The organism is Lacihabitans sp. CS3-21 (genome assembly GCF_024343675.1).
Classification (GTDB): domain Bacteria; phylum Bacteroidota; class Bacteroidia; order Cytophagales; family Spirosomataceae; genus Leadbetterella.
Window position 1 is genome coordinate 1 of record NZ_RJUD01000014.1, and the last position, 57671, is coordinate 57671.

Sequence of the window (57671 nt, forward strand, 5' to 3'; positions counted from 1 at the left end):
ATGCAACTGCGACGGTGTTGGCCTCTGGTGGAACACCTAGCTATACCTATAGCTGGGCACCGAGTGGTGGAACAGGAGCTACGGCAACAGGTTTGCAAGCAGGAAGTTATACTTGCACCATAACCGATGCCAATTCATGTCAAATAACGAAGACCTTTACAATCACCCAACCAGGTGCTTTATCAGCCTCAACTTCACAAACGAATGTGAGTTGCAATGGAGGAAGTAATGCAACTGCGACGGTGTTGGCCTCTGGTGGAACACCTAGCTATACCTATAGCTGGGCACCGAGTGGTGGAACTGGAGCTACGGCAACAGGTTTGCAAGCAGGAAGTTATACTTGCACCATAACCGATGCCAATTCATGTCAAATAACGAAGACCTTTACAATCACCCAACCAGGTACATTATCATTAATCTCAGCTGGTAAAGTAGACGTTACATGTAATAGTTTGGGGTCTGCCACAGTGAATGTTCCAACTGGTGGTACAACACCTTATACCTATAATTGGACTCCTGGCAATCCAATTGGTGATGGTACTGCTTTAGCTTCAGGCCTTACTGCTGGAAATTGGATTTGTACAATAACTGATAATAATGGTTGTACTGCAGCTGTATCATTTGATATAATAAATGATACAAATCCTCCAATTCCAACCATAACTGGTAATGTCAATTTGACATGTAGTGTAACTTCAGTAAATAGAATTGCTTCTGGTAATGGCACTTATTCTTGGTCAAATGGTTTAGGCAATTTAGCCGAGGTAAATATTTCAACACCAGGAATCTACACTGTTACAGTTACAGGAGCCAATGGTTGTACTGCCACTGCTTCAACGGAGGTTACACAAAATATATTAGCACCAACGATTTTAATAAATGGTACTGAGAATTTAAGTTGTTCAGCGTTACTGGTAAGTAGAACGGCCTCTGGAGCAAATTCCTATGTATGGTCAAATACCTTGGGTTCTTCCGCTTCAGCCAATATTTCAAATGTGGGAGTTTATACAGTTACTGGAACAACTACAGCTAATGGATGTAGCAGTACAGCCAGTACAGAAGTTACATTTTCCAACAATCTGGTGATTGAATCAGACCCAACAAATGTTTCTATCTGTCCAGGCAACAATGTTACTTTCGCAATTAAGACCACAATTGAAAACGCAAACCACCAATGGGAAGTAAACACAGGCTCAGGCTTTACGGTAATAAGTGCTAGTTCAGTATATTCAGGAGAGAACACAGCCACATTGAGTTTGGCATTCCCACCCATCGGATATAATAACTATCAATACCGCTGTGTGGTGGGTAAGAATAGTTGCACAGTAACTTCAAATGCCGCCACTTTGTATATAGGAGGCGGATCAGCAGAAGCATTAAATATTGTAAATGTGAGTCCTATAAGTGGGGTTTATTCACAGACTGCTGTCGCTTACACGGTGGCATTAAATAAAATAGAACCCAATGCCAATGTGACTTTCAAATCAGGTAATGCAATAGAACTTCTTCCTGGCTTTGAAACAAAAGCGAATAGTGTTTTTACTGCCAAAATAGAAATTCCATGTGCATTAAACGGTGTAAGCAATGCTTCAACCTTTGAAAACCTTCCAAAAGAAATAAGAAAATGAGAAATCTAATAAAATCGATGAAAAGAATACTGATACTGTTATTTTTAGTAATATACCCTTTAATTGGTTTCTCAAAAACCTTAATTACTTCAGCGAGTCAAGTGGGTAACACCAGCTCTATAACAGTAAATTGGGGAGAGACAGATGTGACAATCAATCCTCCCAGTGTAAGTTTGAACAGATATCAAATTAAATATAAGCCGCTTGGAGGGAGTGAAATTTCAATAGATAATATCAGCAATTCACTTAGAACATTTACTTTAACAGGCTTGGATTTAGGTTCAACTTATGAGATAGAGTTAATAGAAGTGATCAGGGTAAATTTGCCTTACTCACCTTACAATCTGCTTCCATATTTCGATATTGCAATAGGTTCAGGACTAAGTATCGTTCCTACAAATGCCGCTCCAATAGCAGTTTGCAATGCCTTGACGGTGTCTGTTGGAGACAATTGTACCGTAACAATTGCTGCAGAACAAATAGGAGCAGGTTCTAGTGACCCAAATGGGGATGCGATTACCTATGCCATAAACTCTTCAGGAGTTTTTGGAGTTGGAATTTATCCAGTTAGTTTAACCGTGACAGACATTCATAATGTTTCAAATACTTGTTTGACCACTTTATCCGTGGTAGACAGCCAAGCCCCCAAAGTTTTATTGAAAGATGCAATCGTTATTTTAAATGCTGCAGGAGTGGGCTCACTTAGCCTAAGTGAAATCAATGCTGGCATATCCGATAATTGTGAAGTATCCAAAATTCAAGTCAGTAAGACCCAATTTGGTTGCGAAGATATTGGAGATCAACGCGTAAGTGTTATGGTAACCGATGTTGCTGGAAATAATACTACCGCTATGTGTACAGTAAAGGTGATGGATGTAACTAAACCGAACGTAAAAGCTAAGAATGTTGTGATGAATCTTAACTTTGATGGTTTTGCAGTGCTCGATCCGAAAATCATGGACCATGGTACTTGGGATTTATGTGGTTCGCATACATTAAAACTGAGTAAGTCGGTTTTCAGTTGTGAAGACGTAGGTAACAATATGGTCACGCTTATTGCGACAGATGCCTCTGGCAACGAATCAAGAACCACAGCCAATGTGGAGATCATTGACGCAATAGCACCTTATTCGACTAACAAAAATATTGAATTAAGTTTGAATGCTAATGGTGAAGCTATCTTAAATATAAATAATCCAGCATTAAACATTTATGATGTTTGTGGAATAAAATCTATAGTTTTTTCGAAAGAAAAACTTACATGTGAAATAAAAACGAACGTTGTAGGAATTACTGCTACCGATAAAAATAACAATATCGGTAAGTTTGATGTAACTGTAACTTTGAAGGATCTGATTTTTCCCGAAATCAAAACCAAACCTATAAACATTTACTTAGACAAAGATGGTAAAGCTTCGCTAACTCCAAACATGATAAATGATGGAAGTAGCGACAATTGTAAAATTGATACCATGTATTTGTCAAAGAACTCTTTTAACTGTGAAAACATTGGAAAAGACACCGTGATATTTTATGCTAAAGACAGTTATGGCAATATTTCTATGAAAAAAGAATCTATAACCGTGATTGATAGTATCTCGCCAATTATCAAAACCAAAGAAATAGCCTTAACGCTTAATGATTTTGGCAAAGCCCAAATAAAGGTAGAAGATATAGAAAATGGTAGTACAGACAACTGTGGTATAAAAACCAAAACATTATCTAAAACTGAATTTGACTGTTCGAATATTGGAAATGTAGAATTGTTGTATACTGTAGAAGACAAAAATGGTAATATTTCGAAAAAAATACTTATCATCAACATTACTGAAACCATAAAACCCATTCTGAAACTCAAAGAAAATATCACCTTAAGTTTAGATAAAGACGGTTTCTTGAAACTTACTGAGGGTCAAATTATAGCTGTGGCTACTGATAATTGCGGTATAAAACAGATTAGTTTTTCTAAAGACAATTTCAGTTGTAGTAATTTGGGAAAAAACCAAATCGTAGTTTCATTAACAGACAATTCAGGGAATATTTCCACAGCCACTACTGATATTAATGTTTTCGATAGTCAAGGCGTATGCCTTTGTTCATATGCGATGCTTGCTTCTGAAAGCATTGAAATAGATGGCAGTAATTTAGAATATGGTGGATTAGGTACCTACCAGGCAGGTAAAAAAATTATTCTCAAAAACACAACTTATGGACTATCAAATGTTTTTGCTAAATCAGATATTTTACAAGCAGACAATCAGCCCTCAATGGTAATTAAAGGCATTGCTCCAAGTCCACTGCCTTATAAACCGAACGAGGAATGGGACAATAAAAATCTAAAGGTAAAAAATGATAAACAGTTAGACTTTGGCAGTAAATTTTTTGGAAAAGTTAAAATAGGTAAAAACGCCACTCTGACATTTACTGGCACAGGCGATTTGTATTTTAAAACCCTAAAAATAAAGAAAGGGGGCAAGTTGAATTTTGAACAAACTGCAAAAGTACATATCAAATCCTACATAAGGTTGGCAGAAGAAATTACCATTAACGAATCACAAGAAAACGTGAAAGTTTTTGTTTCCAAAAATGTGGGCATAGATAAGGGTAGTCAAATAAATGCTTATCTTCATAGTCAAGAAGGTATCGATATCAAAGCCGCTGATGAAGACAAAAAAACTAAAATAAACGGCTTACTGATTGCCAATAAAATTAAATCTGGAGCAAATGTAATCCTTTTGGGTCAGCCCACAGACTGTAGTAATATTTTAGTTACAAGCAACTTGTCTGACAGCTTAATTGCTGAAAATGGTGAGTCCTCAGAAACTTTAAAAGAAGAAGCATTTATAATAGAGCCTTCAAATGCACATGTTATATTCGGTCCAAACCCAGCTACAGAGTATGTCAATATTACTTTACCATATACCATTGCGGAGCAAAAAGTGAAGATAATTGTCAGAGACAGTCAAGGAAGACAAGTTAAAACACAAGAATCGATGATAGATAATATAAAAAATCTTCTTCAAATAGATCTTCGAAAGCTTCAAACTGGTCTTTATTTTATCGAACTTGAAACAAAGATTGATAGGCAAATGATTAAACTGCAGGTGTTGAAGTAAGATATTTATAGAAAAATAATATCCTAGAAATTAGCCTATTTTGATATTATTGAATCTTTCGAAATATGATCTAAAGTAGGAGTAGTTAGATGCATCAATAATGATAAATAAAAGTATGTTCTCATTGTCAGTAAACACACTGACATAATTATTTTACTGAAAATTGCATTATCTAATTCATAGTTTTATGAAAGACTATTTTAAGTTATTTTTTTGGCGTTTTTCTTCTCAGCTTTCACCATAAAATCCGCAATCAAATCCGACAATTTTTTTGTTGATTTCAACACGATTTTGTCGAGTTTTTTGCTGCTGTTTTCACCAATGATTGGTTCTATGGCTTCCTTCAATTTGGCTTTGATTTCTTTTTTATTTGCTTTCATTGCAAATTGGACGGTTTTTGCACCAAAGCTATATTATTTTTTTTCAAGACATGTTAAGATATTGTAAACAAATTATTTAGGCTTATTTTAAATTGTTTAAAGGTATCTAAATATAAGATTTCCTTCAGCTTTTTAAAAACTCTTTAATCCAGAGCCCCGACTTTTTGATGGTACGTTTTTGCGTTTGGAAATTGTTGTAAACGATTCCAAACCTTGGTTTGAAACCATCGGCCCATTCAAAATTGTCTACCAAAGTCCATATAAAATAACCTTTTAGATTAATGCCTCTTTTAATGGCTTTCCTGCAGATTTTGAAGGTCTTTTTCAAGTACTGTATTCTATTTTTATCATTCACTTTGCCGTCCAACAATTCCTCGTCAAAACAAACGCCCGATTCTGAAATATAAATTTCCTTTACCCCTTCATATTGGCTAAATTTTTCTAACATTTTCAACAAACCTTTTGGGTAAATTTCCATACCCATGTTATTTATTTTTACATTTCGTTTCTCAGCAGGAATTTGGTTGGCAAACAAAATGGGTGGAAGAAGACTATACTGAGCCACAATTCTGAAATAGTATTGAATGCCGATAAAATCAAAATCAAATTTCATCCTTTCTTTATCACCCGGTTGATAATATTTTTCAATACGTTTCAAGCCAGGAATCACGTCAGTTGGGTAACCCAAACCCAATGCTGGCTCTATGAAAAATCTATTTAAAAGAGCATCTAAGCGTTTAGCTGCATTTACGTGTCTTCGCCAAATGTTTTTTGGACGCACCACTGAACACGAGAAGGTAGTGCCTATTTGTGCATCTGGAATATTTTTTCTGAGAATCCTTCCTCCTTCGGCTTGGCAAAGTGTAGCATGGTGTGCTGCTGGCAGAAAGTACCGAAGACCTTTTTTTCCAGGGGCATGGATACCCATAAAATAGCCGAGTCCTATAAAACTCATAGGCTCATTTAGCACAAACCACTTCTTCACTTTTGAGCCAAATTCTCTCGAACAAAATTCGGCATAATGACTAAACCAATGGAGGATTTCTCTGTTCGTCCATCCACCCATATTTTGTAAAACCTGTGGCAAATCCCAATGATATAGCGTTATCCAAGGTTCTATTCCATTGGCTATGCAACAATCAATCACTTCGTGGTAAAATTCCACACCATTTGGGTTGGGTTCGCCAATGCCATTCGGAAATATCCTCGACCATGAAATGGAAAATCGAAAAGAACCGAGGTTAAGTTCTTTGATGAGTTTTATGTCTTTTTCGTATTTGTGGTAAAAATCAGTGGCTTTGTTGCCATTACCATTTTTGAACTTCTTAGAATTGGTAAAAGTATCCCAAATAGAATCTTGTTTGCCTCCAAGGTTTCTGGCTCCTTCGGTTTGGTAAGCAGAGGTGGCAACGCCCCAAATGAATTTTTTCGGAAAATGTTTAGCTTTTATTTTGCCAAAATCCATTTTGTAAGCTTGAGGTTTTTTATGAATTTACAAATCTACATCTATATTCTTCGCTAAGAAAATATGTATTGCTTCCTGAATGTTAAGTTTCTGTGAAGAAATTAATTTGAGTTTTAGATCTGAATTCTAAAACCAATGCTGTTTCTTAATGTAATTTGATGAATTCAGCTCACTTGTAAGGCAATCTTGAGATTAGAATTTTTTTCGGTTTCTTGTTAACATCATATTCGTTGTCATATTGAAAATGAAATGCTGAAGCCCATTCATCTGGTTTATCAACTTTCGGCCCCAAAGTAATTTGTTCAATAAGTCCACGAATATTGACAAGCTCAATATAGACTTTAGGAGTAGTAGCTCTTTCATCAAATTTTTTTTCAAACTCAACTACTTTAATTACCAGCCTGATTTCGTTCTCATTTTTATATGCATCACTTTTGAAAAGAAAAGCTATTGCATTTAAATACTTTTCTAAAACTGATTTATCCTCATTTCTATAGCCTGTAACTTTAGACTTCAATTCTTCCATGAGCTGGTTAAGTTCTTCTTCTTTATGTTCTGCATTTGGGATATGAAAATGAACTATTTGTTTGTCATGATTCCAATAGGCTACCCGATAGAATTTAATATCATCTGAATCTGTCAATGATTTCTCAGAGCTTCCTTTTTTCAATGAATCATTAATGCCATCAACAAATTCAGACATACGAATGGTTATAGCACAACCTTTTGCCTCTTCATTAGCCTCTTTGCCATAAAATCGCCACATGTTCAGGTCATCGTGTTTATCCTCAGAAACAAAGCTTCCTATAAAGGGTTTTGGAGTAAAGTATAAAAAGTTGAGAAAAATCTAAGAATTCAAATCACTGCATTTTAAACTTTTGGCAGATTTGTTCTATGAAGAAAACTTAATGCTTCCATCAAATAATCATTAATAAAAAAGCTCATCTATTACGATTAGGTTAACAAATTCATCCACAACATTGGGTTAATATTGAATGTAGACTTTTGCGGCGTGAATTTTAAACTTAAACTAAAAATGTCTTCATTTATGAAAAAAAGACTTTTACACTTTCTCAATTTCCAAAAGCTTACACTCGCATTAGTTCTGCTGCTTAGTTCGGCAGTCTCTTTTGCCCAAATCGCTATTTCTGGCAGCGTTAAAGATCAAAAAAACGAGGTAATTCCTGGTGTAAGTATCCTTATTAAAGGAACTGGAAGCGGTACTACTACTGATGCAAACGGAGCATTTAAACTTTCTGTGCCTAACAAAAACAGTGTTTTGGTGCTTTCTTCTATTGGTTTTAACAGCCAAGAAATTACGGTTGGCTCACAATCTCAAATCGATGTTCAATTGTCAGAAGATACTAAATCTTTACAAGAAGTTGTGGTAACTGCCTTGGGTATCAAGAAAGACGCCAGAAGAATTGGCGTGGCTATTCAAACTGTTGACGGTGCTTCGACGGTAAAAGCCAGAGAGCCCAATGCTGTAAGTGCCTTGGTAGGTAAAGTGGCCGGTTTGACCATCGGTATGCAACCAGAACTTCTCAGAAAACCCAACATTCAGTTGAGAGGAAACTCTGACATATTGTTTGTGATTGACGGTGTGCCTGTAAACTCTGATACTTGGAATGTCAACCCTGACGATATCGAAACTTATTCGGTTTTGAAAGGAGCTTCTGCATCAGCACTGTATGGATTTAGAGGAAAAAACGGTGCAATATTGATTACCACCAAAAGAGGTTCTAAAGATAAAAGAGGTTTTTCGGTTGATTTCAACTCATCAACGATGGCCGATCAAGGATTTTATGCCATTCCAAAAGTGCAAGACGAGTATGGCCCGGGTGATCACGGCAAGTATTCATTTGTCGATGGTAAAGGCGGTGGACTTAACGACGGTGATTACGACGGCGGTTGGGGTCCAAAGTTTGAGGGTCAACCAATTTCTCAATATGACTCACCTATCGACCCAGTCACTGGCAAGAGAACTCCAACACCTTGGGTGGCCCGTGGTAAAGACAATTTAACGAGATTCTTAGAAACAGGTATTTTGGCTACTAATAACTTGTCAGTTTCTTCTACAGGTGAAAAGCACAATTTACGTTTTTCTACTTCCCACATTTTCCAAAAAGGAATCACGCCAAATACGAAATTAAACATTACGAACTTCAACATAGCGGCTGATTATAATTTTACGAAAAAATTGAAGTTTGAGTCGAATCTTCAATACAATAGACAATATACGCCGAATATTCCTGACGTAAACTATGGACCTAACTCTATCATTTACAACATGGTATTGTGGGGTGCTGCTGACTGGGATGTGGATGATATGCGTAACTATTGGCAGCCGGGCAAAGAGGGTGTTCAGCAGATTTATGCAGAATATCAACGCTACAACAACCCTTACTTTATGAGTTATGAGTGGTTAAGAGGACATTACAAAACTGATATCGTAGGTCAAACGGCTCTTACTTACAAGTTTACAGATTTCTTGGATGTAATGCTTCGTTCGCAGGTAACCACTTGGAACGTATTGCGTACTGAAAAATTACCTTACAGTGCAGGTAGTTATGGCCGTGACGAAAGAAGAGGAGACTATGCAGAAGATAGAAGAAACCTTTTTGAAAACAATACCGACATATTGGTAAGGTTTGATAAAGACATCGTAAAAGACGTTAATGCCAAAGTTTGGTTAGGAGGAAATGTGAGGACATTTGAGTACAACTCTTTGTTTGGAAAAACAGATTATCTTAACGTACCAGGCTTGTACAATTTCAGTAACTCGGCCAATCCAGTGAAAATGTATAATTTCAATTCGGATATGAGAGTGAATTCGGCTTACTATTCTGCAGACTTTTCATACAAAAACATCGCAACGATCTCAACTACTGGTAGAGTGGATAAGCTTTCAACTTTGCCTGCAGGTAACAATACTTTCTTCTATCCATCGGTTTCGGTAGCTACTGCCCTTACTGATTATGTAAAGTTGCCTGAGTTTGTTTCTTTCTTGAAACTGAGAGCATCCTATGCAAATGTAAAAGATGGTTTAACGCAATCGAGCATTGGAGCTACACCATTTTCTTCATATCCAGTGGGTTATGGTGATCAATATGCCTCACCTTATGATGGTCCAACTTATCAGAACTCAGCCGCTTATTCTACGCCATTTGCATACAATAATCAAACTGCTGCTTATTATTCAAATACTTTGACCAACCCGAATATTGAGCCTTCTACTACTGCTCAAAAAGAGATTGGATTGGATTTCAGAGTATTGCAAAACAGAATTGGCTTGGACGCTACTTATTTTGTGTCTGACGAAGGTCCGAAAATCTTCAATTTGCCTATTTCTAGTACTACGGGTTACACTTCGGCTTTGGTAAATGGTATTAAAACTCAGAAAAAAGGATTAGAGATTGCCATTACAGGTTCACCTTTGAAGAAATCTAATGGAATTAATTGGGATATTGTAGCCAATTATTCTACTTTCCAAGAGAAATTGACCGAGATTTATCCAGGTGTAGATAACTTGAATACCTTCTTGAAAGTAGGTGATAGAGTTGATAAGTACTATGGACGTGCTTTTGTAAGAACGCCAGAAGGTCAAATCATTAATGATGCTTCGGGAAGACCAATTTATGCTCCAATAAATCAATATTTGGGTAACATGAACCCTGATTTTGTATTTGGTATCAACAACAAGTTTTCATACAAAAACATCACTTTGGGTTTCCAGTTTGATGGAAGAATCGGTGGTGTATTGTCTAACTATATCCAAAAACAAACTTTTAGAGGCGGTCGTCACATCGATTTAGTAACAGGTGCAATGGGTGAGGCTCGTTATCAGGATTATTTGGGAGTTAAATCATATGTAGGTGAAGGTGTACAAATCAATGGTAATTCTGCTTTGAAGTTTGATTTAGACGGAAAAGTTACCAACTATAATGAGTTAACCTATTCTCCAAATACCACAAAACAATACCTCCAAGACTGGGTAAGTAGATACTACAACTCAGACGAAGGTAACTTAATGAGCCGCTCGTTTGGCATGTTGAGAGAATTGGTTATCGGTTATTCTTTGCCTAAAAACATCATTGGCAAGACTTTCCAAGACGTTTCTGTGTCGTTGGTAGGTCGTAACTTATTGTATTTTGCTGAGAAAAAAGATATCGACCTTAACCAATATTTAAGTGGTGGAAGTTCTGGAACTCAGACACCATCAACACGTAGATATGGCGTTAACGTTGCAATCAAATTCTAAAAAGTCCAGTTTTCATTTTAAAAAATTAAAGGATATGTTGAAAAATAAATTAAATATAGTTTTGTTGTCATTGCTGATGGTATTCAGCATGAGTTGCGAAAAAACTTTCGAAGAGTTGGAAGTAAATCCCAACAGCCCTGTGAGTGTTCCAGCTTCATTAGTATTACAAGGAATTGAAGCTGATATGTACAACAACACCGGCCGTCCGTTCAGTGCCGAAATGCGTTGGAATCAGTTTTATTTGTCAAACTACAACTACTACGCTACTAATGAGTATACTTGGACAGCCGCTCCAGATCATTTTATGACATTGAAAAATGTTGTAAAAATGGAAGAAGAAGCCATTAAGTTGGGTGCAGATGCAGTAAATCCATATACTGCGGCAGGAAAGTTTTTCAGAGCATTTTTCTATGATCAAATGTCGAAAAGAGTAGGGGATTTGCCTATGAGTGAGTCGCTTAAAGGGGTTGAAAATTTGAATCCAAAGTATGATACACAAAAACAAGTGTATGTGCAGATTTTGAAGTTGTTGGAAGATTCAAATGCTGAGTTTTCAACACTTATAGCCAAAGGAAATCAAACCCTCACGGGCGATTTTTACTATGGTGGTGATTTGAAAAAATGGCAAAAAGCAGTGAATGCTTTTCAATTAAGGGTATTGGTAAGTTTGAGTAAAAAGGAAGCAGATGCAGACTTAGGGGTTAAAGCCAAATTTGCAGCAATCGTATCTAATCCTACCAAATATCCATTGTTTGCTTCTAATTCGGAGAGTCTTCAATTTGTATCTAATCTTTACAATAAGTATCCTTCTAATCCTGATAATTTTGGATTTGATGCCACGCGTCAAAATATGTCTAAAGCTTATGTAGAGCGATTGACAGAGAGAAAAGATCCACGTGTAATGGTAACTTGTGAGCCAGCTGGCGGGGCTTTGAAAGCGGGTAAGTTGGCCTCGGATTTCAGTGCTTATGCAGGTGCTGAAGCTGGAGAAGATTTGTCGGATATGAGTTCAAAAGCGGGTATCAATAACGGTTCTGATTTTGCTCCTGGTGTTTATTCTTTCCAAAATCGCAAGCGTTATTATTCAAACTACGTCGGAGAAAATACTTTCATTTTGGGTTATTCTGAAATGTGTTTCAATATAGCTGAAGGCGTAAATAGAGGATGGGCTACTGCAGATGCAGAAAAATGGTATAACCAAGGAATTTCAGCTTCTATGGAGTTTTACGGTATAAAAGAAGGCTCAAATACCATGACATATTCAAAAACTGGTAGCAGAGATGCAGCTGATGCAAGAACTTTCAATATCGATTTCAAAATGGCAGATTATGTAAGCCAGGCCAACGTAAAGTATGAAGCAGGTACTGCGGGTCTAGAGAAAATATTGACGCAGAAATACTTGGCTTTCTTTATGAACTCTGGTATGGAGGCATATTTCAACTGGAGACGTACTGGTTTTCCTAAATTTTACCAAGGTGTAGGAAATGGAAACTCTAACAGAATAGCGGTTCGTTGGCAATATCCTTTGTCTGAGAGGACTACAAATGCTACAAACTACAAGGCTGCTATAGCTAGCCAATTTGGTGGAAAAGACGATATCAATGATATGGTTTGGATGTTGAAATAATTGAACTTGTCGTAGAGTTAAGTTTATAAAGTTAAAAATGAATACTAATAGAAAACGGAGCGATTGCTCCGTTTTTCTTATTAAATCACAATTATTTTATAGACATCAATGAGCCTTTAAAACATGAAAGAGAATTATTAACCTTTGGCTGAAGAACAAACACATGAAAAAATCTAACAAAGCTATTATTTCAGAAATCAAATATTTGTTTTTCAAAAGTGGGGGAGATGAGTATTTTGGTGAAAAAGTGAGTCAATTTGAGCATGCTGCCCAGAGTCTAATGTTGGCCATAAGTGAGGAAGAATCTTTAGAAATGCAGGTAGCGGCATTTCTTCACGATATCGGTCATTTATTAGACAGTGATGAAGAAAATGCAATGGAAGTTTATGGCAGAAAAGACCACGAAGCTGCCGCCAAAGTTTGGTTAAAGGAGCGAGGCTTTTCCGAAAAAATACAGACCGTTGTAGCAAACCATGTTCCGGCCAAACGCTACCTTTGCTACAAATATCCAAGTTATTACCTAGGACTTTCTGAGGCCAGCAAAAAGACCATGGCTTTTCAGGGAGGAATAATGTCAAAAGCTGAAACAGAAGAATTTGAAAGTCAGATTTTTTTTGAAGAAAGTATAAAACTCAGACATTGGGACGATAAAGCTAAAATCACTAATATTGAAGTTCCAAGTCTGGAAGATTGCCTAGAGATCGTGAGTAAGTACTTGGAAAGAAAAAGAGTTGAACTTTAAAAAGAAACAAACATTCAATCTAGTTTAAATGAAAAACTTAAAAATCTTTTTTTTAGCTTATTTGTTCATCATAAATGGAAATTTATACGGACAAAAAGACAACAATTTTATCGTCAGACCATATTTGCAAATTGGACAAAATCCAAACAGCCAAACCATTGAAATTTTATGGCAAACTACCCAAATGGATGCCCAATGGAGCTTAGAATACAAAACAACTGCAAGTGGGGCTTGGACCAAAGCTAAGCCTCCATTTGTGTCAGAAATAAATGCCAAAGGAATAAATCCAAGGTATTTATTTACAGTTACTTTAAATAATTTACTACCCAGTCAAGAGTTTTTTTACAAAGTATCGAGAAATGGCAGCGATCAATTTACTTCAAAAGGTAAGACCCTTAAAGCAGCGAACCAAGCCTATAAATTTATAGCCTTTGGTGATATTGGTGCCAATACCCGAGAGCAAAAAGATATTGCCATGCAAGCTTTCAAAACCAATCCTGATTTTGTGGCTGTAACGGGTGATATAGTTTACAACAGAGGACTCATCAGTGAGTATGATTCAAAGTTTTGGCCAATCTATAATGCCGAAAAAGCGGATACAAATGGTGTTCCAATGATGAGTTATATTCCCTTTGTGGCTGCCCCTGGAAATCATGACATCGAAACCCGAAACTTGGATAGCTACCCCGAAGCTTTGGCATATTATATGTTTTGGAGTCAACCACTCAACGGACCACAAAAACCAGAAGGAAGCGTTCTTGTGCCTCCGCTTATCGCCAATGATGAAAATCGGGCCGCTTTTTTGAAAAGTGTTGGAAACAAATATCCCGCCATGGCCAACTTTTCATTTGATTATGGCAATGCTCACTGGACAATACTCGACTCAAATCCATATGTAGACTGGACCAGCAAAGAAATACTCGAATGGGTAGAAAAAGATTTGTTAGCAGCCAAAAACGCCACTTGGCATTTTGTGATGTTCCACCATCCGGGTTTTAATTCATCCCGAGCACATTACGAACAACAACACATGCGTTTGCTATCGCCCATTTTTGAGAAAGGTGGCGTAGATGTTGTTTTCAATGGCCATGTGCATAATTATCAGCGTTCTTTTCCGCTAACTTTTAAGCCTGACGACAATGGTGATATCGTAGCTTCCGAGGATTTAAAGCGTATTAGAGGCAGAATAGTGAGTGGCAAATGGACTTTGGATAAAAAATTTGATGGCAAAAAAGTAAAATCTCCACAGGGTGTTATTTATATAGTTTCTGGTGCTGGTGGAAATGATTTATATAACATAGATCAAACAACAGACACCGACAACTGGATGAAGTTTACGGATAAATTTGTTTCGGATGTTCATTCCTTTACTTTAGCGGAAGTGAATGGAAAAACTTTAGAAATAAAGCAAATAACAGCCACTGGAAAGGTTTTGGATAAGTTTATAATAGAAAAATAGTAGTTATTAGGTAATTTAAATTTAAATCGGCAAAGTACTTTTGGTAAGGCTTTGTCGATTTTTTTATTCTTCATATTTAAGAATTTTCCTAACATTATTCAAGCGAAGGATTAAGCAAGCAATACACTTATTAGTTTTTTATTACTCCATATTTTTGTTAGAAATTTTCTTAGTTATTTCTTAACAATTAGAAACAATTTAAGAAACATTGGCTGTAGTACTTTGTGTAAAAATCAAATTACTTCAATGCAAAAACTTTTACTACTCTTTACATTTTTTATTTCTTCATGGGCATACAGCCAAAGTACCGATGCAACTATTACCGGAAAAATCAAAGATCAAAAAGGCGAGGACTTGCCTGGTGTAACAATAAAAGTCAGAAACGAGTCGACAGGTTTTACTACTGCCACCACAACCAATTTAAGAGGCGAATATTTTTTTCAACAACTTCCGCTCGGAAAACCGTATACTATAATGGTCAGTAGTGTTGGTTTTTCACCAAAAACTTACAACGATTACCAATTGAATCAAGGAGATAAATTAATATTAGATGTGACTTTGAAAGAAGGAACGACCGATTTGGCGGAGATAATTGTTTCGGCAAACTCATTCCAAAACAAAGAAACTGAGCGTGCTGGAGCTGCAATAGCCATCAGTTCTAATCAAATGAAAACTCTACCTCTCGAAAATCGAAGCTTTACTGCTTTGACAAACTTGGCTCCAACCCAAGGAAGATCAGGAAGTTTTAGTGGACAGCGGGTTTCTTCTACCAACTTTACTGTTGATGGAGCTAGTGCAAGAAATAATCTTACAGATGGACCTGTGGGTAGAGGTAGATATACCATCACGATGGAGGCCATTCGTGAATATCAGGTTACGACTAATAGTTATGATGTAACACAAAGTCGTCAAGGTGGCGGTGCCATCAATGCTGTTACTAAGTCAGGAACCAACAAAATGGAAGGTTCAGCTTTTGTGTTTTCTAGAAATGATGCCTTGGCCAGTAAGTATGATGTAAGGGCTGCTGCCCGTACAGTTGATTTTTATGCTTATCAGTATGGTTTGAGTTTGGGTGGTGCATTGAAAAAAGACAAACTTCATTATTTTTTGGCATTTGAGAGAGAAGATTCTGGCGAACCTGTAAATATTACCGATGTCTTCGATAAGGAACAAGAGGTCAGATTTGGAATTACCAAAGCCAATTTGGATAGAGTAGTTCAAATTGGAGTTGAAAAGTATGGTTTAAACCCTAATAGACAACAATATGGACAGTTTATGAGAAAGAATGTGGCCAATACTTTTTTTGGACGTTTAGACTGGCAAATTAATCCAAAAAATACCTTGACATTCAGAAATAACTACTCAGATTGGAACAGCCCATTGAGCGTTAATGACAATTCTAATATCAATTTATGGGAAACTTGGAGTGGATTTGCATCAAATGAAAACAGTACATTGGTTTCTTTGAGATCAGAGATAAAAAGTAATCTTACCAACGAATTTAAGGTGCAATATCAATATGCAAACAGGAGGTATACCACCTCAGCTGATATACCTAGTGCTAATATTCCTCGTGCTATTATAACTGTAACATCTCCTTTTCCTACAGAGACAAACCCAAATGCAAGTCAAACCAGAACAGTACAAATAGGCGGTCAAAGATTTACTCCAGAGACTGACATTGCTCAGAATCTTCATATCATAAATACCTCTTATCTGAAATTGGGCAAGTTGAATTTTAAATTCGGAACTGACAATTCCATTTCTTTTTTGGATACCAAGCTCGTAAACGAAATGAATGGTCGCTTTTTCTTTGCTAGTCTTAATGACTTCGCAGATGTTAAACCAGCAAGGTATGCACGTGAGGTTCCAATTACAGGTGACCCAACTGTTGTTCAGACTGTTTTTGACCTATCGGTTTTTGGTCAAATGGATTTCAAACCTACTCCAAATGTTGATTTGATGTTAGGCCTACGTTATGATGTTACGATGTTTGCCAATCAAGGAGCCTATAATGAATCTGTTGAAAAAGCTTTAGGGATTAAAACCAACAATTCAATGAATGACTTTAATAACATTCAGCCGAGAGTTCAGATGATTTGGGACATAGGTGGTAGAAAAAGAGACATTCTGAAAATAGGTGGAGGTTTCTTCTCAGCACAACCTGTTTCTTATTTGCAGGTAAATAATATTCAAAACAGCGGAAATTTGGTTGGTGCCATTGATGTTTCAGGGGCGGCAGTTCCTAAGCCAGACTTTGTTTCTTACAGAAATGATCCTACTACAGCCCCAGGCATACCAGCTGGAGCGAGTTATATTTCTACTATAAATGCTGTAAATGAAGATTTTCAGGTTCCGACGGTTATGAAACTTAATGTTTCTTACAATAAGTTTTTTAATAAAAGGTTCAGGCTAGGTGCTAATTTGCTTTGGGCCAAAACCATCAATAATTATGTGTACTTTGATAAAAACTTGGTGGATCAACCTTATTTTACTTTGAGCAATGAAGGTGGAAGAGGTGTATTTGTACCTGCAAATACCATCCCAGCAAACGGTACAACAGATTGGACTAAAAGCCGTAAATCAGACCAAGTTGGTAGAGTTTTAGAGCTTGAATCAACTGGGATTTTGGATAATTATAGTTTTGTAATTGATGCAAGTATGAAACTCGCTAGCGATGGAAACTTCACCCTTTCATATACCAAAAACAATACTAGAGACAATACATCTTTCAACTGTTGCGTAGCCAATACTTCTACTTTTACACCTATTGCAGATGATCCTAGGAACATTCCTACTACTTATTCAAGCGATCATTTTAGCGATAAAATCGTAGCAAGTTTAATTTCTCCTAGTTTAAAAGGTTTTCAATTAGGACTTATATACGCTGGCGTTGGTGGTACAAGATATTCGTTTTTGACAGGTGGAAACAGAAGTTTGAATGGTGATTTTGTTTTAACCAATGACTTGGCCTATGTTTTTGATCCAAATAGTACATCAACAAATGCAGCTATTAAAACAGGTATGCAGGCACTTTTAGATAATCCAGAGGTTACTCAAAGTGTTAAAAATTATATTACCGAAAGTCTTGGTGGGGTAGCAGTAAGAAATGGTGGAATAAATCCATTTTATGGAACGGTAGATTTAAGACTAACCAAAGGATTTGCAATCAAAAACTCACATAGGTTTGATTTATCAGCAGAAGCATTTAATTTTATGAATATGCTAGACAAAACCAAGGGAATCAGCTATAATCACGGAAATGTAAACTTAGTTTCGATTACGGGTTTTGACCAAGCCACGAAAAATTATAACTATAGAGTAGAAAGTGGTGCTGGTATCAAAGCCAACACTGCTGGAGGTAGTGTTTGGCGTGTTCAGGTTGGCCTTAGATATTCTTTTTAATTGATTATAACCCTTTTTTAACCCATATATAATAGAAAGACCCATCCTCAGATGGGCTTTCTTATTTCTTTTTAAACCTTAACATAATATGAAAAAATACTGTTTAGTCCTTTTGATTCTGGGCTTTTTAGGCTGTAAGAGCTCCCAAAAAAGTTCAAGTAAAATTGATTTCAAAACGATGGTTCAACAAAGAGTAACCTTGCCCAATGGTTGGTCTTTAACACCCATAGGGAAAAGCTTGGCTTTGCAAGATTTGCCATTAAACTTGGTGGTTTCTCCTTCTAAAAAATACTTGGCCGTAACAAATAATGGACAATCAACCCAAACGATAACTTTAATAGATGCCAAAACGGAGCAGATATTGGACGATAGAACCATCGATAAGTCCTTTGTTGGACTGGCATTTAGCCCCGATGAAAAACACCTATATGCATCAGGTGGAAATGATAATAAAGTGGTGATTTACAGTATTTCTAATAATAAGTTGGAACAAGACGGTGAGATAGTTTTGGATAAACCTTGGCCAGTAAAAGTTTCGCCTGCGGGTTTGTGTGCCACCAAAGACCTGATTTATGTCGTAGCCAAAGACAACAATACTTTGTATGTTTTAGACATTGCATCAAAATCCATAAAAAAGCAAATCAAGCTATCAGCCGAACCCTACACTTGCATGTTGTCTCCTGACCAATCCAAATTATTCGTTTCGATGTGGGGTGGAAGTAGCATTCAAATTGTGGATTTGGTAAAAATGGAGTTAGGAGCAAATATTTCGACAGAAAAAAATCCGAACGATATGGTTTTGACAAAAAACGGTAAAACGCTTTTTGTATCTCATGGAAACGCCAATGTGGTGTCTGTTATCGATACCGAAACCAATCAAAAAATAGAGGAATTGGATTGCTCACTTTATCCAAATGCTCCAATCGGCTCTACACCCAACGCTGTGGCTTTGAATGAATCTGAAGATAAATTGCTGATTGCCAATGCCGATAACAATTGTTTGGTGGTTTTCGATGTAGAAGAAATTGGCAAAAGTCATGCTTTGGGTTTTATACCTACGGGTTGGTATCCCACCTCCATAAAAATCATCGGACAAAAAGTATTTGTAACCAACGGCAAAGGGTTTACTTCGAAACCGAATCCAAAAGGGCCCAATCCAGTGAGTTCAAGAAGCCCACTTTTTAAAGGAGGAAACCCTGCCGCTGTCCGTGGTTCTGAATACATCGGAGGACTTTTTAAAGGCACCTTATCGATTTTTGATTTTCCTGATGAAAAGGAATTGGATGGACTTACAAAATTAGTTTATGAAAATACGCCATACAATACCGACAAAAAGAATCTCTCAGACGGAGAAACAGGAAATCCTATTCCTAGAAAAGTTGGTGACAAATCGCCAATCAAATATGTATTTTATGTCATCAAAGAAAACCGAACCTACGACCAAGTTTTGGGTGATATAAAAGAAGGAAACGGCGACAGTACACTTTGTCTTTTTCCCGAAAAAATCACCCCAAACCAGCACGCCATCGCAAAAGAATTTGTACTACTTGATAATTTTTATGTGGATGCTGAAGTCAGTGCCGACGGACACAATTGGTCAACGGCTGCCTACGCCAACGATTACGTAGAAAAAACTTGGGTGGCTAGTTATGGTGGTAGAGGCGGCTCTTACGATTATGAAGGACAAAGAGCTATTGCCTATCCCAAAGACGGATTTATTTGGGATTTTGCCCACAGAGCTGGTGTTTCGTTTAGGTCTTATGGTGAGTTTGTGGAGAATCGTTTGAAATTGCCAAATTTAAAGGACAATTACAGTCGCAGCTTCGCCTCTTACGATTTGGCCATAAAAGACATTACCCGTGTGGATCAATGGAAAGCAGATTTTGATTCATTAATAGCCATCAACAAAATTCCGCAGATGAATATCATCCGATTAGGTAATGACCACACGGCTGGTTCGAGATTGGGATTTCCAACAACTGAAGCCATGGTGGCTGACAACGATTTGGCTGTTGGGAGATTGATAGAACACCTTTCTAATTCAGGTATTTGGGAGCAAAGTGCTATATTTATTCTTGAAGACGACGCTCAAAACGGCTCTGACCATGTAGATGCTCACCGCTCAACGGCCTACGTGGCAGGCGGGTATGTAAAAAGAGGATATGTGGATCACACCATGTATTCTACCTCGGGGATGTTGCGAACGATGGAACTTATTCTGGGTATTCCTCCAATGAGTCAGTATGATGCCGCAGCAACGCCCATGTGGAGATGTTTTGATAAAATGCCTAATAACAAGCGATTTGTTGCTAAAAAGAACAATGTCGATTTGGACGAGCCGAATGTAAAGAATGCCAATTCTGAAAAGTCTGGAAAAATAGACATATCTCAACCAGACCTAATCAACGATACAGAATTTAGCAAAATAGTTTGGGAAAGCGTTAAAGGTATCGGTACACCTATGCCCACACCAAAGCGAGGAGCTTTCTTAAAAATAGTAGATAAAGATTAATATAATTTTTCCAGAATATGCGTAAAACTATCCTTTTATTGTTGTTTTCTTTTTCCCTGTCGTTTGCAATGGCAAAAGACACCGATTCTTTAAAGGTAAAAACACTAGAACCCGTAAATGTGACGGCCATGCGGTCATCATTAAAAAATTCGGAAACTCCAGCAAGGATTTTTTGTTTTTCCAAAAGTGAACTTCAAACTTCTGATTCTCGAACATTACCTGAGTTTTTTAATGGAAATGGAAATTATTTTCTACAAAAAACCAATCATGGTGGTGGTTCTGTGTTTTTGAGAGGACTCACCGGCAACCAAACGCTCATTTTGGTGGATGGTATCAGGTTGAATAACAGTACTTTTCGATATGGACCGAATCAGTATCTCAACACCATCAATCCTTTTATGGTGTCAAGTGTGGAGGTTTTGTCTGGCTCAGGGTCGGTTCAGTATGGTTCCGATGCCATTGGTGGACTTATTCAGGTTTTTAGCAATAACCCTGACTTTGACAAGAAATTTGGACTAAATATTAATACGCGAATTTCCACACAAAATATGGAAAAGGGACTTAGTGGAGCGATAAAATTGAGTAAAGGTAAATTTGGTTTGTTGATTTCTGGAACTGTCAAACAGTTCGGCGACTTGGTGGGAGGTAAAAACATCGGAAGACAGGCACCAAATGGTTATGATGAAAGTGCCTTGGAAGCAAAAGGAATCTGGAATTTAAGTCAGAACCTCAGTCTCACGCTTGCTCACCAGCATCTGGCACAAAGAAACGTACCGATTTATCATAAAATATTGCTCGAAGATTTCAAACAAAATGAGATTTCATTTCAGGCCAGAAATTTATCCTTTTTAAAATTTGATAACAAAACACAAAACAGATTTTTTTCAAGCCAAAACATCACTTTGAGCCACCAGTTTAACCCTGAAGAGCGTACTTCTCAAAAGAATAATGCTGCTTTAATTCGTTTTGAAAAAGATCAAATAAATACTTCGGGATTTAGTTTTACTAATATCTCTCTTCCAGTTAAATATTGGACAATTTCCTCAGGGATAGAAGCTTATGATGACAAAGTGTATAGCTCGAAAATTGATGAAACCAATGGTGTGAAAGTCAGTAAGAGAGGGCTTTATCCCAACAATTCTTCTTATTTGAATTCCGCAATTTTTAGTTTACATCAGTTTTCGTTCAAAACGTTTCAAATCCATGCGGGTTTAAGGTGGAATGCCGTGAAAATGCAAATTCCTGACGAAACGTTAGGAACCAGCGAAGTCAAAAACAGTGCTTTGGTTTATAATTTCAGTGTATTAAAGAAACTGGGTAAAAATTTCGGACTTTATTCCTCTTTCAATACGGCCTTTAGAGCTCCAAATATTGACGACATGGGTACACTCGGCATTGTGGATTTTCGATATGAGATACCTTCTGACAATCTTAGGCCTGAGAAATCGAAGCAGTTTGAGCTGGGTATAAAAGGGAATTTTAAACAAGGAATGTTTCAAATAAATGTTTTTCAAAACCAACTGGAAGACCTCATTACCAGAGAAAAAGTAGCTGGGCAGGTGATAGAAACCTATCAAGTTTATGCCAAAATGAACACTGGAAAAGCAATAATCAAAGGCCTGGAGTGGAGTTCGAAAAATAGGATAATTGAAAATCTATATGTAAGCACTTTCCTGACTTATACATATGGTCAAGACCTCATCAAAAATGAACCTTTACGCAGAATGCCTCCGTTTTTTGGAAATTTTGCCTTAGAATATGCTTTGGGTAAGTTAAAAATAAAACCAAGTTTGGCTGCCGCCACAGCACAAAAAAGGTTGGCCTCTGGTGATATTGCTGACAACCGTATTGGAAAAGATGGAACGCCTGGCTTCGCCGTTTTTAATATGAATGCCAACTATGCGATTAATCGTTTTAATTTTAACCTCAATGTTTTAAACTTAGGCAATAAAGCTTATAAAACACATGGCTCCGGTGTATATGGCTATGGTAGGTCAGCTTTTGGATCGGTTTCTTTTAATATTTAGAACCAAAATCAATTCATCAAAAAAGTACTCTGTAATAGCTCATTCAATTGTCTGTAGGGTAATAAAGAATAAATACTCCTTGGCGTCTTAGCGACTTTGCGAGAAAAACTAAAAATATGAAAAAACTACTCTTCCTTTTAACATTCGGAATTACGGCTCAAGCCCAAATCCAATACGAGGTCACGGCTCCAGCTGGAAATCTGCCTGCCAAAGCCAATAAAGATGGTGTAAGCATCATTCCAAACGGAAGGCTAATTATGCCTTTGGGCAAACAGTATACCACGGCTCCGCATCCTTTCGGACTTATTTTAAGCCATGATGGAGACATAGCCATCACCTCCAACTCAGGCATTAATCCTTTTTCTATCAATATCATTAAAGGACTAAAATCTGGAAAAGCGACTGTTAAGCAGATTCCTGAAGGTGCCAAAACCGATAATGGTATGTTAGAGGCCTGTTTTATGGGATTAGCGATCAATAAAGCCAAAACTATCGTCTATGTTTCGGGTGGGAATACCAACAAAATTTTTCTCTTTAATGTGAATTCAGGCAAAAGCTTAGGTGTTATAAATTGCTCAATAAAAAATAAGTCTATCGATTATTCTGATGGCTATTTGGGTGATATGGTGCTGACGGCTGATGAGAAATTTTTATTTGTAGCCGATCAGCTCAATTTTAGAATTGCTGTAATAGATGTTTTAACAAAGAAACTAATTGCCAATATTCCAACTGGCCGTTATCCTTTTGGATTGACACTCAGTCCTGACCAAAATAGCCTGGTAGTAGCCAATGTGGGTGTTTTTGAATACAGTCCTTTTACAGATTTAAACAAAAAAGACCTCAAAAATACAGGACACAAATGGCCTTCCTCTATTTACGGTTCAAAAGAAATGATCGAAGGAAACGAAAAAGAGGGCGTGAAACCTTTAGGCGACCCCAACGTAGATGCGGCTTTCTCGGTTTGGATTTACAATGTTTCAAAGTTTACCAAGAAAACCAATGTTGACCCATCTGCAAACATAAAAAAAATCAAAACTGGATTTTTGGTGGGACAAAAAATTGAAGACTTTGAGGCAGTAGGAGGGAGCAGTCCCAATTCTGTGGTGGCTACCAATGACAGGGTCTTTGTGTCCAATGGCAACAACGACTGCGTGTCGGTAATTGACATCAAAACAGGGAAACTGATTAAAAACCTCATGCTCAATCCTGAACCAAGGTTGGGCAATTTGAGAGGATTGATTCCTTTTGGTGTGGCACTTTCGCCCAAACAAGATAGGTTATACGTGGCTTTGTCAGGAATAAATGCCGTAGCCGCTGTGGATGCCAACACGTTGGATATCAAGGGGTATATACCTACAGGCTGGTTTCCATCCAAACTGAAAGTTACGCCCGACGGCAAGCAATTGGTGGTAGCCAATGCCAAAGGTATTGGTAGTGGGCCTAACGGAGGCTCCACGTTCAAAATAGCCGCCGAAGGCAGTTATATCGGTAGCTTGATGAAAGGCTCAGTTTCGGTTTTTGACATACCTTCCGATGAGGAATTAAAAACGCTGACCCAAAAAGTTATCGACAATAATTTTAAATTCACGCCCATTGCCGAAGTTAAGTCAGAGGCGGATAAAGTGATTCCAGTAAAAGCTTTGGTGGGATCTGATAATATCAAACACATTGTGTTCATTTCAAAAGAAAACCGTACTTACGATGAGGTTTTTGGACAATTAGAAAACGGCAATGGAGAATCGGAATTGGCGAGATTTGGAACAAACAGAACCGTGAAAAACCGCAAAGGTGATTCGACAGTTTTACATGCCAACGTCATGCCCAATCACCTTGCTTTGGCCAAAAGATTTGCCATTTCTGATAATTTCTTTTGTGACTCCGACGTATCGGCCGACGGACACCGCTGGTTGGTCAATACCTATCCCAACGAATGGGTGGAAACCAATACGGCCGCATCCTATGGGGGCAAAAGAGGTATGAAAGATTCATCAAACGCTCCCGGCAACTGGTCAATTTATGGCTCGGCTGGCAGTATTTATCCAGAAGATTACAACGAGGGCGGCTCGCTCTGGGAACACATGGATCGCAACAAAAAGGACTTATTCAACTTTGGTTTTGGCGTAGAAATGGCTGGTGCGTTTTCAGATAGCACCATGAAATATACTGGAGAAGTTTATACCATCAACTACCCAATAGCGGCACCGCTTTACAACAAATCCTCTCGGACTTTCCCAACCTACAATATGGCCATACCAGACCAATTTAGGGCAGATGAATTTATGAGAGAGTTTAACGAGAAATGGAGCAATAACAACTTGCCTTCTTTAATCACCTTGCAGCTGCCCAACGACCACGGCTCCAAAGAAAGACCCGACGCTGGCTGGCCTTTTCAGGAAAGCTATATGGCTGACAATGACTTGGCTTTAGGTCGCACAGTGGAATTTTTGAGTAAAACGCCATACTGGAAAAACATGATGATCATCGTGACCGAAGACGATCCGCAGGGAGGAGTTGACCATGTAGATGCCCACCGCAGCGTATTGATGGTGATGTCGCCTTATGCCAAGAAAAACTACATCGGCAATGTACATTACAGTTTTGGTAGTATTTTTAAAACCTTCTGGAAAGTATTTGGCATTCCCTATCTCAACCAATACGATGTAAGTGCCACCGATTTATCAGATTTGTTTACCAATACGCCAGACTTTTCGCCCTTCAATGCACTTCCAGCAGACAAAAGAATCTTTGATCCTCAAAAAGCATTAGATCCTTTTGATGAAAAATTTGACTGGAAAGCTTTCAATGAATCAGAGGAACTGGACAGAACCGAAACCATGCAAAAACGTCGTGCAGAAGACGATAAGCATCAGAAGAATAATTGAGGGATTTGTGTTGGTCTTCTGCCCCAATCAATATGAAAATACTTGATTCTTTTTAAAGATTAAGATGGGTGTGAAAAAGTCATAGAATTCAAGCTTTACCTAGCTTTCTATTGCCGAAACTGGTACTTGAATTTTGGGACTTTTTTTCTTACCTAAAAATACCACTTAGAGAAATCTTTAATCTCTATTGTTTTGAGGTTTTAACAAAGATTTTTGGATTACTGTTTTTGTGTATAACGTTCAGGGCTTTTGGCAGATGGGGAAATAGAATTCCCATTGATTAGACTTAGTACAAATGTATTATAAAGTTCCTAATATTCAATTGCTTCCGTTAGCCCTACTTGACACAATGGCATGTTGTGTTTTCGGCCTTTTTTAGGCTAATTTTATCATTTGTTTTTCAAGTTTCACGTTAAAGTTTATTTCTGCTTTCAATGCTTTGAAAACTTTCAAAATTGTGTGAATAGTTGCACTGTTTGTACTGCTTTCTAGTTTAGATATTTGTGATTTTTGAACACCTATTAGTTGTCCAAGTTGTTCTTGTGTCAAATTTCTTTCTTGTCGGGCAGTTTTGATCATTCTCCCTAAAACCTCCATATTTAGCTCATATTCATTCTCGTCTCTGTCAACAGTTCCTGTCTTGCCAATGTACTTGTCTTTCATTTCGGCAAGTGAATAAGATTTGATTGCTGTCTTTGCCATATGATTATTTTTTTAATTTGTTGTCAAAATACTTTTCTCTAATTCTTACTGCTCTTTCAATTTCGTTTGCTGGTACTTTGTCCACTTTTTTGATAAAACCGTGTTTCGCCATTACTAAGGTTTCTTTTCCTTCTGTCTTGTCCCAAAATGCTAGAAGCCTGATTTGAAGTCCTGCATAAAGTGTTCTAAATTCCCAAATGTCATCTTTGAGTTTCTTTAAAAGTTTTGGGTCGTTTGTGTGTTCTGCAAGGTCAATATTGTAAAACACTTTTCTAGCTGTTTTTAAGTCCAAAGTCGAAATGAATTTGTCGGCTTCTTCTAAAAATCGTGTTTCAAAATACTGCATTTATATCTGTCGTTTGTGGTAATGTTTATTGGGTCAAAGATAAAAAAGGTTTCCAAATATAGCAACTTTTTTTTCAAGTTTTGGTCTGTTGTTGATTTTCTGTGTGACGCAAGGCGTAAAGGGCTTTTTGCAGATAGGGAAATAGAATTCCTTTTGCTGAGACTTTGTTCAAATGTATATTAAAGTTCCTAATGTTCAATCACTTCCCACAGCCCCACTTGAAACAAGGACATGTTGGCAGAAGTTTTTCTTCTTTTTATATTCAATCTAATCACTCTATTTAATATTCAAATTGTACTTTCGGCTTATATCGAAATGGGATATTGGTTGTCCAATTATTTCCTTTTTCAAATTTTCATCTAACTCCCTTTTTGCAGTTGCTAAGTTTAATGATTCTGTCGTCCAATTATTATTTGCATGAGTTTTAGGGTTAAATGAAATAATTTTTTTAGAAAAATCATTATTTAATAGTCGATTTTCTAAATTTTTTAAAAAGCTAAATTGTTCTTTTGAATGGTCTGGAACTTCAGAAACTTTTTGATATTGTAGATAATAATTCGGTTGCCCCAACCAAAAGATAGCCGTTGCAGTCGCTATATCACAATTGGGGTCTTTAAGTATTTTTTTTAAGGTACTTAAACCCTCATCCCAATTGTAGCTAATTACCTTATAATGTAATTCAAATGTTTTAATTATATCTTTCTGTTCTAAATTCGGTTTATGATTTAGTTTTTTACTTATATCAGGAATTATAAATGATTGTAGCTCATTACAAGTCAAATTTCCAATTTTAGATTCGTGTATAAAAACCTCTGTTAAAAAATCATTTTTAGAAATGTCAAGAATTTCCAAATTTGATTTCATTAATCTAATTGATTTTAAAAATTTACATTCATTAATTACTAAATTTTGTGTTTCATTTCCAATTTGTAGCCTTTGAAGGTTTACAAAATTTGAAAAATCAATATTACTTATTTTAGTCCCATCAATAAATAACTCTTGAATTTTATTTTGTTTTGGGAACAAAATATTATTTCCATCAATTGGCAAAGAACGAATGTTCAAGAATTCAAGGTTTGAATTTTCTGTTAGGTTTAAATAATTAATGTTATTGAACTGACAATCGAGCTTTTGAAGTCGAAAATTATTATTTAAATTAAGCCCTACTAATTCATTAAAAGAACAATTCAACTCAATTAAATGTGTATTTTTTGTTAAATCAATTGATTTTATATTATGATGTTGAAATACTAATTTTTCAAGAATTGGAGAATGCTCAAACGTATAATTTAAACGTTCCGTATCTGTTTTATCTGCAACAAAATATAAATCCTTTAAATCTTTAAGATCTGAAATATCTATTTCTCCTAAATTTATAGAATTAATTTTATTTTCGGTATTTGCTAGAATCTTTCTTGATGCTAACAATAAACTTCCAATATTTAAAGAAATTACTTTGCCATGATCAAGTTTATTGAAATATTCTCCATTTACAGGTTCGAATATTATCCTAAGCGAATTTGTTAAATTTATATTGAATGATTTCGCAAACTTTGATATAAAATTATTTGTGTCAAGATTTAATTCTTCATTAAAATTTGAATTCTGAGGAGATGTATCGTTTTCTGGATTTTCAAATTCTGTTGCTAATTGTTTCTTTTTAAAAAAATCAAATAATCCCATATATAAATTTTATTTTTGAGGCTTTGTTTTAAAATTTCTGCCAACGTTTTGGGGCTTTGCGTTCGGGCGGGATTTTGAAGCCTAAACGTTCAGCTAATATACAAATTTCAATAGAAGTACAAAACTTCAATTTTGCACTTCAGACCGCCTGACGCAAAACCCTTGTTACCAGCAGTATTATTTGACGTATTTTTTTCTGTCGTCTTCCCAAAATTTGTCCATAATTGTTTTAATTTCTTCTGGTTTTTTCAACATTACACTTTCTCCATTCTCGTCTGTTGTAAAATGTCCTTTAAATGCTTCTGGCATTGCATTATATTGTTTATTTACTTGCTCCAAGGTTTCTTTAAAACAGCTATATCCATATTTTTCCACTAAAAAAGGTAAAGCATTTTTTCCTCTTAATAATTCGTATTCTTGGTAGTTATATGGTGTCGTTTCTTGCCTTTTTGCTAATGTTTCATTAAACTTTTCAAGCAGTTTAGCAATCTCTTTCTCTCCAACAAAATTTGAAAGTCCACGCAAAGCATAGATTTTCATATCTAAATATCGTTCTTTCTTGTACGCATTTGTAAAGTATTCTTTTAATGTCGCAAAGTCAATGTCATACAACAGTTTTAAAATTTTATTTCTTATGTTAAGTTGTTTTGTTGAGTTGTAAATTTTTGTCAAGTATTCTAAATTTTCAATACTAATTATATTTTTGTCTAAACCAAATAAAGCATTGCGAAAGTCAATTTGTCTTTCGTTAATTTTTTCATTGGTTAATATTTCGGGAAATCTGTTTGTCATAGAGTGTCGTGTAAATATTGCTGGTAACGTTTTGCGGCTTTGCGAAGGCTGGGATTAATAGTACTAAAGTTCAAATTTAGTACAAAAGCTAATAGAAAGTACAAATGCTCAATTTAGCACTTTAGCCCAGCTTTTGCAAAACCGTTGTTATAGGGCGTTTTTCTCTGTCTCATTATTTGCGGAATTGAATCTGTAAATATCTATGTCAGTTTTTGTCTGTGTTCGATGAAGAAATTCGATTGTTTTTAGGTCGTGTCCTAATGCTGGTGTCGATTGTTCGTCATTTGTGTCAATATACATTACTATCTCAAGAACTGAATCCAAGTCAAACTGATTTTTTAGGTCAATAATGATTTCAATTTTGACAAACAGTTGTCCAATCACTTCATCCACCAAACTGTCAACCATTATATATTCTTTTCCTTTTTCGGTAGATAATTTCCAGCACGAATAATCTAAGGTCGGTTTGTATTTTCCTTTGTCCTCTTTACGCCACTTCTCAGTTGGTGTAATTCCAATTCTCTCTGTCACAATTTGCGGGTCAAAGTTGTCACCAGTCAAAGCAAAATATACATATGTGTTTCCTATTTGCATTGTCGTTTTTCTTAGTTCTTTGGTCACTAGCTTTTAAAGTTTGTCCAAATGTCATAAAGTTGTTGAACTTCTTCTTTGTTAAAATACTTGTCCCAAAGTCCACAGTTACTCATATAAGCCATACACTCTCCAAATTTCAAATATTGTGTTTGTGGTATTTCGTTTTTTCTCAAACACTTTTTTAGAATTTGAAGTCTTCGATTTTCGTCATCTGCAATTATTGTTTCTATTTTTTCAATTTCTATTTTTGAGTATTTATCTGTGATTTCTTTTCGTTTCTTAAGTTCACTCCAATGCTTTCTTGCGTCCATTCCTTGGTCAACTCGTCTGAATTGACTTTTCTCTAAAGCAAATTTTAACGGTTCTTTTCTATCGTAATCAATTCCGTTATCTTTTAACTCTGTCCAAAAACTTTCGGTGTCGGGATTTACACTCTCATTCCAATATGTCAAAATTCCGATTTTCAATGAGTTAAGTCCGTATGAATTCATCTTCGGTTCTTTTTCTAAAAGATCTCTTGTATATTTAGATAAGTTCTTAAATGCTTCTTTGGTTTTCTCGTCCATAATGGTTGAATTGTCAACAACTTTGTCGTTGATTTTTGTTGTCAAAATGAGTTTGTCGATATTTCCTAAAGTTGCCATTATTGTTTGTCGTGTCGTCTTTTAAAATGCCCTATAACGAGTATGTTTGCGAAACTCATTTTTGGAGTTTCGGTAATATCGTTATTAGATTTTTATTGATTTTTTATTATTCTACTAGTAATGAGGCTATTGTGAGAATTAGAGAGTTTCGTTAATATTTTCAAGGGAATATTCGTGTTTTAATTTTATTAAAGTCAAATATATTGTTCATATTTCTACTTTCCAAGTTTTCATTTGAGTTTCGATTTATCTTTTCCCAGATACATATTTGCTCATTAATTGTCTTAAAAAGCATTGGGTTGTCTTATGAATTAGAACTCAATTTTTTCTCTCATGCATTCCGATTCGCGGCAGGGATAGTAGCGGAGCTCTCCCGACCTTAGGAGGGAAGCGGGAGCGGATAGCCCGGTTTCGGTTTTACCGAAAGTCGCCCTGATTTTTTTTCTTCGATTTGTATTGGTTTAAAGGATTCTTATTGAGTTGCTTATGGATGATTGTTCGGGATTTAACGCTTCCTGCCAAAAAATGTATTTATGAAACCATTTGCTTGCAAAAACAGGTGTATTATTTATTCTTCAAAATGATTTTTGAAGTTTTTCGGAAAATCAGAGACCAATGAAAAACTAAATTGCTAGAATTTTTTCTGAGGTTGAATCGACATTGGATAAGCCCAATTCCCTCATAAAGATGCTTTCTGATTGATTGATCCAATCTTGGTGGTTGCGAATATTGTCTTGTTTTAGATATGCCAAGAAAAGTTCTACGTCAATTTTGGGAGCATAAATCCCTGCTCCTGCACGTTCGGCATCGTGGGCATTGCAGAGTTGTTCGTAGTGTTTTTTGATCGGAACCATCAAGGCGGGTTTACCCAAATACATGGCCTCACAGATAGATTCAAAGCCAGCAGTGCTGATAATCCCGCTACATTTGGTCATTTTTTGAATGAAAACTGAAGAAGAAATGGGATTGATATGGACGTTTTCTGGAACCTCGTTTATCACCTTATCAATAAAAACCTCAAACTGAATTTGTGGATTTTCTGAAGCATATTCAAAAATTTCAGTGACCAACTCTGCTTGGGTAAGATATACCAAAATGTAACCGTGGTTTTCAGTAGAATAATAGACCAACTCGTTTCTTAAGAGTGGTGGAACGGTTCTAATTGATTTATCGTCAGGAAATTCACTAAAAGATAAAGCCAATAGTTTATCTGCTCCTAGTGCGGTAATTCTGGTATTAAAATTTACGATTTGTTTATCAAACCAGTGGTTCTTAGGATGATTGAAGTTTTTGTTTAATAACAAATATTGGTGGCCTATGCAGATTACCTGTGCCTTTGGATTACAAAAGGCGGTGTATAAACCTCCCAAGAAATCATAAAAATTGATGATGATATCTGGCTGATGTTGATCGATGATTCTTTTGATTTTCTGGATGCTTGAAATATACTTTCTGAGATTGGGCAAAGCATTTTTCACGGTTTTGGGCAAACTGAGTGCTTTTGTCTTTGGATCATAAACCAAACTCGGACTCTGGAAAGTCTCCATCTTGAAATTCCCTTTTTCTTGTAATAGTATGGGCAGTTTTTTGGGATTGATGGTGCCCACAAGAGCAACCGCTACTTCATGGCCATTGCTGATTAGCATTTCAGCCAATGAAATGGACTGTGTTTGATGTCCTCTTCCTTCACCCTGAATAATAAATGCAAACTTCATATTTCTTTGGTTTAAACTGCCTTTGGCCAATCTTCTAAAGTTAATTTTTCATGTGTAAGTGGGATTTCTTTTTTGGGAACTGTGTAGAAATACACCAAGCTCCACTCGTGGTTGTGGTCTTCCACCAGAGCAGAGAGTGATTCCACCCAATCGCCCGAATTCATATAGGTAATGCCATCAAATGTCTTAATGTCAGGTTTGTGAATATGCCCGCAGATGATTCCATCGCAGTGTCGAGCTTTGGCCAATTCAGCTAATTTTTCTTCAAAATCAGAAATGAAATTGACGGCCATTTTTACTTTTTGCTTGATAGACTGAGAAAGTGAAAAATAGGGCAAACCTCTAAAGCTGCGGTATTGGTTATAGAACTTGTTGATCCAAAGCAGAAATGTATAACCAATATCTCCCAAATAGGCCAACCACTTCATGTGAGAGGTAATAGAATCAAACACATCGCCGTGGGTTACAAAGAATTTTTTATTTCCCGATTTTAGCACATAATCACGTCTGATTTGAAAGTTTTTGCCCACCACCAAAGGCATAACCTGATCCAAAAAGTCGTCATGATTACCCCGTATATATATCACTTTGGTATTGTCTTTTTCCATCATACGGAGTACCACCCTTAGAAAACCTGTGTGCTTTTTTCGCCAAGTGCCATATTTTTTCAACTGCCAACCATCTATGATATCGCCATTTAGAATCAGTTTTTCACATGAAATTTGTTTCAAAAATGTTGTGGCATCTTCGGCTTTCGATCCGCTAGAGCCAAGATGTACATCAGAAATTACGACAGTTTTATATTTTTTTATATCCTCCAAAACACGTAAAATTTAAATATTCAAAACTACCCTCGGTTTGTTATTAAATAATAGCGAGAATATTAGGAAATAGTTATTAATCAGTGTTTTAGGTAATTTCTTAATGAAAATAAAACAATTTCTTTACATTGAATACCCGAAATAAACCTACCGTTCATTTTAATTTTGCAAATGCTAAAATGTTCAAAATAATTATGGCCTTGTTGGGGAGTATCATCAAAAGAAGTATTGCATTAACAGCCAATATCAAAAAACTCAGGATTGTTAAGCCAACTAAGCATCAGCGGAAGGTGCTTTTTAAATTACTGAAAAAAGCCCGAAAGACGGAGTTTGGTCGACAGTATAATTTTGAGAAAATCGCTGGCATAAGAACCCTAAAAAAAGAGCAAGCCATTTACAGAGACTTTAAGGAAATCGTGCCGATTCATGACTACAACAAAATGTACAATGAATGGTGGGTAAAAGCTCGAAATGGAAAAAAGGACGTCACTTGGCCCGGCAAAGTCAAATATTTTGCCCTAAGTTCGGGCACTTCTGAGGCCGCTTCCAAGGCCATTCCAGTGACCAAGGCCATGATAAAAGCCATCCACAGAGCCAGTATTGCCCAGATTGTTACATTAGGTCACTTTCGAGATTTGCCCAAAGAAACTTTCGAAAAAGGATATTTGCTATTAGGCGGCAGCACGAGGCTCAATCAAATTGACGATCATTTTGAGGGCGATTTAAGCGGAATAACCGTAGGCAAAATGCCATTTTGGTTTGAGAAGTTTTTTAAACCCGGAAAAGCCATCAGCCAAGAAAAAAGTTGGGAGAAAAAATTACAAGAAATAACCCTGAATGCACCAAACTGGGATGTGGCTTTTGTGGCTGGCGTACCCGCTTGGATTCAAATTCTTTTTGAGCGAATTATAGCCTTTCATAAGGTAGAAAACATCCATCAAATATGGCCAAACTTGGTGGCTTTTGGTTGGGGTGGTGTTTCTATTGATCCCTATCGTGAGGGTTTTAGTAAATTGCTAGACGGCTCCAAACCTTTTTATTATTTAGAGACTTATTTAGCTTCAGAGGGTTTTATAGCCTACCAGTCCCGTCCAAATGGCCACCTACAAATGGTGTTAAACAATGGCATTTTTTATGAGTTCGTTCCATTTACTGAAGCTAATTTTGACGAAGAAGGAAATCTAAAAGCCAAGCCAGAAACCTTGATGATCAATGAGGTAAAAGAACAAACAGAATATGCTCTTTTAATGAGTACATGTGCTGGAGCCTGGCGATATTTAATAGGCGATACCATAAAGTTTATTGATAAAAAGACTGCCGAAATTGTCATTACGGGTCGCACCAAGCATTTCTTAAGCCTTTGCGGCGAGCATCTTTCAGTAGAAAACATGAACAAGGCTATTATGGAAGTGGCTGAAGAAATGCAAATTACCATCAAGGAGTTTACGGTTATTGGCAAAAAACATCCACCCTTATTTGCACATCAATGGTATGTGGGTAGCGACAATTGCTTAGATGAGAATGAATTGGCCCAGAGATTAGATGAGAAAATTAAGCTTTTAAATGACGATTATGCAACTGAAAGAACCCATGCTTTAAAAAACGTTTTTTGTAAAGTACTTCCTACGTGTGTTTTCATAGATTGGATGAAAAGCCACGGAAAAGAGGGTGGTCAGCATAAATTTCCAAGGGTATTGAAAGGGAAAATGGCAGAAGATTGGGAGGCGTTTTTACAAAGTAAGTAATCTCCCAAGTATTTTTTATTTGAATTCCTTATTTATCATTTGTTAAAGGAAATTGATTTTGCAACTGGCAATTTTGCATGGTTAAAATCAATTTTCAAATGGCCATATTTAAAGTAATCTCCGTCGCCGATTCAAGAAAGTCTCTTTCTAAAGGGTTTAATATTAATGTCTTAGATATAAAAACCGAAGCTCATCGTGCCAATGGTTTTATGCCAGATAGCCTGCATTATGGTTTTTATGAAAGACAAAAAGCAGGTGATAGTCATGCTTTTGAAAATTTAGCCCTTCCTAATACTTCACAGAGAGTTGCTTATCGTGGTGGAGGTGAATTGAGCAAACTTGCAGTTACTTTACTTCTTGAAAATGGTTTTGATGCTCATTCACTTTCTGGTGGATATAAAGCTTGGTTAAACAATTAAAATCTTTAACCATGGAGGAGGTAAAATTTGGACTAAAAGAAAATTGGAAGCAGTTTTCGCTTTTGGTAGTCATCAATGCTTTTGTGGGTGGAATGATTGGCCTCGAACGCACCGTTTTGCCCGCATTGGCCGAACAAGAATTTGGTATTTCTTCTAAAGCAGCCATTTTTTCATTTATTGTCGCGTTTGGTATTACAAAGGCCATTTGTAATTATTTCACAGGAAAACTAGCCAATATTATTGGCCGCAAAAACCTCCTAGTTATAGGTTGGGTTTTTGCCATACCCATACCATTTATTCTCATTTTCGCCAATTCTTGGGACTGGATCATTTTTGCCAATATTTTGTTGGGCATCAACCAAGGCCTTACTTGGAGCATGGCTGTGGTGATGAAGATAGACTTGGTAGGAAGTAAAAAACGTGGGCTTGCCGTAGGAATCAACGAGTTTGCTGGGTACGTTTCAGTAGGAATTGTTGCATTTTTGACGGGTTATATTGCCAGTCATTATGGGCTTAGACCCTATCCATTTTACCTCGGAATAGCATTTTCGGTATTGGGTTTGATTCTGAGTTTGGTATTTGTAAAAGACACCAACGATCATGTAAAAAATGAGTCAATTGATAGCAATATTCCTCTGCTTTCAAATATTTTTATAGACACTACATTTAGGCATAAGTCGCTCAGCGGCATTACACAGGCAGGTTTGGTAAATAATCTAAACGACGGTATGATTTGGGGGCTTTTGCCCATGCTCTTACTTTCTTTACAATTTACGCCAACTCAGATAGGGATTTTGGCAGCTGTTTATCCTACAGTGTGGGGTTTAAGTCAACTTTTCACAGGAAAATTGTCTGATATTTATTCAAAAAAATGGCTACTTTTTTTCGGAATGGTCATTCAATCTTTAGCCATATTTGCTCTCGTTTTTGCTATACAATTTTGGCATTTTGCTGCCATTGGTGTCCTTTTGGGTTTTGGAACGGCCTTGGTTTATCCCACCTTTATCAATGCCATCTCAGACTTTACACATCCTTCACAAAGAGCCGAGAGTTTGGGTACATTTAGGTTTTGGAGAGATTTGGGATATGCCATTGGTGCTATCACAACAGGCCTTCTTGCTGATATTTTTGGAGTTAATTTTAGCATCGCATTTATTGCAATTCTCACAGCATTATCAGCTTTGGTGGTGGTTTTTAGGATAAAGGATGTCTGAATTGTCTGGAAGGACGAATAATGAATTTTTTTTAGTAAGCCCAAAAAATATTTTTAGGGGAACTTGATATTTATATTTTCCTTTAAGTTTGATGAAATATAAATTTCCTTTTTGAAAACACGTTGCACTACTTATAATCCTACATTTGTTAAGAAATAAATTTTCTTGCCATGAAAAATTTGGATCCAAATCATATCCATACTTACGATGAACACGGCCATATGACTTGTTGTTCGGAAGAAGAAAAAATTTATAAAATAGCGGAAACGTCAATAAAAAATAGCGTAAAAAAAGATGCCTGTTGTTCTTCTGACCACACTGAGGATGAACACGCTCATGGTCACAATCACTCAGAGACATCAACTAGCTCGTTTAAAATGTTTTTGCCCGCAATAGTTAGCTTATTTTTATTGCTAATCGCCATTGCGTTAGATAATTATATTCCGCAAACTTGGTTTACTGGCTGGATCAGAATCCTGGTGTACGCAGCTGCTTATTTGCCAGTAGGTTTTCCTGTGTTGAAAGAGGCTCTTCAAAGTATACTCAAGGGAGAAATATTCTCAGAGTTTTTGTTGATGTCTATTGCCACCGTTGGAGCTTTTGCCATTGGCGAATATCCCGAGGGCGTAGCGGTGATGTTATTTTATTCTGTTGGGGAGGTTTTTCAAGGGATGGCCGTAAAAAGAGCCAAAGCAAATATTAAAAGTTTGCTCGATCAAAGGCCAGACGAAGTTAGTATTTTAATAAACAATGAAGCCAAAACCATCAAAGCAGCTTCAGCAAATATTGGCGATATTATTCAATTAAAAGCGGGTGAAAAATTAGGTTTAGACGGTGAATTATTGTCAGAAACAGCTTCATTTAACACGGCGGCTCTCACAGGCGAAAGCAAGCCCGATACCAAAACAAAAGGCGAAACAGTCTTGGCTGGAATGATAAACTTAAATACCGTTGCACAAGTAAAAGTTACTACTGCTTATAAGGACAGTAAACTGAGTAAAATCTTGGAAATGGTGCAGCATGCTACAGCCCAAAAAGCCCCAACAGAGCTGTTTATCAGGAAGTTTGCGAAAATTTACACACCAATTGTAGTACTCTTGGCGATTCTTATTACGGGTTTGCCCTTCTTTTTTCTAGAAGATTATGCGTTTAGTCAATGGTTATATCGTGCCTTAGTTTTCTTGGTTATTTCATGTCCGTGTGCCTTGGTTATTTCCATTCCATTGGGCTATTTTGGTGGAATTGGAGCTGCTTCAAAAAACGGAATTTTGTTTAAAGGAAGTAATTTCTTAGACCTATTAGCCAATATTCAAAACGTAGTAATGGACAAAACAGGCACCATGACAGAGGGTGTTTTTAAGGTACAAGAAGTTGTTTTCAAACCAGAATTCAACAAAGAACAAATCATGGAAATGGTCAATGCTTTAGAAAGCAAAAGTACACATCCTATAGCTACGGCCATTCATGATTTTGTGGGTAAAGTAGATGCAAATATAGAGCTGATTAATGTCGAAGAAATAGCTGGACACGGACTAAAAGCCGAAGTAAATGGCAAGGAATTATTGGTAGGAAATTTCAAATTGATGGATACGTTTGGTATTTCTTATGACATTGATCCTGAAGCAATCGTTTATACTTTGGTCGCAATAGCGTATGATAAGAAATTTGCGGGCTACCTTACCATAGCTGACGTAATAAAGGAGGATGCCCAATCTGCGGTGAATAAACTCAAAGAATTGGGTGTAAATACCACGATGCTTAGTGGAGATAAAAGTTCTGTGGTAAAATTTGTTGCAGACAAATTAGGCATCATAAATTCATTTGGTGATTTGCTGCCTGAAGACAAGGTGAACAAAATAAAAGCACTAAAAGGCTTAAACCAAAGGGTAGCTTTTGTAGGCGATGGCGTAAATGATGCTCCAGTAGTAGCTCTGAGCGATGTGGGAATAGCCATGGGTGGTTTGGGAAGCGACGCAACAATCGAAACGGCTGATGTGGTAATTCAGGACGATATGCCTTCAAGAATACCGATGGCCATAAACATTGGCAAACAAACCAAGCGAATTGTTTGGCAAAATATTACAATGGCGTTTTTGGTTAAGGGTGCTGTTTTGGCACTTGGAGCGGGTGGTTTAGCCACCATGTGGGAGGCAGTTTTTGCCGATGTTGGCGTAGCATTATTGGCTATTTTGAATGCTGTCAGGATTCAGAATATGAAGTTTTAATGGCCAATCCTAATTTGAGAAAGACTTCGTTTTATACCTTGAATGGTTTAAGAATATTTATTTTGAAAATATTGAGAATGTTATTTGAGAATAACTATTTTCGTATTCCTTAAACAATTCAACCAAAATAAAAATATGAAATTCTACTTTGGAATTCTCCTTATCTTAGGTGTTTTTTGTTCTTGTGATAAACAATCTTCGCCGTCTTTGGAAGGCACGTGGCAACTAATATCAGCCACTTCAACAGAAAAAGATTCCACTTTTTCTACTTTCAACTCAAAGGTGAAAATGATAAAAATTATAAATTCAAGCCATTTTGCTTTCTTAAGTCATGACATCACCGGTGCTAAAGATTCCACCAGAGCTGAATATACAGCGGGTGGGGGAACTTATACTTTGAATGATAGTCTGTATACGGAGAACTTGGAGTATTTCAGTGACCCTCAATGGGAGAATCACAAATTTGAATTTGTAGTAAAAATCCAGAACGACACTTTGGTTCAGAAAGGTGTGGAGAAATTGGAAAAATTAGGAATAGATCGTGTAATTGTTGAAAAATACGTGCGGGTTAAGTAATCACAAATCTTTGGAGATTTTTAGGTTAAATCAAATCAATTCTTAAATGAAAAAAATACTTTTCACAATAGTTTCTTTTGCAGTATTTGCACAAGTTCTTGTGGCTCAATCTTTTACTGTTAGTGCAAACAAACGTTATATTCTAAAAGAAGGGAAACCATTTGTTTGGGTAGGGGATACCGCCTGGGAATTGTTCCATCGATTGGATAGAGAAGAAGCTACTTTTTATTTAGGAAAACGTGCAGTTCAGGGTTTTACGATTATTCAAGCCGTGGCTTTGGCCGAAATGGACGGTATCAACAAACCAAATGCCTACGGCGAAAAACCACTAATAGATAATGACCCCACAAAGCCTAACGAGGCGTACTTTAAGCATGTAGATTTCATTATTGATAAAGCCAACGAACTAGGACTAAATATTGGACTATTACCCACATGGGGCGATAAGGTTTTTAAAGACAAATGGGGCACTGGTCCTGAAATTTTAGACGAAAAAAACGCTAAAATATATGGTAAATGGATAGCGAACCGCTATAAAAATAGAACAAACATCATTTGGGTGATGGGTGGTGATAGAAATCCAAGGATAGGAACTTCAGATGAAGCGATTTGGAATGCCATGGCCGCTGGAGTAGTGGAAGGCTTGGGCGGAAATGATAAAGGCCTACTTACATTTCATCCACAACCCAACAAAGAGGGCTCAAGCGAGTGGTTTCACGATGAGGCGTGGTTTGATTTCAATATGTTTCAGACAGGTCATTGCAGAGATGCAGCAGTTTTTGATAGGATTCAAGGTTCTTATGAGAGAATCCCAATCAAACCTGTGATTGATGGAGAACCCATTTATGAAGATCACCCCGTTTGTTTTAATGCCAACGAAAACGGGACCACCAATGCCTACGATGTCCGAAAAGCCATTTATTTGGATGTTTTTGCAGGTGCTTTTGGTTTTACATATGGCTGTCATGACATTTGGCAAATGTATTCGCCGAAGATCGAGGCAGTGAATGGGCCCAAAACTTACTGGCACTTTGCATTAGATTTACCTGCAGCAAAGCAAGTGAAGTATTTGAAAAAACTCATAGAATCAAGGCCGATTTTGGATAGAATACCCGACCAAAGTTTGATTTTAGAGAATAATTTGATGGCTTATGAAAGAATTCAAGCCACAAGAGGAAATGATTATGTTTTTGTATATAGTGTTATGGGTAAGTCTTTTACGCTACAATTGGGAAAAATTTCGGGACAGCAATGCTCGGCTTTTTGGTTTAGTCCTCGCAATGGAGAAGTAAAAGATGCTGGGAAATTTGAAAACAAAGGTACCAAAGTTTTCACTCCACCGAGCTCAGGATATGGACAAGACTGGGTGTTGGTAGTGGATGATGAACAAAAGAAATATGCTAGATTGTAAATCAAAAAACAATCTAGCATATCAATTCTCCAAAACGCGGAACTAAATTAAAAAGATATTTGAAGAAATTCGGGTAAACGAGAACCTAATATTTGTTTTAATCTATCTAAATATTTTACCTTTTTTTATTAATTCATCGTATTTGGCAATGTACATTTTATCCAAAGCTTCGGAGTCTTTGTATTTGACCCTTAGAGCAGCCAATTTTTTATGCAGTTCGGCTTTCACTGTAGCATATTTTGGGTCATTGTACACGTTCTTCATTTCGCTTTTGTCGTTTACTCTATCATACAATTCCCATTCGTCTATATCATAATAAAAATGCACAAGCTTGTATTTTTCGGTCACGATTCCATAATGCCTTTTTACCATGTGAACACTTGGATATTCGTAATAATGATAGTATGCTGCATCTCGGAAGTTTTTGCCTTGACCTTTAAAAATTGGTATCAAGCTTTCTCCTTGCATATCAGCGGGTGATTTTATGCCTGCCGCTTCTAAGAATGTTTGGGCAAAATCGAGGTTTTGAACCATCTGAGAGTTTTTAGAGCCAGCCTTTATTACTCCTGGCCATTTTACCAAAAGCGGAGTTTTAAACGATTCATCAAAAATAAATCGCTTGTCGAACCAGCCATGTTCGCCCAAATAAAAACCTTGATCTGAGGTATAAACCACTATGGTGTTTTCGTCCAGATTATTCTTTTTCAAGAAATCCATAACTTGTCCAACACCATCATCTACAGCGGCTATACTTCCCAAATAATCCTGCATGTATCTTTGATAACGCCACTGCATTTTTTCTTTATCTGTCATGGTTGGGAATTTCTTAATGAATTCCTCATTCATTTTTCCATAAGCTTCATCCCAAGCTTTTCTTTGCTCTGGGTTCATTCTGCCTATGGTGGCGTTGTAGTTTCTTTTGTCATAGGCATGCGATTCTTTAATGCCCAATTTATCCATGTTCTCAGGCGTGATTTTAGAGTCTCCAGCCCAGTTCATGTGCGTCAATAGATTCATTTCCTGCTCTTTAGAGGCCCTTCCTCTTCCTTCGTAATTATCAAAAAGTGTAGCTGGTTCAGGAAAGGTTTTTTTTAAATATTCCTTAAAGTGACGTTCAGCAGGAAGCCATTCTCGGTGTGGAGCTTTATGCAAATAGGCCAAGAAGAATGGTTTTTCTTCATCTCTTTCGTTTTTGAGCCAATTGAGTGTAATATCAGTGATGAGGTCAGTTACATAACCTGTGAATTTCTTTTTGCCTTCTTTTTTGGTTATAAAATCTGGGTTATAATAGTCCCCTTGGTCGGGCAGTATTTTAAACTCGTCAAAGCCTTTTGGGTTATTTCCAAAATGCAGTTTTCCAAACATAGCCGTTTGATAGCCATTTTGTTGTAAGATTTGAGGAAAGGTAATATTGGTGGTATCAAATGGGAAATAGTTGTCAATCTTTCCGTTCAAGTGACTATGCTTTCCGGTCAAAATTACCGCTCTAGAAGGGGCACAAATGGAGTTGGTTACACAGGCATTTGAAAACAACATTCCCTCCTTTGCAATCCTATCAATATTTGGTGTTTGAGTAAGTCTTTTATCATAAGCTGATATGGCCTGATACGCATGGTCATCAGACATGATGAATACGATGTTTGGACGTTTTTGTTTTTTAGGTTTAAAGGCAAAAAAAGCTACAGAAACTACTGAGATGAGTAGGAGGGCCAATAGAATTTTTTTCATGTTATACTTAGTTAATGGTCAATTAGATAGTTTGGTTGTATATTATTTCTAGAAATTTTTGATTAATTTAAGATTATTTCACTTTTTGGCCATTTCTAAAAAATCTAATTCTTTTTTGAAAGGTGCCTCTTTTAAAATTGTGTTGTCTCCAAATTCCATGATGTGTCCTTTTTCTTTGTCATAGGCTTTCCATTCTGGCAAATCTTTACCATTTGGGTTTCCTGTTTTGGCAAAATTTACCCAATACGACGACATTTTATTTTCCAAATCCCAGTCGACGGCTTGCCAGGTTCTTTTCCATTTTTGTAGGCTATGAAGTGCATAAGGTACCTCTGCAGTATGAAAAGCACCATAATTAGGGAAATCGATTTTATCGGGCGGAACATGACTGAATTGATATAAATAGGAATTATTTTTCTTGTTAAATCCCGCCCATAAATGGGAAGAAAGAGCAGCAAACTGAAACATTCCTAGTTTGGCTTTCGAGGCCTTAGCTTCTTCGTCGGTTGAAGCAGTGAAAATATTTAAAAATGTCTGTGCTTTATTTCCAAAGTTTATTTTTGCTTCAGCTTCATATTTTTCAACACTGATAGGTGCATTTCCCATCAGAGTTCCATCACCAGTTACCCAGCCAGTCAACAATGGTACTTCATTGAAAAGTCCTTTTTCGAAATGTTGTAATAGATCTGTGGGCAACACATAACCGTCTAAAGTAACGCCAAATCTAAATCCAGAGTTACTCATTTTTTGTATTTCGGTAGCTGATTTGTTGCGTAATTCTGCAATTGAATTTGCCCCAACTTTCTGCATAAATTTCTCGCCTTGCAGCTCAGAGGTTTCCAAATTATTGCTGAATCGACCAGATAGCAAACCACCACTTTGTGCTATGGCCTTATGAAACAGTCCTTTAGCTAAAGGAGATGCTACTAAGGCATTTACGCTGAATGAACCCGCCGATTGCCCAGCAATGGTTACGTTTTTTGGGTCACCACCAAACGCAGAAATATTTTTTTGAACCCATTTCAAAGCCTGTATCTGATCTAAAAAACCATAATTGCCAGAAGAATTATGTCCTGATTCTTTGGTCAATGCTGGGTGAGCCATAAAACCAAATGCACCTACCCGATAATTGATACTTACAAAAACGACTCCTTTTTTGGCCATTTCTTCACCATCATATATAGCACAATTGGCTGATCCACTTGATAAGCCGCCTCCATAAATCCACACGAAAACGGGTAGTTTTTCTTTGGTTTTTTTAGCTTTAGTCCAGATGTTTAAATAAAGACAATCTTCACTTAAAGGCTCAGGTTGGGCGATAAACTCCTCTGTCCAACACAAGAAGGGTTCGGGTTTATTCTGGATTGGGCTTGCAGAAAATTCGGTGCATTTGCGTATTCCTGTCCAGTTTTTGGGAGCTTGTGGGGCTTTCCAGCGTAAATCTCCTATAGGAGGTGAAGCGAACGGAATACCTTTGAATATTCTTATCGATTTGTCAGCGTTTGTGACACCTTCCAAACTTCCATTGGCAGTTTTAATGACAGGGTTTTGTGCAAATAGTTGCCCCGAAATAAGTAGGCTAAGTACGAATAGGTTGAATTTCATGAAGGTCTTATTTGTATTGTAAAATTATACATCTACTTTCGCAATCGTAATTTAGTTTAATAAGTTCTGAAAATAATATCATTTGTAATTTATTGGTTTTTTAAATGAAAATAAAGGCAAGTTTTTTTCTGATTTTTTGTTTTTTGAATATTTCTGTAGGCCTTAGTCAAACAAAAAGCACACAGAAACCCAGAACCATAGTAACCACAGATGGAGAATTGGATGACGTGGATTCGTTTATACGGATGTTATTATATTCAAATGAGTATAAAATAGAAGGATTGATAGTGAGCAGTTCGCAATGGCACTACAAAGGTGATGGTAAAGGCACCAAGTTTACCTCAGAAATGGAAATGACCAAAAAAATTTATGGAGAACGCACCGAACTGCGTTGGCCGGGCGAGCAGTGGATTTATGATTTGGTGGATGCTTATGGAAAAGTTTATCCGAATTTAATTAAACATTCAGGAGATTTTCCTACCCATAAATATCTAAGAGACAGAATTCGTATCGGAAATATTGATTTTGAAGGTGAAATGGAAAAAGAAACCGAAGGTTCAGATTTCATCAAAGCCAAATTGTTAGACGATGACTTGACTCCGCTCTATTTGCAAGTTTGGGGTGGTACCAATACCATTGCACGGGCTTTGAAATCAATTGAAGATCAATACAAAAATACCCCTCAATGGGATAAAATATACAAAAAGGTTTGTCAGAAAGCCATCATTTACGCCATACTTGACCAAGACGCTACTTACAAGAAATACATAGAACCTAACTGGAAAGATGTCAAGGTATATTATAATTCCAATCAGTTTTGGAGTTTTGCTTATTTCTGGAAAAGGGCTGTGCCACAGGAACTTCACCCATATTTGGAAGGTAAATTTATGGGTGATATCATCAACAACCATGGGCCACTTTTAAAAATGTACTACAGCTATGGAGATGGGAATCCACCGCTAGGCGAAATAGAGGACATTTACAGCAGTATGGAAAAAGCAAAGAAAAACCAGTGGGGGAGTTTTGGGCAATACGATTTTATTTCTGAAGGAGATTCCCCAGCTTTTTTACATTTGGTAGATGTGGGGTTAAATAACTTAGAGAATCCACAAGATGGAGGATGGGGTGGTCGTCTGGTTCAATCGACTGTTACCCCGAGTCGTTGGGAAGATGGTGACGCAGCATCAGATTATAATCCTTTTACAAAACAAATGGACAAAGCTTTTGCCCAAATACGCTGGATACCAGCTATTCAAGAAGACTTTGCAGCTCGTGCCGATTGGTGTGTAAAAGACTTTAAAGATGCCAATCATGCTCCATTGATTTCAGTGAAAGGGGGAAATAAACAAATAGTAAAAGCAGGGCAGAAAATTACGCTAACAGCTACTGCTTCTGACCCTGATAAAAATAAAGTTGCCCTTACTTTTTGGCAATATGAAGAAGTGGGTACTTTTAAAGAAAAAGTTATAATTTCCTCAATAAACAATACAAATGCAAGTATAGAAATCCCAAAATCAGCCAAAACTGGCGATACAATTCACATTATTGTAGAAGGAAAAGATGACGGAGTGCCTAGTTTGACTAGGTATCAGCGGGTGGTTTTGAAGGTGAAATAGGCGTCTTTACATTGTTAATTTTCCTTTCAAAATAGGCAGGTTTTTTTTGGATGATTTTTGTGAAATTAACAAAGGACCTTATGCTTGTTCAATATTGAAAAGCATCTTTAGTACATACTAAAGGTGCTTTTTTGCTTTAAAATATAAATTTTATTAAAAACTATATAATTAAATAAAGAAAATTGCAAATTTATTACTCTACTAATTTTATAGACTATATAGATTAACATACATTTGTAAAAAAATAACCAGAATGAATCAACGATGTTGTCTCTAAAATAAAAAACCAGCCTGGCTGCAACCAGACTGGCGGATGCTTAACAAAAATAAAATCATCGCTAAATGAGCTGCCTCCTAAGAGGTCAGTTTTCTTATTTTCAATTAAACAGTTTCAAATTAATGAAAAAACTTTTAAAATCTAGTCTTCTAGTAGGAGCATTTTTATTTCCCCTGCTTATTTCTGCCCAAGATAAACCCGTCATCAACGCCACAGTTTCTGGGGTAATATTAGATGCCAAAACCAACGAGAGAATTATCGGTGCAACAGTATCCATAAAAGGAACTACCAACGGTGCTTCAACCGATGCAAATGGAGAGTTTGCTCTCATAACAGGACAAAAATTACCTTTTACACTGATTGTTTCTTTTATAGGTTACATCAAAAAAGAAGTGGTAATCAACGAAAGCAAAGTCGAAATCAGAATAGATCAAGATACCAAGAACCTGGCTGATGTCGTAGTAACCTCTAGACGTAGGCAAGAGGCGGTACAAGATATTCCCATTCCGATTTCGGTAATTCGTGGTGTTACTGTGGAAGACCAAGGTGCTTTTAACGTTAACCGTCTAAAAGAATTGGTGCCTACGGTACAGTTCTATGCTTCAAATGCCAGAAATACTACTTTGAATATCAGAGGATTAGGTTCAACTTATGGACTTACCAATGACGGTATAGACCCAGGTGTAGGGTATTATGTAGATGGTGTATATTATGCTCGTCCAGCGGCAACCGCCCTTGATTTTATAGACATTGATCAAGTGGAAGTGCTCCGTGGACCACAAGGAACATTGTTTGGTAAAAATACTACTGCAGGTGCTTTTAATGTTACCTCTCGTACGCCAACTTTTGACCCATCGGCTAGTTTTGAGTTGAGCTATGGGAACAAAGGCTATATTCAAGCAAAAGCATCAGTATCTGGCCCTTTGAGCAAGAAATTGGCTGCAAGGGTATCCTTTACGGGTACGCAAAGAGACGGCTTGTTATATAATACACGCACGCAGACCAATGTGAATGATATCAACAACATTGGTGTAAGAGGTCAGTTACTTTTTAAACCTACAGATAAAATCAATTTTACGTTTATTGCCGATGTTACAGACCAAAATCCAGTAGGTTACGGTTGGCCAGTTGCGAAGGTAGTAACCACCAAACGTGCGGCTTATCGTCAATTCAATGCCATTATAGGTGATTTAGGTTATACGCTACCCTACAAAAGTGCATTCGAAAGAATTATAGACCAAGATACTCCATCAAAGGCTGGTAATCAGTTAGGTGGATTATCCCTAAACGCAGATTTCAAAATTGGTGGTGGAACATTAACTTCAACAACGGCCTGGAGATATTGGAAATGGGATCCATTAAACGATCGCGACTACATAGGTTTGAATTCCTTCTCTATTTCATCAGGAACTTCGGCACATGACCAGTACTCACAAGAGTTTAGATATTCTGGCAAAATAAATGATAAAATAAGTGGCGTAGTGGGTGCCTTTGGTTTATGGCAGGATTTAAGGACAGACCCTGTTCACACTGAAGAAGCAGGTACAGCCCAATGGCGTTTTGCCCAAAGTTCTACCAGTGCTTTATGGAAAACCCCTGGTTTGTTGGATAATTTTGGTATTAAAACCACCTATGGCATCCAATCTTCTAGTGTTGCTTTATTTGCACAGGCAGACTGGTCCATCACAGAAAAATTGCATGTTTTGCCAGGAATTAGATATAACAAAGATGCTAAAAAAGCCAACTACAGCCGTGTAACTTATGGAGGATTGCAAACCACAGATGCAGCCCTTTTGGCCTTAAAAAATGGTGTTTATAGCAATCAGGCTTTTGACATTGATGCAGAAGAAGATAACTTCTCCGGCCAGTTGACATTACAATATAAACTCAATAAGAATGTAAATACTTTTGGTACCTATTCACTCAGCTACAAACCAATTGGTGTCAATGTGGGAGGATTGCCAACAGCCAGTGGCAAAGTGTTGACCGAGTTGGCAACCGTAAAACCTGAGGCCGTGAGACATTTAGAATTTGGTATAAAAACCAAACCTACTGCCAGTTCAGTGCTAAACGTAGTATTTCACAATACCAACATCAAAGATTATCAAACACAGGTACAAACGCCTGAGCCTGGTGTAAACAGAGGGTATTTGGCCAATGCTGAGGAAGTTAGGGTAATAGGTTTTGAAGTAGATGGAAATATCAGGGTAAACAACCATTTCACATTTAATGGAGCCTTTGCTTATACAGACGGAAAATACGTAAAATTCACCAATGCTCCAGTACCTATTGAAGAAGTAGGTGGTACTACAGCATTTAAAGATATTTCTGGTGGCGTTTTGCCTGGTATTTCTAAATATGCAGGATCATTGGGAACCGAAATCACCGGTAAAGGTAGCTTGTTTGGCCTAAAAGGAAACTACTTCGGTGGCTTAGACGTGTATTATCGTTCTACTTTTTCTTCAAGCCCATCGCCCTCGCAATTCTTAGACATTGAAGGTTACGCCTTGCTAAATGGAAGAGTGGGTTTCAGAGCTTCCAATGGTATTTCAATATTTGTTTGGGGCAGAAACTTGGGTAACAAGGATTACTACGAGCAGCTTTTGGTAGCTCCAGGAAGTGCAGGCCAAATCGGTGGTATTTTGGGCGACCCACGTACCTATGGTGTTACTTTGAGATATACCTTTTAGTTTATTTTGGGCTGACTTTATCTATAAGAGTCAGCTCTTTTCAATATTTGGTCGTGAATTCTAAAGGAGAAGTGAAGTTTCATAAACTTTATGAGGTGGTTCGATTCCACCCACGACAACATTTTGCTATTTTTACAAAAAAACAAAAGCGGTGAGAATTAATATTTTATTTTTTTTGGCATTATTGACTTTTTCGAGCTCGGGTGTAGCTCAAACACCTGATTATCTCCAAGAAATCAACGATTGGCACAGACAACGAGAAGAAAATCTTAAGAAGGAAAATGGATGGTTGAATTTGGCAGGATTGTTTTGGCTAAACGAAGGCCGTAATACCATTGGCTCTGATACTAAAAATGATCATTTGTTTCCTGGTGACAAATGCCCTGATTTTTTGGGTGAAATTTTTCTGCGAAATGGCGAAGTTGAGTTTTCAGTTTTGAATGGACATGAAGTATTTATTGAAGGGGTTAAAATCCAAAAAGTGAAGATTTTCCCTTCTGAAAAACCTATAATTTTGCAATATGGGTCATTGAAATGGTTGGTTATCAAAAGAGGAGAAAAGTTTGCCATTAGGCTCAGAGATTTGAAAAGTCCTTTTTTAGGGGAATTTACCCACATTGAACATTTCAAAATTGCCCCAAAGTGGAATTTCACGGCTAAATTTGTAAAGACAGACAACAAGAAGATTTCGATATTGGATATTACAGGACAAACTAGCCTACAATATTCTCCTGGGAAATTGGTCTTTAGAATTGGTAAAAAAGAATACAGCCTAGATGTCTTGGCCGAAGGAGACCAGTTTTTTGTTATTTTTGGTGATAAAACCAATAAAATAAGCACTTATGGTGGCGGAAGATATATTTATACCCAACTTCCAGATGCTGCGGGCAACGTGAAAATAGACTTTAATAAGGCCTATAATCCTCCTTGTGCTTTTACACCTTATGCTACCTGTCCTTTGCCACCTAAACAGAATTTGCTGAATGTAAAAATTGATGCAGGCGAAAAAAATTATGGATTTCATTGATAATTCAACCCTAACAAATATAAATTTATGAACCCTAACAAAGAAAAAGCACTACTAACCGAAGACTGGACGGTGGTGGTTTTTGGATTTTTGATTATCATTTTGACCTTGATTGGTTTTAAAATTCCGACCCCCGCTTTCGGTTGGGAAAATAGTTCTCAATTATTGGAAAAAGTCTTGACCGTTGATAATTTAATCAAAATTGGCTCAATCTTCCTTGTTGTTTATTTGTCAGCATTATTGGCCGCTAAGGTACTCGGGAAAGGTTTTTCGGATACACTGAAAGGTTTTCCCGTTGTTTTTCTTTTAACGCTATTTGCACTCATTTTGGCAGGAAATACCTTCCTTAAAAACTGGAATTTAGAAGCTGTCATCTTTAGTTTGGCTATTGGCTTGCTTATTCGAAATTTCTTAGAAGTTCCCCAATGGCTCAGTAAGGCCTTAAACACTGAATTGTACGTAAAAATCGGTTTAGTTTTACTGGGTACTGGTGTTATTTTTGGAGATATTCTCAAAGCAGGATCTCTTGGATTAGTTCAGGCATTGCTTGTGGTTGTTTCAGTATGGTATTTTGCTTTTTGGGTTTCTAAAAAAATGGGCATAGACGAAGAAATGGCCATCATGATATCCAGTGCGGTTTCTATTTGTGGTGTTTCTGCAGCCATTGCCACCTCTGGGGCTATCAAAGGCGACTCAAAAAAGCTTTCCTACGTGATTTCACTGGTTTTGATAACGGCCATTCCTATGATAATATTTATGCCTTTTTTGGCAAAATTAATGGGATTGTCAGAGACGGTTACTGGTGCATGGTTAGGCGGAACTATCGATACTACAGGTGCAGTAATAGCCTCAGGAACGATGATAGGTGAGGAGGCATTAAAAATCAGCACCATTGTGAAATTTTCTCAAAATGTGTTACTTGGATTGGCAGCCTTTGCAATCTCTGTATATTGGACATACACCAACAACCAATCGGCAACCGTTAAAGAAACAAAACCTACATTGGGCGTTATTTGGGAGCGTTTTCCGAAGTTTGTTATCGGGTTTATAGCCGCATCAGTCTTATTTTCCTTTTTTATTTCCTCTGAAAAAATAGATGCAGTAAAAGGTGGTTTGAAATCTCTTCAAGGACTTTGGTTTGCTTTAGCCTTTACGAGTATCGGACTCGAAACCAAGTTTTCTGATTTATTTAACAATGAAGGCAAAAAACCACTTTATGCATTCTTAATAGCCCAATTGTTTAATGTTTTTGTTACACTTATTATTGCTTACTTTTTGTTTAAATAATTGATAAGCATTCATAAAGCTTTTTTAATAACTGAAAATAAAGTAGTTTAATGAATCAAAAGGCTTGTTCTGCTAAAAGGAACAAGCTTTTTTATTACTTGAGATCAAATTATACATTTATCAATTTTAAAAAAAACAAATTTCAATCGCCCCAATATTTACTCGCCCAAGCAATCCATATACTCCAATTGGGGCCAGTGCTGTGGCCACCAGCATGTTGTCTATAAGCTATTTCACCATCTATAAGTGGAGTGCCCATCGGAGGAAAATCGGTGGTTCCCAAGTCTTTTTTGCCAAACAGTCGATAAACAGAACCTGCTTGAGCAGCACCAATAAACATGCCTTTTGCATCTATCCAGTTACCTTCAACCTGCGGAGAGCCCGCACTGATGAATATCGGTCGAGGAGCACACAAAGCCACCAATTGATGAGCGTCTACAGGCAAATCATCAGGAGTAAGTAGACTTGTATATTTTATGAAACTACCAGAAAACCAATGGTATTCGCCAGATCCAGCAAGGTTTTCTACTTGTTCACCAAAAACTCTTCTGAGTATTTTTACACCGCCAGCCCCTGATGATCCAATGAATCCAATCGAAATTCTGGGTTCAAAAGCCATGGCTACTACTGCAGCTTTTCCATAACGTGAAAGTCCTTCTATTGCTACGCGTTTCGTATCTATGTCATTATCGGTTTCAAAATAATCGATGGCTCTACTGGCACCCCAAGCCCATGCTCTTAATGCTCCCCAATCATCAGATTTTCGATAATTTCCTTTGTTTACTAATCCAATAATTCCTCTGGTAAGGCCAGCTCCGTTGTCTGCCTGAATGCTAGACGCCTCTATAATGGCATATCCCCAGCCTTTGGTGATTACCTGCTCTTGCCAAGTGGGTTCTCCAGCCGAACCCAAGCCGATCGCTTTTATTGGGCTCGGATTAAATGGATTTTTTATAAAACCAAATTCTAAAACTATGGGAACAGACTTTTTACTATTTGAGGGAGTGGCTATGAGTAAATTTATTTCCACCTTGATGGCTGGATATGCTGAATTATCCACAATCCCTTTTAATAGTTTTTCTTTTATGGATTGATTGCCAACCGTTGTATCTTTTATAGAAATTACTTGCCATTTTACTACTGGTATATTCGCAGGAAGTTTTCCATAGATTTCATTTTCAAAACCAGCCACAATTTCGGGTCTACGTAGTTGATTCCAATCATTGACTGACTTTACTTTTTTTCCATTTTTTAGCACCAGTGGGTCGGGCAAAGTGTACTTATTCACTTTATCCTCAGAGCTGTTGGCAGCATTGGCATCCTTTGGATTTCCTGATGGCCCTCTTCTGACTTGAGAACGGTTAATTGACAATTGACCCAACATATTGTTGTAATCGGCCTCTGTAAGTTTATTTATACTATCCCTTTGTGCTGGGGTAAGTCCAAATTGGGCAATAGAAGAGGTAGTATTAAAAATGAACAAAACAATTAAAATCTTAAATGATTTCATTTCCTTTGGGTTGAATTATTTAGTTCTAATATGTGCTCCGCCACATTCAACATCGTATCGATGTAAATGTCTTTTTCATTGTCTTTTAGATAATGAAGCAGCTGGCTATGAGCTTCTTTGCTTACATTTAATCCATGTTCGCCACCCACACCATGGAACAAAAACACCAAAAGTTTGCCAGATTCTTTGGCTTGCTTTACGAGAGCTATCATTTCATCACCCGTTTTGTTTTCCATACTGTAGCAATCAATGTCCATCAGTTTTTGCTCTTCAATACTGTGCATTTCGTGTCTTACGGCTCGTGCAGCTATAAATTCGTCGGAAAGAGTTTGAATAAATTCACCCTCTGCTATTTTTTTATGTCCACAGGTGAATGCAAAAGTGCGTTTGCTTTTATCGTCTATGGCTTTCAAAAAGGCATTGCACATTTTGATTTCTGATTGAATCTGAGCCATAGAATATTTACTTAAATCATACTCAGGTTTTACCCATGACATACCAGGCCCGCTAGCATCACAAGGATGATGAACGGTATGGTTTCCTAGTTCATGTCCATTCAACGCTGCCTTTCTCCAATCATTTATTCGATTTCTTGATGCATCCGAAGACGAAGTCAGGTAGAATGTCCCTTTCAAACTCAATGAATCTAAGGCGGGAATTACATTGTCCAAATGGACATTTAGGGCGTCGTCATAAGTTAGCACCACAGCCGTTTTTTTACCCATCCAAGGCTTTGCTGGGTCCATATCTTGGCCATCAGTTCGAAAAGGAGAGGCTGGCAATCCTTCAGAATTGTAAAAGTTTACATCAGGATTGTCGGCCCAAGCATATCTTACATACAAGGGTTTTGTTATTTGTGGATTTGAAACAACTACCTGATTTCCTTTGATTTCGGCATTTGCCCAAACGAATTTTTTATCAGGCCCCGCTATTGCAAATTCTCTTAAAGCCTCACCATCTTTGCTTTTAAGGCCACTTCCAATATGATCAAAACACAGGATTATTTTATCCCCCTCAATTTTAGCAGAATTGAAAATAGGACCTGAGGCCACTAAATCTTCTTTATAGATAAGTTTTCTGGCCAGTAAGGCCAATCTATCGCCCACGTCTTTTTTGTTGTCGGGGTGAATGTCGTTCCATTCGCCAAGGTCTATTCCAACTGCCATGGCCGCATTGGGCATGGTTGAGGCTTTTAACTGAGCTTCACGCAGTGCGGCCCATTGACTTTCTGATGGCAAATAGTTGGCATCCATGAATTTGGGCAATTGTACAAACAAAAAAGGTAATTCACCTTGGTTCCATTGCTTTCTCCAGTCAACTATTTGGGCTTTTTGCAGATCTGCATATTCTAGTGGTCGTCCAGCATTACTTTCTCCCTGATACCAAAGAAAACCTTTAATGGTGTATTGGGCAGCGGGTGCTGCCATCGCATTAAACAATGAAGTCGGCTGATTTTGGGCAGAAAAACTGGGGAAAAATCCACCTGAAGGTGAAAAAGCCTCGCCTACTTTATATTGCCATGTTCCGCTCAAATCTAAAGTGTCGTTTCCAGCAATCAAACTATAAGGTTTATCAGGTACAAAGCCGCCTTTACCACCATTATTGGTCACTTTTACTACGATGGTGTTTTTTCCTGCCATAAGTAAGTCATTCGGTATTGGATACCGCCTTTGCGGATACATATAGCCAGTTTGCCCAATTTTTTTTCCATTGATATAAATGGCGTCGGCATCCACAATTCTGCCTAAAAATACTTTTGAGGGCTTATTTAGCATAGAAGCAGGCAGATTTATGTCTTTTCTATACCAAACTACCCCATCTAAATCTTTTATTCCTTGGTCTTCCCAAAATCCAGGAACGGTTATCGGTTTCCATCCTTTGGGCTGATAGGTGGATTCAAACCATTTGGGTGATTCTAATTCACCTTTGTCATTTGAAATTGTTAGAGGTCTTTTTATTCTCGAAAACGAATTTACGAAAGCGGTATCTTTATTTTTTTGTATAGTTTCTGTTAATTTCGAAAAGTCTTTTAAACCATCCTCACTCGTCCAAGCTTCTATGGGTGTTCCGCCTACACTGGCGTTGATGATGCCAATAGGTACTTGATGTTTTTCAACTATATTTTTAGCAAAAAAATATGCTACGGCCGAAAACTGACGAACATTTTCAGGATTACAGACTTTCCAACTGGCATTTAAGTAATCGTCTTTTCGTTCACTTAAACTGGTACTTGTGGGTATCCAAAACTGTCGAATGTTGGAATTATTGGCTTCTGCAATGTCTTTGGCATATAGTACATGGTGCAGCTCCATCTGATGTACCATATTGCTCTGACCCGAACAAAAGTACACATCTCCAAAGGCCACATTGTTGATTTTTATCTCGTTTTTGCCTTTTAACACTATTTCTACACCAGTTCCTGAAGGCTGAGAAGGCAGAATCAACTCCCACTTTCCTGATTCTGAAGTCGTTGTTTTATAAGTTTTCTTGTTCAGAACTAAACTGATTTTTTCTTTCGGACTTGCCCATCCCCAAATTTTAATGGGTGCGTCACGTTGCAAAACCATGTTGTCAGAAATCAGTTTTGGTAATCTGATTTGTGATTTCACTTCAGAGAAAACAGAAATTCCTAAGGCAAATAATAGTAAAAAACGAGATTTCATTGGCTTATTTTAGCTTTTTAGGTATTTGTAAAACAGCATTGAAAGCGGGTTTGGCTTTTTTGTTTCTATCCCAAAGAAGTGGATAATTGGTACGATTGGGCACAGGATAATCGTTTTTCCAATTCATGCCATCATGCACACCCCAAAGTGTAACTCGGTCAATTTTGTCTTTTCTTTTGTAAAAAATCTCAAAAAAATGAGCATATCTATCGGCCAATGCTTTTTCAACATCGGCTGGTAAACCTTTTTGATAAGGATCTAAGAAAGTTTTGAACTCTTCATTTTGAAATTGCTTTTCACCCATTCCTTGCCCGATGATTTGCCCCTCTTTGGTTAGCGGCAAAACATCCACGTCGAGTTCAGTAATCATCACTTTCACGCCCAATGCGGCGTAAGCATCAATGGCTTGTTCGATGTATTCAGTTTTTGGGTAATTTAATCCCCAATGCCCTTGAATTCCGATACCATCTATTTTAATTCCTGCTGCTTGAAGCATTTTTACCATTCTTACAATTCCGTCACGTTTGGTTGGTCGCCAAGCATTGAAATCGTTGTAGTACAATTCTGTATTCGGGGCATATTGGGCCGTATATTTAAATGCCAATTTTACAAATTCATCGCCACTACCGATTCCTTTCACCCATTTAGTTTGGCGATAATTTCCGTCATCGTCAATTACCTCATTTACCACATCCCACGCGTTCACTTTTCCAGCAAAATGCCCCGCTATGGCCTTGATGTGGTCATGTAAACGTTGAGCAACTTCTTCTTTTGATTTGGGCTTTCCGTTTTCATCTTGAAAAAACCAATCAGGCGTTTGATTGTGCCAAGCCAAAGTATGCCCGATGATGAACATGTTATTTTTCTTTCCAAAATCGATAAAAGCATCACCGGGCTCAAAATTAAAAACCCCAGGTTGAGGATTTATCAAAGCCGCTTTCATCGAGTTTTCGAGGGTAATGGTGTTAAACTGTTTTACCACAATATCTTGCGAGGCTTTATCTTTCCCAGAAACTATCTGATCATTGACAGCAACGCCCATTTTGAATGCATCTTTATAGACTTCTTTCAGGGTAGTTTGGGCAAATAATTGATTAGTTTTAAGTACTAAACAAAAAGAAAGCGAGCAGAAAAATAGTTTGCTTAGAGTAAAGGATGAACCTAATTTTTCTTGAATTTTCATAAGTTTTTTTCTATTATTTCAGTTATTTATACGGCACCAAAGTATTAATCTTCCCATCTGAATCATAGGTTATCTCCGCCACTTTCACACTTCTCAAATGTGTTACCCCTTCAGAAAGACTAGAATCGTGATAAAACAAATACCATTTGCCAGCTACTTCACAAATAGAATGGTGGGAAGTCCAGCCCACTACGGGTTCAAGAATTCTTCCAGCATACGTAAAGGGCCCGTAAGGATTATCGCCAATGGCGTAACATATGAAATGCGTATCTCCAGTTGAGTAAGAGAAATAATATTTTCCATTGTATTTATGCATCCATGCTGCTTCAAAAAATCTTCTTTGATTGTCACCATTCAAAAGCGGTTGACCGTTTTCATCCAAAATCAAAACGTCTTTGGCTTCGTGAGCAAACTCCAATAGGTCGTCTGTCATTTTCGCAATCTTTGGACAAAGTGCTGGTTTGTTGTCAGCGGGTAAATGAGCCACAGGACTTTCAGGGGAGTCTGCATTAAATTTTCCTTCTCTCCAACGTTGCAATTGTCCACCCCATATTCCACCAAAATACATATAATAATCACCGTCGTCGTCTTTGAAAACAGCTGGGTCAATCGAAAAACTTCCTTTGATGGGTTCAGGTTGAGCAATGAAAGGCCCAACTGGCGAATCTCCAACCGCAACACCAATTTTGAAAATTCCATCATGGCCTTTTGCAGGGAAAAACAAATAGTATTTGCCATCTTTTTCGTTGGCATCTGGGGCCCACATTTGTTTGTCTGCCCATGGTACATCATTTACATGCAAAGCTACGCCATTGTCAAAAGCTTCACTATCAATCGAATCCATCGAAATTACGTGGTAATCTTCCATGGCAAAATGGCTTCCCAGGTCGTCGAAGGCTTCGCCAGCGTCAACATCGTGCGATGGATAAATATAAATCTTTCCATCAAAAACATGTGCTGATGGATCTGCGGTGTAAATGTGTTTTACAAGTGGCTTTGAAATAGCTCGCTTGTTCAAATCTTCAAAATCAATATGTTCTATACTATCTTCTGGCATTTTTTTTCTTTTGTATTGGTTACTTGTTTATTGGTTAATGGTGTACTGGTTAATTGGTTACTGGTGTACTGGTTAATTGGTTACTGGTATATTGGTTAATTGAAATTTAGAATGTGAAGATATTTTAAGGGTTATTAGCTCTAATATTGTGTATTCATAGAGGAGACAAATAACATTAAAGTAAGTCCCAAATAACTAATAACTAATAACTAATAACTAATAACTAATAACCAATAATCATCATCGCCTTTCCTTCAAATCCGATTCAATTTTCAATTCCATTTTCTTATTTATTTCATAGAAAAATAACAAGCCGCAGGCTATCAAAAACGGAATAGCAGGAAATATACTTACGAGTAATTTTATCCCGTTTATGGTCTCCGCCGATTGTGCCACCTCTAAATTTGCTTGGTAATTGAATAACCCTAAAATCATGGTTAACAAAGAACTACCTATGCTCAAGCCTCCTTTTAAGCCCACCATCATCGCTGAGAAAATAATGGCTGTGGCTCTTCGATTGTTTTTCCATTCAGAATAATCCGCTACGTCGGCAATCATGGTCCAAAGTATCGGAGTGCTTATACCATAAAAAAACATGTGTAAAATCTGCGAACCGAACATCAATCCAACCGACTGT

General features: G+C 37.2%; 38 protein-coding genes (1 of these 38 running past the window's edge). 20 read left to right on the forward strand and 18 right to left on the reverse strand.

Annotated features, from left to right (window positions below; translation table 11 throughout):
• Positions 1 to 1628 (forward strand): SprB repeat-containing protein (locus EGI24_RS10005; protein ID WP_255048237.1); only part of this gene is annotated, 1628 nt, incomplete at its 5' end.
• On the forward strand, positions 1625 to 4744 hold the full coding sequence (locus tag EGI24_RS10010; RefSeq protein WP_255048238.1) for a T9SS type A sorting domain-containing protein: 3120 nt from the start codon (positions 1625 to 1627) through the stop codon (positions 4742 to 4744). The genes EGI24_RS10005 and EGI24_RS10010, both read left to right, overlap by 4 nt.
• Positions 4745 to 4944: 200 nt before the next feature.
• On the opposite strand, the gene EGI24_RS10015 is transcribed toward EGI24_RS10010, so the two are convergent.
• The 3 genes from EGI24_RS10015 to EGI24_RS10025 all read right to left on the reverse strand — a co-directional run bounded on the left by EGI24_RS10015 (position 4945) and on the right by EGI24_RS10025 (position 7355).
• On the reverse strand, positions 4945 to 5124 hold the full coding sequence (locus EGI24_RS10015; RefSeq protein WP_255048239.1) for a hypothetical protein: 180 nt from the start codon (positions 5122 to 5124) through the stop codon (positions 4945 to 4947).
• Between the two features lie 124 nt (positions 5125 to 5248).
• Positions 5249 to 6589, reverse strand: coding sequence for a GH1 family beta-glucosidase (locus tag EGI24_RS10020; RefSeq protein WP_255048240.1), 1341 nt, complete (start codon positions 6587 to 6589; stop codon positions 5249 to 5251).
• 169 nt (positions 6590 to 6758) lie between these two features.
• Positions 6759 to 7355 (reverse strand): DUF2971 domain-containing protein, encoded by a 597-nt coding sequence (locus EGI24_RS10025; RefSeq protein WP_255048241.1) that lies wholly within the window; start codon positions 7353 to 7355, stop codon positions 6759 to 6761.
• Positions 7356 to 7637: 282 nt separating this feature from the next.
• On the opposite strand from EGI24_RS10025, the gene EGI24_RS10030 reads away from it, so the two are divergent.
• From EGI24_RS10030 to EGI24_RS10065, 8 genes are all read left to right on the forward strand, one after another.
• Positions 7638 to 10850 carry a SusC/RagA family TonB-linked outer membrane protein gene (locus tag EGI24_RS10030; protein WP_255048242.1) on the forward strand — a complete coding sequence of 1071 codons (3213 nt, stop codon included), beginning with the start codon at positions 7638 to 7640 and terminating at the stop codon, positions 10848 to 10850.
• Positions 10851 to 10884: 34 nt separating this feature from the next.
• On the forward strand, positions 10885 to 12477 hold the full coding sequence (locus tag EGI24_RS10035; RefSeq protein ID WP_255048243.1) for a SusD/RagB family nutrient-binding outer membrane lipoprotein: 1593 nt from the start codon (positions 10885 to 10887) through the stop codon (positions 12475 to 12477).
• A gap of 163 nt (positions 12478 to 12640) precedes the next feature.
• Positions 12641 to 13219 (forward strand): HD domain-containing protein, encoded by a 579-nt coding sequence (locus EGI24_RS10040; protein WP_255048244.1) that lies wholly within the window; start codon positions 12641 to 12643, stop codon positions 13217 to 13219.
• 28 nt (positions 13220 to 13247) lie between these two features.
• Entirely contained in the window at positions 13248 to 14678 is a 1431-nt protein-coding gene (locus EGI24_RS10045; protein WP_255048245.1) for a metallophosphoesterase, read from the forward strand.
• A gap of 246 nt (positions 14679 to 14924) precedes the next feature.
• Positions 14925 to 18083 (forward strand): TonB-dependent receptor, encoded by a 3159-nt coding sequence (locus tag EGI24_RS10050; protein ID WP_255048246.1) that lies wholly within the window; start codon positions 14925 to 14927, stop codon positions 18081 to 18083.
• Positions 18084 to 18171: 88 nt separating this feature from the next.
• Positions 18172 to 20595, forward strand: a complete 2424-nt coding sequence (locus EGI24_RS10055) for a bifunctional YncE family protein/alkaline phosphatase family protein (RefSeq protein ID WP_255048247.1) — start codon at positions 18172 to 18174, stop codon at positions 20593 to 20595.
• A gap of 17 nt (positions 20596 to 20612) precedes the next feature.
• Positions 20613 to 22622: a TonB-dependent siderophore receptor gene (locus EGI24_RS10060; RefSeq protein WP_255048248.1), complete on the forward strand. Its 2010-nt coding sequence runs from the start codon at positions 20613 to 20615 to the stop codon at positions 22620 to 22622.
• A 116-nt stretch (positions 22623 to 22738) separates the two neighbouring features.
• Positions 22739 to 25504, forward strand: coding sequence for an alkaline phosphatase family protein (locus EGI24_RS10065; protein ID WP_255048249.1), 2766 nt, complete (start codon positions 22739 to 22741; stop codon positions 25502 to 25504).
• Between the two features lie 375 nt (positions 25505 to 25879).
• On the opposite strand, the gene EGI24_RS10070 is transcribed toward EGI24_RS10065, so the two are convergent.
• From EGI24_RS10070 to EGI24_RS10105, 8 genes are all read right to left on the reverse strand, one after another.
• The gene (locus EGI24_RS10070) at positions 25880 to 26206 is read right to left on the reverse strand and encodes a helix-turn-helix domain-containing protein (protein ID WP_255048250.1); all 327 of its coding nucleotides are present in this window, start codon (positions 26204 to 26206) and stop codon (positions 25880 to 25882) included.
• Positions 26207 to 26210: 4 nt separating this feature from the next.
• A complete protein-coding gene (locus EGI24_RS10075; RefSeq protein ID WP_255048251.1) occupies positions 26211 to 26552 on the reverse strand; it encodes a type II toxin-antitoxin system RelE/ParE family toxin in 342 nt (113 codons plus the stop codon).
• A 276-nt stretch (positions 26553 to 26828) separates the two neighbouring features.
• A complete protein-coding gene (locus EGI24_RS10080) occupies positions 26829 to 28235 on the reverse strand; it encodes a DUF4274 domain-containing protein (RefSeq protein ID WP_255048253.1) in 1407 nt (468 codons plus the stop codon).
• Between the two features lie 177 nt (positions 28236 to 28412).
• Positions 28413 to 29027 carry a hypothetical protein gene (locus tag EGI24_RS10085; protein ID WP_255048254.1) on the reverse strand — a complete coding sequence of 205 codons (615 nt, stop codon included), beginning with the start codon at positions 29025 to 29027 and terminating at the stop codon, positions 28413 to 28415.
• Between the two features lie 147 nt (positions 29028 to 29174).
• Entirely contained in the window at positions 29175 to 29621 is a 447-nt protein-coding gene (locus tag EGI24_RS10090) for a DUF4279 domain-containing protein (protein ID WP_255048255.1), read from the reverse strand.
• A gap of 26 nt (positions 29622 to 29647) precedes the next feature.
• Positions 29648 to 30265, reverse strand: coding sequence for a hypothetical protein (locus EGI24_RS10095; RefSeq protein ID WP_255048256.1), 618 nt, complete (start codon positions 30263 to 30265; stop codon positions 29648 to 29650).
• Positions 30266 to 30888: 623 nt separating this feature from the next.
• Complete coding sequence (locus tag EGI24_RS10100) at positions 30889 to 31980, reverse strand: glycosyltransferase family protein (protein WP_255048257.1); 1092 nt, start codon at positions 31978 to 31980, stop codon at positions 30889 to 30891.
• Positions 31981 to 31991: 11 nt separating this feature from the next.
• Positions 31992 to 32801 carry a UDP-2,3-diacylglucosamine diphosphatase gene (locus tag EGI24_RS10105; protein WP_255048258.1) on the reverse strand — a complete coding sequence of 270 codons (810 nt, stop codon included), beginning with the start codon at positions 32799 to 32801 and terminating at the stop codon, positions 31992 to 31994.
• A 179-nt stretch (positions 32802 to 32980) separates the two neighbouring features.
• On the opposite strand from EGI24_RS10105, the gene EGI24_RS10110 reads away from it, so the two are divergent.
• The 6 genes from EGI24_RS10110 to EGI24_RS10135 all read left to right on the forward strand — a co-directional run bounded on the left by EGI24_RS10110 (position 32981) and on the right by EGI24_RS10135 (position 40391).
• Positions 32981 to 34546, forward strand: a complete 1566-nt coding sequence (locus EGI24_RS10110) for a GH3 auxin-responsive promoter family protein (protein WP_310586078.1) — start codon at positions 32981 to 32983, stop codon at positions 34544 to 34546.
• A gap of 98 nt (positions 34547 to 34644) precedes the next feature.
• Positions 34645 to 34965, forward strand: coding sequence for a rhodanese-like domain-containing protein (locus tag EGI24_RS10115; protein WP_255048259.1), 321 nt, complete (start codon positions 34645 to 34647; stop codon positions 34963 to 34965).
• A gap of 11 nt (positions 34966 to 34976) precedes the next feature.
• The gene (locus EGI24_RS10120; protein WP_255048260.1) at positions 34977 to 36179 is read left to right on the forward strand and encodes an MFS transporter; all 1203 of its coding nucleotides are present in this window, start codon (positions 34977 to 34979) and stop codon (positions 36177 to 36179) included.
• Between the two features lie 170 nt (positions 36180 to 36349).
• Positions 36350 to 38404, forward strand: a complete 2055-nt coding sequence (locus EGI24_RS10125; protein WP_255048261.1) for a heavy metal translocating P-type ATPase — start codon at positions 36350 to 36352, stop codon at positions 38402 to 38404.
• A gap of 135 nt (positions 38405 to 38539) precedes the next feature.
• Positions 38540 to 38980, forward strand: coding sequence for a hypothetical protein (locus EGI24_RS10130; RefSeq protein ID WP_255048262.1), 441 nt, complete (start codon positions 38540 to 38542; stop codon positions 38978 to 38980).
• 46 nt (positions 38981 to 39026) lie between these two features.
• Positions 39027 to 40391, forward strand: a complete 1365-nt coding sequence (locus tag EGI24_RS10135; protein WP_255048263.1) for a glycoside hydrolase family 140 protein — start codon at positions 39027 to 39029, stop codon at positions 40389 to 40391.
• Positions 40392 to 40493: 102 nt separating this feature from the next.
• Here EGI24_RS10135 and EGI24_RS10140 read toward each other — a convergent pair whose 3' ends face one another.
• Both EGI24_RS10140 and EGI24_RS10145 read right to left on the reverse strand, forming a co-directional pair.
• Positions 40494 to 42119: a sulfatase gene (locus EGI24_RS10140; protein WP_255048264.1), complete on the reverse strand. Its 1626-nt coding sequence runs from the start codon at positions 42117 to 42119 to the stop codon at positions 40494 to 40496.
• Positions 42120 to 42197: 78 nt separating this feature from the next.
• Positions 42198 to 43724, reverse strand: a complete 1527-nt coding sequence (locus tag EGI24_RS10145; RefSeq protein ID WP_255048265.1) for a carboxylesterase/lipase family protein — start codon at positions 43722 to 43724, stop codon at positions 42198 to 42200.
• Between the two features lie 104 nt (positions 43725 to 43828).
• Between EGI24_RS10145 and EGI24_RS10150 the strand changes: the two genes are divergently transcribed.
• The 4 genes from EGI24_RS10150 to EGI24_RS10165 all read left to right on the forward strand — a co-directional run bounded on the left by EGI24_RS10150 (position 43829) and on the right by EGI24_RS10165 (position 50621).
• Positions 43829 to 45340: a DUF1593 domain-containing protein gene (locus tag EGI24_RS10150; protein ID WP_255048266.1), complete on the forward strand. Its 1512-nt coding sequence runs from the start codon at positions 43829 to 43831 to the stop codon at positions 45338 to 45340.
• 399 nt (positions 45341 to 45739) lie between these two features.
• A complete protein-coding gene (locus EGI24_RS10155; RefSeq protein ID WP_255048267.1) occupies positions 45740 to 48307 on the forward strand; it encodes a TonB-dependent receptor in 2568 nt (855 codons plus the stop codon).
• 151 nt (positions 48308 to 48458) lie between these two features.
• On the forward strand, positions 48459 to 49334 hold the full coding sequence (locus tag EGI24_RS10160) for a DUF1684 domain-containing protein (RefSeq protein WP_255048268.1): 876 nt from the start codon (positions 48459 to 48461) through the stop codon (positions 49332 to 49334).
• Positions 49335 to 49361: 27 nt separating this feature from the next.
• Entirely contained in the window at positions 49362 to 50621 is a 1260-nt protein-coding gene (locus tag EGI24_RS10165; RefSeq protein WP_255048269.1) for a YeiH family protein, read from the forward strand.
• A 142-nt stretch (positions 50622 to 50763) separates the two neighbouring features.
• Here the strand turns inward: EGI24_RS10165 and EGI24_RS10170 are convergent, their stop codons facing one another.
• From EGI24_RS10170 to EGI24_RS10190, 5 genes are all read right to left on the reverse strand, one after another.
• A complete protein-coding gene (locus EGI24_RS10170; RefSeq protein ID WP_255048270.1) occupies positions 50764 to 52131 on the reverse strand; it encodes an acetylxylan esterase in 1368 nt (455 codons plus the stop codon).
• Complete coding sequence (locus EGI24_RS10175; protein ID WP_255048272.1) at positions 52128 to 54794, reverse strand: sialate O-acetylesterase; 2667 nt, start codon at positions 54792 to 54794, stop codon at positions 52128 to 52130. Before EGI24_RS10175 ends, EGI24_RS10170 begins: the two co-directional genes overlap by 4 nt.
• 4 nt (positions 54795 to 54798) lie before the next feature.
• Positions 54799 to 55977: an endo-1,4-beta-xylanase gene (locus EGI24_RS10180; protein ID WP_255048273.1), complete on the reverse strand. Its 1179-nt coding sequence runs from the start codon at positions 55975 to 55977 to the stop codon at positions 54799 to 54801.
• A gap of 22 nt (positions 55978 to 55999) precedes the next feature.
• Complete coding sequence (locus EGI24_RS10185; RefSeq protein WP_255048274.1) at positions 56000 to 57034, reverse strand: glycoside hydrolase family 43 protein; 1035 nt, start codon at positions 57032 to 57034, stop codon at positions 56000 to 56002.
• A 240-nt stretch (positions 57035 to 57274) separates the two neighbouring features.
• Positions 57275 to 57671, reverse strand: partial view of an MFS transporter gene (locus EGI24_RS10190; RefSeq protein ID WP_255048275.1) — the 3' portion only. 1019 nt of this gene lie beyond the right edge of the window; the window shows 397 of its 1416 coding nt (coding positions 1020-1416); the start codon falls outside the window, past its right edge; its stop codon occupies positions 57275 to 57277.

What these genes read in the sequence shown, in the direction of transcription:
- EGI24_RS10120 (WP_255048260.1), top strand. Translation starts at nt 34,977, where the DNA reads ATGGAGGAGGTAAAATTTGGACTAAAAGAAAATTGGAAGCAGTTTTCG.
- EGI24_RS10145 (WP_255048265.1), bottom strand. Translation starts at nt 43,724, where the DNA reads ATGAAATTCAACCTATTCGTACTTAGCCTACTTATTTCGGGGCAACTA.
- EGI24_RS10015 (WP_255048239.1), bottom strand. Translation starts at nt 5,124, where the DNA reads ATGAAAGCAAATAAAAAAGAAATCAAAGCCAAATTGAAGGAAGCCATA.
- EGI24_RS10080 (WP_255048253.1), bottom strand. Translation starts at nt 28,235, where the DNA reads ATGGGATTATTTGATTTTTTTAAAAAGAAACAATTAGCAACAGAATTT.
- EGI24_RS10130 (WP_255048262.1), top strand. Translation starts at nt 38,540, where the DNA reads ATGAAATTCTACTTTGGAATTCTCCTTATCTTAGGTGTTTTTTGTTCT.
- EGI24_RS10070 (WP_255048250.1), bottom strand. Translation starts at nt 26,206, where the DNA reads ATGGCAAAGACAGCAATCAAATCTTATTCACTTGCCGAAATGAAAGAC.
- EGI24_RS10020 (WP_255048240.1), bottom strand. Translation starts at nt 6,589, where the DNA reads ATGGATTTTGGCAAAATAAAAGCTAAACATTTTCCGAAAAAATTCATT.
- EGI24_RS10075 (WP_255048251.1), bottom strand. Translation starts at nt 26,552, where the DNA reads ATGCAGTATTTTGAAACACGATTTTTAGAAGAAGCCGACAAATTCATT.
- EGI24_RS10150 (WP_255048266.1), top strand. Translation starts at nt 43,829, where the DNA reads ATGAAAATAAAGGCAAGTTTTTTTCTGATTTTTTGTTTTTTGAATATT.
- EGI24_RS10155 (WP_255048267.1), top strand. Translation starts at nt 45,740, where the DNA reads ATGAAAAAACTTTTAAAATCTAGTCTTCTAGTAGGAGCATTTTTATTT.
- EGI24_RS10025 (WP_255048241.1), bottom strand. Translation starts at nt 7,355, where the DNA reads ATGTGGCGATTTTATGGCAAAGAGGCTAATGAAGAGGCAAAAGGTTGT.
- EGI24_RS10035 (WP_255048243.1), top strand. Translation starts at nt 10,885, where the DNA reads ATGTTGAAAAATAAATTAAATATAGTTTTGTTGTCATTGCTGATGGTA.
- EGI24_RS10175 (WP_255048272.1), bottom strand. Translation starts at nt 54,794, where the DNA reads ATGAAATCTCGTTTTTTACTATTATTTGCCTTAGGAATTTCTGTTTTC.
- EGI24_RS10010 (WP_255048238.1), top strand. Translation starts at nt 1,625, where the DNA reads ATGAGAAATCTAATAAAATCGATGAAAAGAATACTGATACTGTTATTT.
- EGI24_RS10125 (WP_255048261.1), top strand. Translation starts at nt 36,350, where the DNA reads ATGAAAAATTTGGATCCAAATCATATCCATACTTACGATGAACACGGC.
- EGI24_RS10110 (WP_310586078.1), top strand. Translation starts at nt 32,981, where the DNA reads ATGTTCAAAATAATTATGGCCTTGTTGGGGAGTATCATCAAAAGAAGT.
- EGI24_RS10085 (WP_255048254.1), bottom strand. Translation starts at nt 29,027, where the DNA reads ATGACAAACAGATTTCCCGAAATATTAACCAATGAAAAAATTAACGAA.
- EGI24_RS10090 (WP_255048255.1), bottom strand. Translation starts at nt 29,621, where the DNA reads ATGCAAATAGGAAACACATATGTATATTTTGCTTTGACTGGTGACAAC.
- EGI24_RS10030 (WP_255048242.1), top strand. Translation starts at nt 7,638, where the DNA reads ATGAAAAAAAGACTTTTACACTTTCTCAATTTCCAAAAGCTTACACTC.
- EGI24_RS10180 (WP_255048273.1), bottom strand. Translation starts at nt 55,977, where the DNA reads ATGAAAATTCAAGAAAAATTAGGTTCATCCTTTACTCTAAGCAAACTA.
- EGI24_RS10095 (WP_255048256.1), bottom strand. Translation starts at nt 30,265, where the DNA reads ATGGCAACTTTAGGAAATATCGACAAACTCATTTTGACAACAAAAATC.
- EGI24_RS10040 (WP_255048244.1), top strand. Translation starts at nt 12,641, where the DNA reads ATGAAAAAATCTAACAAAGCTATTATTTCAGAAATCAAATATTTGTTT.
- EGI24_RS10185 (WP_255048274.1), bottom strand. Translation starts at nt 57,034, where the DNA reads ATGCCAGAAGATAGTATAGAACATATTGATTTTGAAGATTTGAACAAG.
- EGI24_RS10055 (WP_255048247.1), top strand. Translation starts at nt 18,172, where the DNA reads ATGAAAAAATACTGTTTAGTCCTTTTGATTCTGGGCTTTTTAGGCTGT.
- EGI24_RS10100 (WP_255048257.1), bottom strand. Translation starts at nt 31,980, where the DNA reads ATGAAGTTTGCATTTATTATTCAGGGTGAAGGAAGAGGACATCAAACA.
- EGI24_RS10165 (WP_255048269.1), top strand. Translation starts at nt 49,362, where the DNA reads ATGAACCCTAACAAAGAAAAAGCACTACTAACCGAAGACTGGACGGTG.
- EGI24_RS10060 (WP_255048248.1), top strand. Translation starts at nt 20,613, where the DNA reads ATGCGTAAAACTATCCTTTTATTGTTGTTTTCTTTTTCCCTGTCGTTT.
- EGI24_RS10050 (WP_255048246.1), top strand. Translation starts at nt 14,925, where the DNA reads ATGCAAAAACTTTTACTACTCTTTACATTTTTTATTTCTTCATGGGCA.
- EGI24_RS10045 (WP_255048245.1), top strand. Translation starts at nt 13,248, where the DNA reads ATGAAAAACTTAAAAATCTTTTTTTTAGCTTATTTGTTCATCATAAAT.
- EGI24_RS10140 (WP_255048264.1), bottom strand. Translation starts at nt 42,119, where the DNA reads ATGAAAAAAATTCTATTGGCCCTCCTACTCATCTCAGTAGTTTCTGTA.
- EGI24_RS10170 (WP_255048270.1), bottom strand. Translation starts at nt 52,131, where the DNA reads ATGAAATCATTTAAGATTTTAATTGTTTTGTTCATTTTTAATACTACC.
- EGI24_RS10065 (WP_255048249.1), top strand. Translation starts at nt 22,739, where the DNA reads ATGAAAAAACTACTCTTCCTTTTAACATTCGGAATTACGGCTCAAGCC.
- EGI24_RS10115 (WP_255048259.1), top strand. Translation starts at nt 34,645, where the DNA reads ATGGCCATATTTAAAGTAATCTCCGTCGCCGATTCAAGAAAGTCTCTT.
- EGI24_RS10135 (WP_255048263.1), top strand. Translation starts at nt 39,027, where the DNA reads ATGAAAAAAATACTTTTCACAATAGTTTCTTTTGCAGTATTTGCACAA.